The following is a 57671-nucleotide window of genomic DNA, read 5'->3' as shown; positions in this document are numbered from 1 at the left end:
CCGCAAGCACAAGTGCTTATCGACGCCCACCTGGCGCCTAGACGGTATCCGCCGCTGAACCCTCGTCTCGCGAGAGGTTGATGCCCAGCGAGGAACCGGCCTGGTCAAACTCATCGTCGTCGCCGTCGAGCTCCATGGCGCTGCCGTCCGTGGAGAGCACCTCAACGTTGAGGCACAGGGACTGCAGCTCCTTGAGCAACACCTTGAAGGACTCCGGGATACCCGGATCCGGGATGTTGTCGCCCTTCACAATCGCCTCGTAGACCTTCACGCGGCCGACCACGTCGTCCGACTTGATGGTCAACAGCTCCTGCAGGGTGTAGGCAGCGCCGTACGCCTGCATTGCCCACACCTCCATCTCGCCGAAGCGCTGGCCACCGAACTGGGCCTTACCGCCCAGCGGCTGCTGCGTAATCATGGAGTACGGACCGGTGGAACGGGCGTGGATCTTCTCGTCCACAAGGTGGTGCAGCTTGAGCATGTACATGTAGCCGACGGAGATCGGGTACTTGTACGGCTCACCGGAGCGACCGTCGTAGAGGCGGGTCTTGCCCTGGCCGTCGACCATCACGTCACCGTCGCGGTTCGGCTTGGTGTTTGCCAGCAGGCCTGCGATCTCCTCGTTGGACGCGCCGTCGAACACCGGCGTTGCGGTCAGCGACTCCGGCGGGACGTCGTAAAGGTGCTCCGGCAGGGTCTCCAGCAGCGCGGCGTTCTTCGGGTCATCCGGGTTCACGGTCCAGCCGGCCTTGGCCAGCCAGCCCAGGTGCACCTCGAGGACCTGACCGATGTTCATACGACGCGGCACGCCGTGCGTGTTCAGGATGATGTCCACCGGGGTGCCGTCCTCCATGAACGGCATGTCCTCCGTCGGCAGGATCTTGCCCACAACGCCCTTGTTGCCGTGGCGGCCTGCCATCTTGTCGCCGTCCTGGATCTTGCGCTTCTGCGCGACGTAGACGCGGATCATCTCGTTCACGCCTGCGGACAGATCGTCGTCGTCCTCGCGGGAGAAGCGGCGGACCGCGATGACCTTGCCGGTCTCACCGTGCGGCACCTTCAGGGATGTGTCGCGGACCTCGCGGGCCTTCTCACCGAAGATGGCGCGCAGCAGGCGCTCCTCCGGGGTCAGCTCGGTCTCGCCCTTCGGGGTGACCTTACCCACGAGGATGTCGCCGTCGCGCACATCAGCGCCGATGCGGATCACGCCGCGCTCGTCGAGATCCTTGAGCACGTCCTCGGACACGTTCGGGATCTCGCGGGTGATTTCCTCGGCACCGAGCTTGGTGTCGCGGGCGTCAATCTCGTGCTCCTCGATGTGCACGGAGGTGAGGATGTCCTCCTCCACCACGCGCTGGTTGAGGATGATTGCGTCCTCGTAGTTGTGGCCTTCCCACGGCATGAAGGCGACGAGCAGGTTGCGGCCGAGCGCCATCTCGCCGTTCTTCGTGCCCGGGCCGTCCGCGATCACCTGGCCAGCCTCGACGCGCTGACCAGCAGACACGATCGGGGTCTGGTTGTAGCAGGTGCCCTGGTTGGTGCGGTGGAAGGTACGCAGCTGCTGGGTGTCGCGAGTGCCGTCGTCGCCCAGCACGGTGATGTAGTCACCGGTCACGGTCTCGATGACACCGGAGAGCGGGGAGATGACGGTATCGCCAGCGTCGTAAGCAGCGCGCTGCTCCATGCCGGTGGCCACGTACGCAGCCTCGGAGCGCAGCAGCGGCACAGCCTGCTTCTGCATGTTCGCACCCATGAGGGCGCGGTTCGCGTCGTCGTGCTCGAGGAACGGAATCATCGCCGTTGCCACGGAGACCATCTGGCGCGGCGAGATGTCGAGGTAGTCAACGCCCTGCGGGCCGACGACGCCGATGTCGCCGTCCTTGAGGCGGACCTCGATGCGCTCGCCGGTCAGCTCGCCGTCCTTGGTCATCGGGGTGGCCGCCTGCGCAATCGCGTAGCGGTCCTCCTCGTCGGCCGTGAGGTAGTCGATCTGGTCCGCGAGCTTGCCGTCGTTGACCTTGCGGTACGGGGTCTCGATGAAGCCGAACGGGTTGACGCGAGCGTAGGACGCGAGCGCGCCGATCAGGCCAATGTTCGGACCCTCAGGGGTCTCAATCGGGCACATGCGGCCGTAGTGGGACGGGTGTACGTCTCGGACCTCGATGCCGGCGCGCTCACGCGACAGGCCGCCCGGACCCAGCGCGGACAGACGACGCTTGTGCGTCAGGCCGGACAGGGAGTTGTTCTGGTCCATGAACTGCGAGAGCTGCGAGGTACCGAAGAACTCGCGGATCGCAGCGGAGACCGGACGCACGTTAATCAGAGAGGTCGGCGTGATGGACTCCGCATCCTGGGTGGTCATGCGCTCGCGCACGACGCGCTCCATGCGGGAGAGGCCGACGCGGACCTGGTTCTGGATCAGCTCGCCAACGGTGCGCAGGCGACGGTTACCAAAGTGGTCGATGTCGTCGGTGTTGATCGGGATGAGCTCGCCGGACGGGGAGGTCATCTCGGTCTCGCCAGCGTGCAGGCGCACGAGGTACTCGAGCGTGGTGGCGATGTCTTCCTCAGTCAGCGTCATCAGGCCATCGTGATCGCCGCCGAGACCCAGCTTGCGGTTGACCTTGTAGCGGCCAACGCGGGCCAGGTCGTAGCGCTTGGGGCGGAAGAAGGAGTTCTCCAGCAGGGACTGCGCGAGGTCGCGGGTCGGCTGCTCGCCCGGGCGCTGCTTGCGGTAGATCTCCAGCAAGGCCTCGTCCATGTTGGCCACGCCGTCGTTCTCCAGCGTGGACATCATGAGCTCGGAGAAGCCGAAGCGCTCCTTGATCTGCTCCTCGGTCCAGCCGAGCGCCTTCAGCAGGACGGTCACCGGCTGACGACGCTTACGGTCAATGCGCACACCGACGGTGTCGCGCTTGTCCACGTCGAACTCCAGCCACGCACCACGGGAAGGGATCACCTTCACGGCGTGCAGCGGACGCTCGGTGGACTTATCAATCGTCTCGTCAAAGTAGACGCCCGGGGAGCGCACGAGCTGGGAGACGACGACACGCTCGGTGCCGTTGACAATAAAGGTGCCCTTGTCCGTCATCAGCGGGAAATCGCCAATAAAGACGGTCTGGGACTTAATCTCCTGCGTATCGTTATTAATAAACTCCGCCGTCACGTAGAGCGGCGCGGAGTAGTTAATGTCCTTCTCTTTTGCTTCCTCGATGGTGTACTTCGCATCTTCGAAGCGCGGCTCGGACAGCGTCAGGCTCATGTTGCCGGAGTAGTCCTGGATCGGAGAAATCTCCTCCAGGATGTCCTCCAGGCCGCTGGCCACGCGGGCGTCCTCGCCGCGCAGCTCCTGCTCGCGGGTGCGCCACTCAGGCGTACCGACGAGCCACGCAAAAGATTCAAGCTGTACATCAAGAAGACCCGGGACGGTGATCGGCTCAGCGATCTTGGCGAACGAGTAACGTTCGGGGGCCCCGGGAATATCAGCCATTGACATGGTCTGGTTTGAGACTGCCAAGTTGGGTCCTTCCAGCACCTAGGGCGGACGCCACGCTATTTACTCTGGCTCTGTAAACAACCGGCATTTCCGCTGGGTAAGTTAGCATTTCGGTCTGCTTCGGAAGACCCGCCCCCAGAGATGACAAAATCACCTTGTCAAATCAGCACCCTTCGACATACCCCCTGCTCACACAGGCTTTCCGACGGGCGCCTCATGCAAGGCTCGCGCACTTCACTGGAGACGGCTTCCAGCGCAACGCCTTAGCCTATAGCACAGTGCACGCTTTGTAAAGAGCAGACACACCCCCGTGTCGCCTGCGCGTCGTCGGAGCGAAAGCGGTGCCGTCGATAAGCTTGCCCCTGCACCGGAAACCTCACCGGTGACGTCGCTGCGGGGAAGCCTACCACCAGAGGTTGCTAACTCGGCAACCCCGCGACACCCGGCTAGCGGGCGCGGCCGGGACGGAACGCGCCGACCAGGCCAAACAGGGCGACAAACGCGCCGAGCGCGATGGTACCCCACGTAACCTTTTGCGATACGGATTGCGGCACCACGCGGGAGAGCTGGGCCACCATCGCCTCGGTATCCTCCGGCGACATCGCGGCGTCGTAGGTAATGACGTTGGTGGGGTGCTCGCCGTTGCCGTCGGCGTAGAAGATGTCGACCTTTTCTCTCATGCCAACCACAAGACCGGTGACCTGGTCGACGTGAATTTCGCGGTCCGCAGCGTAGTTGCGGAAGGTGCGCACGCTGTCAGCATCCTCGCCTTCGCCGACCTCGGCGGTGCTGGCATTCAAGGCGTCGGCGTAGCGCAGCGCTAAGTTCGTCGGCTCGATGCGCTGGGTAAAGGTATACACAGTGCGGCCGCCGATCTCTTCCTCGCCGGCAAACTGCGCGGGCGCACTCCCCCGCAGCTGCGGGTCGAACACGTTGTAGTCCTGCTGCTGCACGTCGGACGGCAGCTTCAGCCAGGGCCCGTCCACGGGCACCTCCGTCGCAGGCATCGCCATCTGACTGGACACCTGCGCAGGCAAGGCCACCTGGCCGGTGGCACGGTCCAGCACCATCGACCAGGTGGACGCGGTAACGAGGTTGTCAAAGTCCGAACCGGCCGTGCCGGCACGCAAGGTATCGCCGATGCGCACGCTCGCCACGTCGTCATTCGAGGGGTCCTGTACCTCCATATGGAGCTGGCGGGTCACCGGGGCAGGCTCGCCTTCGCGTGTGCCGTCGTCGTCGCGAAGCGTCCAGGTGGTGTGCGCGAGGTCGAGGGGCAGGCGGGCGTCGCCAAGCAGGAAGCGCGGCGCGAGCAGGCCGGCAACCACGAGCGCGATGCCGAGACCCACGAGGAGCGCGGAGAGAATCCTGGATTTAGGCAGCATGGGCCAAAGTGTAGTGGACACAGCTCGGGCTCCCCTGCGGGCGGGCATGACCACGTAACATCCTCAGCAAACGAGGCGTTGCGCCCCCGGTATCTCAGAATGCAAGATTTTTGCACACAGCTTCGGCTCAGCATGTGTAAGGACATTCGTGTGTTTCGCACCCCGCTTTGCGACGCTTCACGCCCACCCCCCTTCTGCGCGGATACGAATACGTACCTCTATACCTTTTGTGGCCAGTAAACCGCCCTTTTCAACCTACCAGTTAGTGTTCGAAAACTATTAAAACTGCCCCAATCACCCCCGCACTACCCGCGGATCGGATATAAGCTTGGACGCATACATAGTGAGTAGGGACACATTTATACCGCCTTTTCGCGTACTGGCGTCGCCGAATCACCCCCAGGCACCCCAAAGCCATTTCCAGCTTCCTGAGACTCACTTAGAATATCGTGCCAAACCGTCAGAAAACGCTAAGGAGAATATGATGGCTTACCCACCTGCCCAACCCCATAAGAGAGGCCGTCGCCGCGGCATGACAATGCTTGCAGCCTCGATGGCCATCGCCGTCGGATCGCAAGCGCTTCCAGTAGTTGGCCCTCACGCAGCAATTGCCAACGTGGCTCACGCCGCCGAGGCACCGAGCGCGAGCGACTGGGACCCCGCCAACATCGTCGAAGCGGATGCCATCACGCCGACTGACAGCGTGAACAAGGGCGTCCTCGACGGAAAACGCAACGTGGTGTGGGGCTACCTCTCCTACGCTGACCGTGGCACCATGGAGGTCGACGATATGCGCAACCCATGGAGCGACACCCCGGTTCCGGAGGGCGCGGACATGTACATGCGCTACGACACCGGTGGCGGGAAGATGTCTCGCATCCACAAGGCGAAGACCCACACGGATGACTTTGGCAACACGGTCTACGCCTTCGAGTTCAAGGACGGCTCCCCGAAGCTGGCTGCAGGCACCTGGAAGGATGGCTCCGCTGACGTCCAGCTGCTGATCGGCGAGAACAACTCGGCGATCAACCCGCACATCAACGAGCCGTTCTCCGTCGTACGCGCGACCCCGGGTGGCGCATGGTACAGCGGCAGCGTCGAAGATTCCCGCAACCTCAACTGGTCCATCCACCCAGTGGCAGTCAACGACCGTCGCGGCCCCACGTGGGGTGAGACGGTGGTCAAGGTCTACCAGGTCTCCCCCGCGTCGAACACCCTGAAGAGCCAGCTCTCCGAAACCCCGGATAAGGCCGTCAAGCGTACGTACTCCGGCCGGGTATGGAACGACTCTATGAAGGGCACCGACACGGAGAACGTGTGGGCCAAGAACCAGTACAACATCAACGTGGACAATGGTGTGCTTTTCGACGGCACGGACACTCCGGCCGAGGGACACACTGTCTACCAGGCGGTACCGAACGACGAGGCGTACCAGGCGCTGGATGCGATCCGTCGCGATACAAACACCACCGGTAACCGCACGACAGCCGACATCCAGGGCCGTATCAAGCGAACGGCAGACTACGTCCGTGCGCATCCCGAGAACTTCACCGTCTACTCCGCACCGGTGAAGGCGGATGGCACCTACATGCTGCGCTCGTCCTTCGACCAGGCCCGTCACGCGGACTACGTCTACATGTGGGTCGAGGACGCAGACCACAACATCAAGACAAACCTGTCGTCCTGGAACACCTCTGAGTTCCGCGCACCGGTGGGCAATGACGTCTACACCGAGTCGGGCCACGCACAGCGCTCCCTTGCCGACACCGACTGGGCGCATAACGGCCACGTGCCTGGCCAGAAGCACCTGGGCAACAATGCGAACGTTGCCACCGCCCCGCACCGCGACGGTGGCGGCAACTGGACCAACGTGAACTTCGCGTTGGCTACAAACGCTGACGGCTCCAGCCACACGGTCACCCCGGGCCAGCCCGATCGCGAGGCTGATAACGACGCGAACGATCCGACCTATGGCGGCCGCGTCGAAACGCCGCGCGGGACCGACACCGTCATCGACGGCCCGAAGAACACGGACGGCTCCGACCTTCCTGGCGACACCACCTTCGAGCAGCACCCGACTAAGCCGGTCACCGGCCCGAACGGTGAGCAGCTCCCGGGCTTCCCGGGCAAGGTAACGGTCGACCCGGGTACCGGCAAGGTCACGGTCAACCCGGACAACGGCGCTCGCGAGGGCGACTACGACATTCCGGTCAAGGTCACCTACCCGGACGGCACCACCGATACGGTCGACGTTGAGGTCACCGTCCCGGCCCGCGACAACGCGACCGAGGATCCGGACAAGTCCGATGCGGAGAACTTCGACCCGTACTACCAGCCCGCACAGGGCAAGCCGGGCGTGGGCACGAAGGTTGACCAAACCCAGGACCTGCCGAAGGGCAGCACCTTTACCCCGACCCTGCCGAACGGCTGGACCGCGTCCGAGCCGGATGAAAACGGCGACTTCACCGTCACCCCGGCGAAGAACGCTCGCCCGGGCAAGGTCGACATCCCCGTCCTGGTGACCTACCCGGACGGCTCACAGGACACCGTCACCGCGCCGTTCACCGTCCTGCCGCTGGATAAGGACACGAACGACCCGCGTTACGAAGACACGGAGACCCCGAAGGGCGAGCCCACCGAGATCGATTCGCCGAAGAACCCGGACGGCTCCGAGCTTCCGGAGGACACCACGTTCAAGCCGGGCGAGAACGACTTCCCGGGCAAGGTCGAGGTCGACCCGGGCACCGGTAAGGTCACCGTCACTCCTGACGACGATGCAACCCCGGGCGACTACGAGATCCCAGTTGAGGTCACCTACCCGGATGACTCCGAGGAGACCACCACCGTCACCGTCACCGTCCCCGAAGACCCCAAGGACAACGGCGACGGCGGCGATACCGGCTCCTCCGACCAGGCTGCTGACAACGACCCGAGCTACGGCACCACCGAGGGCGCGGCTGGCAAGGAGACCAAGGTTTCCCAGAACGGCGACCGCGAGCTGCCTAAGGGCACCAAGATCACGGTCGCGGATGCTCCTGAGGGCTGGACCTTCGGAGAGCCCAACGAGGCTGGCGACTTCACCGTCGCCCCGGACCCCGACGCGCTCGATGGCACCCGCGTGACCATCCCGGTCCGCTTCACCTACCCGGACGGCACCATCGACGACACCGAGGCTGTCTTCGTGGTGACCAACGACGCAAGCGGCAACGACCCCTCCTACGAGGACACCGAGGCTCCGCGAGGCGAGGAGACGCTTGTCGACGCCCCCACGAACCCGGACGGCTCCTCGCTGCCGGAGGACACGACCTTCGAGCAGGGCGACTCTGACGATTCGGACTTCCCGGGCAAGGTCACCGTCGACCCGGGCACCGGTGAGGTCACGCTCACGCCTGACGAGGACGCCACCCCGGGCGACTACACCATCCCGGTTGACATCACCTACCCGGACGGCACCGAGGAAACCATCGACCTTCCGGTCCGCATCCCGGATGACACCACCATCACCCCGCCGGACAACGGCGGCAGCGACAACGGTTCCGGTGACGGTTCGGATGACGGTTCGGACGATGGTAAGGACAACGGCTCTACCGACGCTGTAGACAACGATCCGGCGTACTCCCCCGGGTCCGGTCCGGCGGGTACCGCGACCGAGCTGAAGCAGGATGGCGACCGTGAGCTCCCAGAGGGCACCAAGTTCGTCCTGCCGAAGGCACCGGCTGGCTGGACCTTCGGTGAGCCGAACGAGAACGGCGACTTCACGGTCACCCCGCCCGAGTCCGCTCTGCCGGGTACGGCAGTGTCTATTCCGGTCAGCGTGGTCTACCCGGATGGCTCCCGCGAGACCGTCAACGCACCGTTCGAGGTTGTTGGCACTTCCGATGACGCAACGGACAACGAGCCGGTGTACGACGGCGACACCAAGGTCGAGCCCGGTGACACCGAGACCGTCGACGCACCGCGTAACCCGGACGGTTCTGCGCTTCCGGATGACACCAAGTTCGAGCACAAGGACGACGATTTCCCTGGCAAGGTCGAGGTCGATCCGGGCACCGGCGAAATCATTGTCACCCCGGACGAGGACGCAAAGCCCGGCAAGCACACTGTCGTCGTGGAGGTGACCTACCCGGACGGCACCACCGACACCGTTGAAGTCCCCGTCGAGGTCATCCCGGCTGACAGCGGAGACGACGACAAGGACGACGGTAAGGGCGGCGACAACGGTAAGGGCAGCGAGGACTCGACTTCCCAGGCTGACAACAACAACCCTGGCTACGAGAACCAGCGCGGTCCGGCCGAAACCCCGGTCAAGTTCGAGCAGAACGGCGACCGCGAGCTGCCGGAAGGCACGACGTTCGTCTTCCCGAAGTTCCCGTCCGGCTGGACCCTGGATGGTGACGCTGACACCGGTGACTTCACCATCAAGGCGCCTGCGAACACTCCGAACGGCACCGAGGTGACCATCCCGGTCATCGTTTCCTACCCGGATGGTTCCAGTGAGACACTGTCTCCGATCTTCACCGTCGGTACCACCTCGGGCGGTTCCGATAAGCCCGGCGACGGCGGCAATACCGGCACGACCCCCGGCGGAAACACCGGCGGCAACGACACCGATGGCAAGGACCCGCAGGATAGCGACGCGCACGATCCCACCTACGGTGGCGACCGCACCACGACGCCTCGCGAACAGGACACTGTTATTGAGGGCCCGAAGAACGAGGACGGCTCCGATCTTCCGAAGGACACCACCTTCGCACCCGGTAAGCACACCTTCCCGGGCAAGGTGACCGTCCACCCGGGCACCGGCAAGGTGACGGTAAACCCGGACAAGGACGCCAAGGGCGGAAGCTACGACATCCCCGTCGTGGTGACCTACCCGGATGGTTCGAACGAAACGATCACCGTCCCTGTGCAGGTTCCGCCGCAGGTGTCCAACGGTGCGACCGTTGAGGTCAAGCCGGGCGATACCGTCACCGTTGGTGGCGACATCGATCCGAAGGATCTGCAGATCCGCTACCCGGATGGCACCATCAAGGACATCTCCGAGCTCAACCCGGGCAAGGACGCTGATGGCAACATCACCATCACTGTCCCGAAGGACTGGGCCGAAGGCACCTACGTCGTCGAGACCAAGGATGGCGACCGCGTCGTGGTCATCAAGGTTTCCTCGGAGTCGCAGGGCACGACCACTGGTTCCTCGGAACTGAGCGATCGCTGCATCGCCGGTCTCGCGGGCGTCGGCATCCCGCTCCTGCTCCTGATCCCGCTGGGTGTGGCTACCCAGGTGGCTATCCCGGGTCTCGAGGAGTTCCGCGCCGAGGCTGGCAAGGCTATCGAGCAGGTGAACACGCAGATCCAGCAGCAGCTGGGTATCTTCGACGAGCAGTTCGCCCAGGCGGCACAGTCCGTGCTTGGACCGAACTTCCCGGCCCGCGAGCTCGGCACCGCAGCCGCGGCTCTGGCGCTCACCGCACTCGGTCTGCTCATCGCTGACCAGATTGCCAAGGCCTGCGCGCCTGAGTACGACGGCCTGAGCTCCAAGATTGGCGGCGGCGAAGGCGGCAAGGCACAAGGTTCGTCCGCACAAGAGTCGTCCGCGCAGAAGAACGCAAAGAAGAACGAGGAGGATGAAAACTAGTCCCTTGTAGTGGGGCTTAGGCAGCCCACAGCAATCCCCTGCACGGTCGTTGCGACGATCGGGCGGGGGATGTGTTGTGTGTGCAGCAGGCAATACGCCCGCTAGTTCATCAGCACTGCGATAGCGTCTCCGCGCTTCGCCGCTGCGGCGTAAATCCCTGCCAACTCTCCCACCGCCAAGGAATCTTCCAACGTCCCGAGGTCGACATCAGCAAGCAAGGACGAAAGCTTATCGACGTCACCGGGGTCGTTCCCCCGCAGACCGTCCGTTTCCTGTTGCGGATCCAAATCCGCACCCCCATACACAATCGCCGTCGCAGCATCTTCACCGACAAGTTCGACCAGCACCCGGTGCGTCGCCGCGTGCATCTTGTCGATATCTGCAACCGGGTAAGTCTCTTCCTCCATCACGTCGAACATCGCGTCCACACGAGTCTCCGCATCAGCGGAAAGAAGCGACGAATACTCCCCTGCTGGCACCGAAACATAGATCGGAAGGGGACCGCTCACTACGTCATCAGCCAGCGGCTCCGACTCGGTCGAAACCCCAGCAACGCTGTTGTTATCAGAAGCAGACAGCATTCGGTCGAGGGCACCATCGAGGTACTTATTTCTGTCCCGGAAGCGCGATGCCGCCAGCCATTGCAGCTGCGGCGCTTCACGAAAGAACTTTTTCCGCACCCCTGTTTGGATCACCACGGATTGTTGCCCTGCGATCGTGTCTGACTCAATCCGGAGCAGCCTGTCGAGTTGGTCAATATTGGATGCCGACATCACCTCACACAAAATGGTCAGATCGAAATTCAGTACCGCATCCAGCTCAGGGCCCATTTCCTCGTCTTTGAGCCGCTCCATCTCATCAACCACATAGCTAATGTCGGGGTTTTTCACCCCGAGTCCAGGAAAATATCCAAAGAGATAGCGAGCTAGTGGATCATCAAACGATCGCTCCGCCAGTGGACGGACCCCCTCACGAATCGCATTGAGCTCAGTCCGACTTGCACGCGCTTTGAGTTGGTCGAACAGACTCATGCTCGCATCCGGATCAAGCATGTTTGCCAATTCAGGATTGACTTCCTCCACCACCCGCAGAAGCTCACTGGTAGCAGCCTCCGACTGGTTCTTCCGATCCAACTTCACGAACATGTCCGTAACTCCTCACCTGTGAGAGTCTCAACTACAGAACGAAAACGTGACTGTCTCACGCGAGGCCGACCTCGCGGTACAGCGAGCGGATCACTTCCATGAACCAGTCTGGCTTGTCGGTATATGCGAGCTCGTGGACATACCGCGCGCCGCGGCGCTCGTCATAGCCGAGCGATTTGTCGGGCCTGGTGATGCCGAAGCGCGAGCGGAAAAGCGACGCATCACTCTCAAGCGCGACGAAAACCTCCCCAGCAGCGAATTCCGCTTTCGCGTCGCCACAAGACATCTTCCTGCGTACAACTGCGTACACCTCATCCGCAACCGCTGCCCAGTCCTCGACCAACAGCGCCTCGTCCGCCGGGGAGAGTTTCACACGCTCCATCGGGATGCCCTGAAAACTCACGTTCTCCAGTTTGCAGTCGGACAGATCAACCCCTTCGAGCTGGTCATAGCGAAAGTGCTCGCTCAACCCGAGGTTGCGCAGCTCGCCGGTGATCGTAGAATCCACCACACGCGCAGAAATCGGAGACTGCACACCGCCGCCCTCAATCACCACATCGCGCAGGGTAGAGCCGGAGACGGTGCTCAACCAGTCAGCTCGGAAATCGAACGCTGGGCTGGACAATTCAGTATCTATGAACGCGATATGCGAGACACTGCCCGGCCTCCCGTGCGGGCGCGTGATCGTGCATGATTCAAACCGGACCATCGAAAAATCTATACCGTCGACACTCGGCTCGTCGAAGACACGGTCGTCGTAACGCACAGCGTGCAGTTCCATTGTTTATAGCTCCACTCCGTAGGTTTGCATCCACTCAGCCATGCTCGGATATGGCCCGTCCAAAAACTCCCGGTCCAAGAAGTGGTAGCGCCCAAACTCGATCGCGCCGTCGTCCTTTCGGTGGTACGCCACGTAGTCATCACCGTCAAACATCCCGACTGGGAACCAGGCGTCCGGATCCGCGCCGAACGCTTCAGCCGCTTCGCGCAGGCTGGAATAGCCAGCCTGCACACTACTCGGATCGCTCGGCGGTTGGTTCGGAGCGAACCATTCGCCGTATTCGAACTCGAACGCAACGTACGAGTTGAAAAATTCGCGGTATTCAGACGGCACCCAATCTGGCACGCACGCCAAGCTGAATTCGATGACATCCGGGTCGAAGCCCCGGATCCAAGGTATGAGACGACCAGGTTCTTTTTCAGGTGCATCAAGCATTTCAATCAGCCCCTCGTAATGGCTCGCCGTCAATGTATTCAAACCCTGTCCTGAGCTCCACTTCCGCATCGCGGTACAGCGCTCACAGGTTGCCAGGGTACCGAATAGTCTTCGAATTCGAAGGGGCTACTGGGTGCAACCTGGCCTGAGCCCCCGTTCATCAGTGGTAAAGGAGCTGCACTCCTGCCCCCCACACACGCGAAACCCCCGCCCACCGGTGTTTTCGTACCGGTGGACGGGGGGTGACGTCGAGAAGCGAAAGGCTCTTACTTGAGGGTGACCTTTGCGCCAGCCTCCTCGAGCTTAGCCTTTGCAGCCTCAGCGTCGTCCTTGTTTGCGCCCTCGAGGATGGCCTTCGGAGCACCCTCGACCATTTCCTTAGCGTCCTTCAGGCCAAGGCCGGAGACGATCTCGCGGACAGCCTTGATGACGCCGATCTTCTTGGCGCCTGCGTCCTCGAGAACGACGTCGAACTCGTCCTTCTCTTCCTCAGCGGCAGCGTCGCCAGCAGCGCCCGGAGCGGCAGCAACAGCAGCAACCGGTGCAGCAGCGGTGACGTCGAAGACCTCCTCGAATTCCTTCAGGAATTCGGAAAGCTCGATGAGGGTCATTTCCTTGAACTGCTCAATGAGCTCGTCCTTGGACAGCTTAGCCATAATGGCATCCTTTCTGTTTGTGGGCGCTTTGGCCCGAATGTTTGGTGTGTGTAGTTAGTTCGCGTTACGCAGCGTCGTCCTGCTTGTCCTGCAGTGCAGCGACAAGGCGGGCCGTCTTGGACGCCGGAGCCTGGAACAGGCCGGCGGCCTTTGCCAAGGAGCCCTCGAAGGCACCAGCGAGCTTTGCAAGAGTGGTCTCGCGGTTGTCCATCTCGGCGATGGCATCAACCTGAGCAGCATCGATGGCATTGCCATCCATGTAGCCGCCCTTGATCACGAATGCGTCGTGATCCTTGTTGAACTTCTTCATGACCTTCGCAGCGTCGACAGCCTCGCCCTTGATAAAGGCGATAGCGGTCGGGCCGACAAGAAGATCGTCGAGACCCTCAATGCCCTGCTCGTTAGCAGCGATCTTGACGAGGGTGTTCTTGGCGACGTGGTATTCGACGTCGAAGCCGAGCTCACCGCGCAGTTCCTGCAGCTGACCAACGGTCAGGCCACGGTACTCAGTCAGCACGATCGAGCTAGCTGCCTCGAACTTTTCCTTCAGAACCTTAAGCTCCTGCTCGTTCTTCGGGTTAGCCATGTACACACGCCTCCTTCCAATTCTTCATGTCCTTCAATCCGCCCGGAGCATTTCGCTTCTCGACGCTCACGCGCCCCAAAGAAAAATGCCCCGTGCAGAAGCACGAGGCACCCTGAAAGGCAAGCCACGTTTCTCCTGCGTGGGCCGATCCCTGGAGTGGGATTCCTTCGACTCTGCGGTGGCAGAGTGACCGACGGTCTTCGGTGAAACTTGAGCACGGGTTTTCACCCGTTCAAACTTCGCGTCGTACGTTAGTCGGTCCCCTCCCAAAACACCAAATCGCGCCTACACTCCCAACGATTCCGCCGCGTCCGCGCTGGAGCTCCCCGGTTTCGGGGCGTGCCGCAGCATCTTCGCCGCCGCCGTGAAGAGCACGATGCCGCCGAGCAGAGCCATCAGGCCCACGCCGAGAATGAGTCCTCCCCAGAAGCCGCTGGCGGTCATGCCCTGCGAGGTCGCGACCTGCGCCTGCGCTGCATCCTCACCGTTGTCACCATCGCTGCCGCTTCCGCGCTTCGGTTTCGTGCCATCGAAGGAGGACACGATCCCACCGGTACCGCTGCCGGTGGTCTTTTCGCCGGAGCCGTGGTCAGGCTTCGCGGGCGTCGTTGTTTGCTTCTTCGGTGTTGTCTGCTTCGTCGGTTTCTGCTTCTTCGGCGCCGACTTGCCCTGGGGAGTGGTGCCCGCCTTCTTGCGCGAAGCACTGCTCGCGCTCTCCGAGCCCTTGCCGCCAACGGAGCCCCTGCCGCCGGCGGAGGCGCTCACCCGCTGCTCGCGTGTCGGGGCGGCCGCGCCACTTCCCCGCCTGCTGGCAGCACTCTGAGCTGGCGCCGGCGGCTTCGGCGTCGTCAGCTGTGCCGGCGGCTTCGGCGACGTCGTCGCGACGGCATCCTTGCCCCCACCACGCAGGTGCGCGAAGAACGGCCCCGCTTTCTCCCCGAAGGCGCCAAACTCCTTGTCCACGGAGCGGATCCCCTTGGCCAGGGCCCCCACCCACGTGTCGGAGCCGTCGGCACCAGAATCGGCGCCGGGCTCGTCACTGGAATCGGCACAGTTGGTGCCGTCAAGCGATGCGTACCCGCTCGACGAGTACTTCTTCGCCTGCGCCACTGCGGAGTCACCCACGGCAAACGCCGCCGTCAGCTCCTTCGAGAACGCCTCGCCCGAGATGGCGGTGCCCTCGAAGCGGAACGTCGCGGAGTAGAGGCCGTCCTTGGTAAAGCCGAACGCCTGGTGGTCGTGGTCGTTGACCCCGTACTCCAGCGCGGTCGCAGCGTCGCCGGAATCGAGCTCCAGTGTCGTGCCACCGAGCGACTCGTGCCAGGAGAAGATCCGCCCGGGACCTTCCACATCCTTCATGGTCACCTTCACGTTGCTGCCTGATGCCAAGCTGTCCTGCGTCAGCCGCGTCGTGGAAAACCCGAGCCACGGCAGGCCCTTGGCCTGGGCCTGCGGCAGCACCCACATAGATTCGGGTTCGCCGGGGAAGCTTGCGCGGAAGTTCGCCGGGATCTGAGTTCTCGCCGCGTCGGGCACCTCGAACAGGAACGTGCCGGAGTCACGCGGGGTCGGCGAGCGCGGATCACTGTCATCGATGAGCTTCGCCTCAATGCCGCCGTCATCCACCAGCCCCATATCCATGTGACCAGCGCTGATCAACGCCTCCGGCTTGGTGCGCAGTGCGCGCGCCGCCTCGCAGCGCCCCTCGTCCGGTCGCGTCGCGCTGGGCTGCTCGCTTGTCGACGCCACCGCGCCCCCGCCCGACGCGGAGCCGTCATCGGGTTCCCGGCTGGGTTCTTGACTGGGTTCGCCTTCCTCCGGAAGCAGCTGCACTGTGGTCAGCGGCGCGCTCGCGTCGGTGCCACCGGTGCCACCATCCGCGCCAGCACCGCCGTCCTCAACGCCCGGCCCCGGGTCGCCACCGACATAGTTGGTCACCTTGCGCAGTTCGGTGGTGGTGCCGTCGGCCAGGCCCACATCGCCGTCATCGCCGACGAGCCAGTATTGGGTGATGGGCTTGGTGTGCTGCGGCGTGCCGTCGATAAGCGAGGCCCTACCTTGCCACGTCAAGGCGTAGATGCCGGGCTTGGAAAAGGCCCAGTTGAAGTGGCCGTGCGCGCCGACTTCGTAGTCGACCGTGCGGGCCTGCGGGTCGGCACTGTTGAAGACGATTTCTGCGGGCGAGATGGCATTTTTGAAGAAGATGTGCACGTCGCCGGGGCCCTCGATGTCTGTGAGGTCGAAGTGCATGAGGTCGTCCTCGAAGTTGCTGGGGATGGCGGACGGGTCGCCCTCGTGGGCGGGATCGAAGGCGCCGAGACCCGACCAGATGGGGCGCCAGTTGTCGGCCCAGTCCACGGACTGCGGTGCGAGCCACACGGTATCGCCGGGCTGACCAAGGAAGTCGAGCGAGCCGTCGTCCGGGATCTGGATGCGGGAGACCTCGTTGCCGTCCGGATCGGCGTCGCGCGGCAGGCGGAAGCAGACATCGTCCTGGTTTACGACCTGCTGCCCGTCCACTGCCATGACGGTGAGGTCCCCGCCGACGCGGGTGCCGTAGAGCGCGTCGTTGTGGGAGTGATAGAGCAGCTTGCGGCCTGCGCAGGGGTGCGTCGTGCCGTCGCGGCCTGCCCACGGGGTATCGGCCGGCAGGTCGACGCCGAAGCCGGCATCACCGGGCACGTGCCCGGTGTCGGTCAGCTCGGCGGCGGCAGCCACCGGAAAGCTGGCAACAACGAGCGCCGCCGCGGCGACGAGTCTGAGCAGCCGCATCTAGACGGTCTCCTTCCGCGGCGTCCGGCCCGGCGCGCGCAGCACTCCGCGGCGCGGCGCGAACAGCCAGCTCAGCCCGAAAATCGCGGTCACGCACAGAACGATCGTGGCGCCCGTGGGCGAGTCGAAGGACCAGGCCAGCCACACGCCGAGGACGCTGCCGACGATGCCGATCAGCGCGGCGAGCACCATCATCGTCTCCAGGTTGTCCGTGAACAGGCGCGCGGCGGACGCGGGCGTGACCAGCAGCGCGATGACCAGGATGTTGCCAATGGTCTGCACCGAAATCACCACGGCAGCGGTCACGCACAGGTAGAGCACCAGGTCGAGCGCGGCCACGGGCAGATTCATCGCACGCGCGGTCTCGCGATCCAGCGCCACCGCGGTGAGCCACGGCCGCAGCGCCGCAACCAGCGCAATGATCACCGCGCCGGTCACGCCGCTCACCCACAGGTCGCGCACGCTTACGCCAGTCAGGGAGCCAAAAAGAAATGCGCTTAACGACGCCGTGTAGCCCTCGACCCGCGAAATAATCACCAACCCAAACGCGAACGCCGCGGCGAACACGATGCCGATGATCGCGTCCTCCTTGATCGTCCTGCGCTGCGACAGCACGGCGATCACGACGGCGACGACCGCCCCGGCCACAGCCCCGCCGAGCAGCACCGAGGCGTGGAGCGCGAACGCGATGGCCACCCCCGGAAAGACCGCGTGGGCGACGGCGTCGCCGATGAACGCCATCCCGCGCAGTACCACGAAGCAGCCCACCACGGCGCACAGCACCGAGGCCAGCACCGCCGCCACGAGCGCGCGGGGCAGGAACGCGAGCTGCGGGTTGGCCACGTCAGCGAGGAACTGCAGGAAACCGATCTCAAGCATGCGTGGCCTCCTCGGCGCGGTGTGGTTGGTGTGGTTGGGCTCGTTTCACGTGCGTCTGCAAGGCGGCCAGCCAGGGCGAGGACGGCCCAACCCCAAACGTGTCCATCCACGGTCGGGTGTCGCACAGCTGTCCGGGGGCCGCGTCAGCCACGACCCCGCCGCGGAAGAGGATGAGGCGGTCGCAGGAATCGACGGCCTCGACGATGTTGTGCGTGGACATGACGATGGAGATGCCGTGGCCCGCCAACTCGCGGAACAGGGCGAGCAGCTGCTCGGTGGACGGGATGTCCAGGCCGGTGAACGGCTCGTCGAGGAAGAGGGCCCGGGGTTTGCGCACGAGCGCGCGGGCGACCAGAACGCGCTGGCGCTGCCCGCCCGAGAGGTCCGCGATGGGGCGCGCGGACAGCTCGGTGAGGTTGACGCTGTCCAGGGCGTCCGCGACGGCGTCGCGCTCCGCGGCACCCGCGCGTGTGTACCAGGGCCGCAGGTCCAGCGTGGCGTTGAGCACCGCGGACGCGACGTCGATGGGAAAGTCCCAGGCCACGTCGTGACGCTGTGGGACATACCCCACCGCCTTGCGCACCTGCACGCCACTGCGCCCGGCGACGCGCACCGTGCCGCGCGCGCCAGGGATCAGGCCGAGCATGGCGCGCAGCAGCGTCGTTTTGCCCGCCCCGTTCGGCCCGAGCAGGCCGACAAACTGTCCGCCCAGAATGTCCAGGTCAACGCCGTCGAACACGGCGCGCCCCGGGTACCCGGCGCTGAGTCCCGAGACCCGAATCAGCGCATCTTGACTACTCGCGGCCATTACGCGCGCCCCTTCCGCGAGCGCACGACCAACAGGGCCACCAGCGCGACGACGAGCACGCCAATCCCCAGGGCGACGAGGAGTCCGGCGTTGCTGCCAGCAGATGAGCCCGCGGCAGCATCCGTGGCGCCGTCCGTGGCCTCATTCTCGTCCCCATTTTCGGCCCCGCGCCACGGGCCGGAGAACTCGGCCGCCTGCGCCTCGGCGGGGTCGGTATCGCTGCCCACCGCGATGCGCACGACTTCCTCGTCGGTGTGGGTGTTGCCCTCGTTGTCCTTCACCACGGCGCGCACGCCCACCAGCTGCACGCCCGGCTGGGTAAACACCCAGTTGGCGTGGGTGTGCGTATTCGGCTCCACCCACATCGGCTGCGTGCCGTCCTCGCGCGAGGACCACAGCAGCTGCGGCTCGTGGAACCCGCCCGGCTGCAGGAAGAGCGAGAAGTCGCCGTCGCCCTCGTGCCCGCCGAACTCCAGGCTCACGCCGTTTGAGGAGCGCTCCAGCAGCGACGGCGACTGCGTATTCCACCCCAGCCAGGGCACACCCTGCACCTCGGTCTGCGGGATCACCCACACGTCATCGCCCGCGCCCGCGCCGGTGAAGTCGAAGGCTCCAGTGTCGGGCAGGGTCTGTTTGGCGTCGTCGGAGACCTGAAAGACGACGTCGTTAAGCCTGCGCCACACGGGCGGGTCCTGCGAGTCGTCGCGTGCGAGGAAGGTGAGCTCGTCGCCGTCGAAGGTCGCGCCGAGGTCGACGTGGCCCGCGGAGATCACGGCCTGCTCGCCGGCGGGCGCGATCGCCTCGTCGCTGCGCACCGTCTGCTGCAGCGCGGGGTCATTGTCCATCCCCTGTGCGCCAGCAACGGGCGCGAGCGCGGTCGCCGCGGCGAGGGTGAGGGCTGCAAGTTGAAGTTTCATGTCAGGGTTCCTTTCTTATGGCGCAAGGCAAGTGCTTATCGACGCCGCGTTTTCTTCTACAAAGTGCACATACGTATCCGCGGGCCCCTCCCCCGGCGGGTCGAGGGTGTCGCCCCAGATCGGGCAGACCTGGATTCCCAGGTGCGCCGCCGTCTCCGTGAGCACGCTGCTGCTGCCTTCCAGCTGTGGTTCCAGAAAGACCGCGGGGACGTGCAGGTTTTCCAGCGTGCGGGTAAAGGCGATGACGTCGCGGGGGCTCGGCTCGATACTGGGGTTCGGCGTGACAAACCCGGCGATGCGCAGCCCGTAGGCCGCGCCCAGGTAGGAGTAGCCGTGGTGGGTGGTCACCAGGTTGCGGTTCGCTTCCGGGATGCGCTCCACCGCCTGCCGCATCCTCTGGTCCGCCGCGTCCAGCTGTGCGAGGTACGCGGTGGCATTGCGGGCGTAGTCCTCGGCGTGGGCGGGGTCGGCGGTGCTGAGCTCGTCGCGCACCACCTTGACCACGGCTTTCACCGCAGCAACGTCGTGCCAGAAGTGCGGGTCCAGCTCGCCGTGGACGTGGTTGCCCAGCACCGCCTGCGGCAGCAGGTAGGTCTCCTCCCCGGGGTTGCCCAGGAAACGGAAGGCGCGCTCCGGCGGGACGGGCTGCAGCGTGGTCGTCGGCACCGCGATCACGGCGTCGGCCGGGTCGAGGTCGCCCAGGTCGTCATCGCGCAGGGTGAGGCGGGTCTCGCCGTCGCGGAGCGTGGTGGTGATGTCCACGTGCCCCTGGTCCAGCACCGTTTTTCCGGGCGTCACTTGGGCCGGGTCCTGGCCGACGACCACCGTGAACGTGTCCTCGGCCTCGCCGCGGGTTGCCGCATCTTCCACGGAGTCACGGACCTCACCGCGCATGGTCAGCTCGTACACTCCTGGCTCGGAGAACGCCCAGCTGACGTGGGTGTGCGCGTCGACAGGCAGCACCGTCGAGTCGTTGGTGTCAATGCCGTCGTGGGAATCGAACACCACCTCGGGGGTGCCGAAGGTGCCGAGGATGAAGGCGTAGGCATTGCCGGGGCCGTGGGCGTCGATAAGCGAAAGCTCCGTCACCCCGGTTGGTGGCAGGGATTTGCCGGTGTCCACACGGAGGCCGAGCCACACGGTGTCCAGGCTGGCGTCCTCGACGAGCGGGATTGGCGAGAACCCGTAGCGCTGCGCTTGCTCCGCGACCGGCACGACGGGCACCGTTTCGCGGACGGTGGAGTCGATGGTGTGGGACAGCGATTGCGGCTCGAGGAGCAGGCCGTTGGTGAATACGGCGTCGGCGTAGGCGATGTCGCGGGTGGCGTGCAGGCTCGGTTCGTAGGTGTGCGGGTCGACCCCGCGGCCCATCAGCGAGGTCACGGTCGCATCGTCGCCCGCGACGTTGCTCACCACGTCCGCGAGGATCGAGGTGGACGCGACGACGTTGAGGGTGCCGTCGTCGCCCTGGTCGCCACTCGCGCTGCCACAGCCGCCCAGCGACGCGGCCAACGCAACGACGGCGCACGCGCCGACGGCACGGGTGGTCGCGCGCCTCACTTGGTGGCCCCAAGCGCGGCGAGCAGGCGGCGCCGCAGCGCCGTGTCCAGGCAGAGCATGCCGCCGCCGAAGACGAGCACGCCAATCCCCAGCACGGCGATGGGCAGCGTCATCACGGTTGGGCCGGTCTCGGCGAGCCCGCCGCTGCGGGACCCGGACGCCGAACTCCCCGTCACCCCGGCGGCCGCGCTTTCGCTGCCGGAATCTGCGGAGCCCGCGGAGCCTTCGGGGCCTGCGGGGCCTGTGGAGCCGGTGCCGGCTGCGCCCGCGCCACCGCAGTCCCCCTCCGCGTCGTAGACGGAGCCGAAGTCGAAGTGGCCGTCGTCGGCGTTACCGGAACCGCCCACCTCGAAGGTGAGCGTCGCGGCGCCGCTGAGTTCAGTGCCGTCCTTCGCTGTGGCGGTGTGGCGCACGGTCACGTGGTAGGTGCCTGGGGCGCTAAAGACCCAGTTGGGGTGCACGTGCGAGTTCGCCGGAATGGTGTGGGCGCCCTGCGCGGTGCCGTGCTCGGCGCGGAACCACTCCTCGCCCACAATCTTGCCCAAGCCGCCTTGGGTGAACACGAACATGTTGCCGGGCCCGTCGAAGTCGGTGACTTCCCACGTCACCTCGCCGGTGGTGTGCTCCAGCAGGGACTCGTGCTGGGTGTTCGCGCCCAGCCACGGCACACCGGCCTGCTGGGTCGCGCCGATCATCCAGGCCTCTCCGGCCGGGATCGGTCCGACGTCCTCGGGCAGTGTGGTCGTTGCGGCATCGCCGAGCCCGAAGACCATCGTGGCGGGGTCGTTCCACGTCGCGGGCACCTGTCGGTCGTCCTTCACCTGCGGGCTCAGGGCCGGCTTGCAGGACTCGCTGGACGCGGCGGTTGCGGCCTCAGTGCCCTCGGCGGGCTCGGCAGGCTCGCCAGCGTAGGTCTCCACCCGGTGCGACGCCTCCGGCTCGTCCGTGTCAGCCAAGCCGCCGAGCGCCGAAGTGTCGTCACTCTGCGTCGCAGAGTCCGCCGGGGTCGGTGTTGTCTCGGCCGAGTCAGCCTCCCCCACCATCCAGGTGTAGGTCGCCTCGTTCGACGTCGCGCCGCCCGCGTGCGCCACGACCCGCATCGTGTAAGTGCCGGGCTCGGTGAACAACCAGTTTGCGTGCGCGTGCGCAGGCGTGTCCTGGTGGATGGTCGCGCCTGCGTTGAGGGCGAGGGTGGCGTCGTCAAGCACTGGCCCAACGCCGCCGAGCCCCTGCGCCTGGAAAAGGTACACCTCGCCTGGTCCGGAGACGTCAAGGAATTCGATGTCGATGTCGCTGATCCCCGCGCCGGCGAGCGCCTGCGTGTCCCAGCCCGGCCAGATGAGGTCCGACTGCTGCGTCTGCGGGAGCAGGTAGCCTGGCGCGCCAATCTCGTCGACACTTTCGGTGTCCTCGGTATAGGCCTGCTCGCCGACAACAAGGGTGACGTCCTCGGGGGCGTGCTGCACATGCGACCCCGTCACGTCCTCCTGCAGGCTCAGCGCAATCCCGTCGCCGTCGGGGCGCACCGCAAACGCGTCGATGTGCCCGGTATCCAGGCTGAGCTCCGCCGCGTGCGCGATCGGCGCGAGAAACACCAGCAACAGCGCAGAGAGTATCGACGCCACCTTGCGTCGCCCACAAGTCACTCCGAAGATTTCCACTTAATGAAGACTATTTTCATTAAGCACGCATGGCAAGTCGTCCAGGTGAGCAAGCAAAAAGCGCCCCGGCGCCGGACTTTCTCAAGTCTGGCACCGGGGCGCTGAGAGTGTGCGAAACTTAGGCCTTGGTGGCGTAGTCCTTCTGCACGGAGGAATCAACCGGGACGCCCGGGCCCTGGGTCGCGGAAACCACGATCTTCTTCAGGTAGATGCCCTTGGCGGATGCCGGCTTCAGGCGCAGCACCTCGTCGAGGAGCGCGCCGTAGTTCTCGGCGAGCTGCTCGGCGGTGAAGGATGCCTTACCAATCAGCGCGTGCAGGTTGGCAGCCTTGTCCACGCGGAAGGCAATCTTGCCACCCTTGGACTCCTGGACAGCCTTTGCGACATCCGGGGTAACCGTGCCGGTCTTCGGGTTCGGCATGAGACCACGCGGGCCGAGGACACGAGCGACGCGGCCGACCTTGGCCATCTGGTCCGGCGTTGCAATGGCAACGTCGAAGTCGAGCTGGCCGTTGTTGATCTGCTCGATGAGCTCGTCGGTGCCAACGATGTCGGCGCCAGCCTCCTGTGCCTTGGTGGCGTTCTCGCCCTCGGCGAAGACTGCGACGCGGACGGTCTTACCGGTGCCGTGCGGCAGGTTGACGGTGCCGCGGACCAGCTGGTCAGCCTTGCGCGGGTCGACGGACAGGCGCATGGCGACGTCGATGGTGGCGTCGTAGTTCTTGGAGGAGGTCTCCTGCGCCAGCTTCACCGCGTCGAGCGGGTGGTACAGGGCGTCGCGGTCGACCTGTGCGAGGGTCTCGTTGTAACGCTTGGACTTCTTAGCCATGTTGCGTTCCTTTCTTCGTATGTGATGTCAGGAGTGGTGGTACGGGCCTGGCCGGCCCTCCCACCTGCGTCGAGCGGGTTTACTTCTCGACGGTGATGCCCATGGAGCGGGCGGTACCAGCGATGATCGCGGCGCCAGCCTCGATGTCGCGGGCGTTGAGGTCCTTCTTCTTGGTCTCAGCGATCTCCTTGCACTGATCCCAGGTCACGGAACCGACCTTCTGGGTGTGCGGGACGCCGGAGCCCTTCTTGATGCCCGCAGCCTTGAGCAGCAGGGAAGCTGCCGGCGGGGACTTCAGGATGAAGTCGAAGGAGCGGTCCTCGTAGACGGTGATTTCCACCGGGATGATGTTGCCGCGCATGGACTCGGTGGCGGCGTTGTAGGCCTTGGTGAACTCGACGATGTTCACGCCGTGCGCACCGAGCGCCGGGCCAACCGGCGGTGCCGGGTTCGCCATGCCTGCCTCGATGTGCAGCTTGATCAGGCCAGTGACCTTCTTCTTAGCCATCGTTAAACCTCAATTCCTTGGTACAGCGCCCCGCCCACGATGTTTGGCGGCACGCTTCCGGATGCCCCGCTTTCCCGGAGCCACCGGGGAGACGAATAGAAAACGTCGCGCAGCCCTTGTGCGGGCACGCGCGACGTTTTACCTTACGGCAGGTGGGGCGCAAGAAGCAAAACGCTTCTCGACGCCACGCCTACATAATCCGCTCGATCTGGTCAGCCGTGAGCTCGACCGGAGTCTCGCGGCCGAAGATGGACACCAGCGCCTGGATCTTGCCTGTCTCCTCATCGATCTCGGAGATCGTACCCGCAACGGACGCGAACGCGCCCGACAGGATGGTGACGGCCTCGCCCACCTTGTAGTCGTGGGTGACCTTCGGCTTCTCTTCCTCCTCCGGCATCGCGATGACGGTCTCGCCCTCCGCATTCGCGACGCTCTTTCCCTCAACCGGCTCCGCCTTCGGCATGAGGAACTTCGCCACATCGCGGTGCTTCACCGGCGTCGCGTTGCCCTCGTTGCCCACGAAGCTGGTCACGCCCGGGGTCTCGCGAACCACGGACCAGGCAGCGTCGTTCATCTCCATGCGCACCAGGACGTAGCCCGGCAGCAGCTTCCGCTTCACCAGCTTGCGCTTGTCGTCCTTCTTCTCCAGCACCTGCTCGATCGGCACGACCACGTCGTAGATGGAGTCCTCCACCTCGAGCGTCTGGATACGCATCTCCAGGTTGGTCTTCACCTTGTTCTCGTAGCCCGAGTAGGACTGGATGATGTACCACTCGCCCGGCAGCTTCTTCAGCTCGCGGACGTAAGCGCGCAGGCGGGCGCGGTACTCGCTGTCCGCTTCGGCCGCGGAATCGTCGCCAAGCGCCGCGGCGGCAGCTGCCTCGGCATCTCCCTCGGTGGTCTCCGCACCCTCGGTGCTTTCCGTCTCCGGGTCGGTGTCCTCGGTGACCGGGGCTCCCTCGTCGATCATCTCGAGCTCTTCCTCCTGCTCGGAGGGGGTCTCCGGCTCGGCAGAGTCGGCCTGCTGCTCAGCCAGTTCCTCCTCGGGGTCGGTCTGATCGGTGACGGGCGCGCCCTCGTCGATCATTTCCAGCTCGTTTTCCTCGACCGTGTTCAGGGCGTCGTTGTTTTCCACTGCCATGGTCCGTCTCCTTTATCTCCGTAAATTCCCCGCCCTAGCGTACTCACGTTGGTGGTTCGCGCGCGGTGGGACAAAAACTTATCCCGCCCCTCGGAGTCCGAGGAAGCGGGATATTAAGTAACCGTTCGCATTATAGCTAACGAATGAAGATCCATTCAACCAGCAGGCTAGCCAGGCTGTCGGTGCCCCACACCATGACGGTCAACACGATCAGGAAGGCAAACACAATGAGCGTGTAGTTGAGCATCTCCTTGCCGGTCGGCCAGATGACCTTGCGCATTTCGGAGACGACCTCGCCCGGGAACGCTGCGGCGCCGTTCTTCTTCTCGGCGTCATCGCCATCGCGCTTCGCGGGGGTGCGCTTCTCTTCGTAGGAGTCGGTGGAGATCGGAGACGCCCCGCCCAGCTGACGCTTGCCGGTTGGCCGTGCCGGGTTCTGACCGTTGGGGTTAGTCAAGAAAACTCCTCCACATTCATGCTTTGGCAGGGGCGACAGGACTCGAACCTGCAACCTACGGTTTTGGAGACCGTTGCGCTACCAATTGCGCCACGCCCCTAGGTCCCTGCGTTGTAAACAATTACAGGGGCCTAACCCTACCACGAACGCCGGAGCATCCGCTTGAGGTGAGTAGCGATGGAGAGAATTGAACTCTCGACACAACGATTATGAGTCGTTTGCTCTACCACTGAGCTACACCGCCATGTGTTTGCCTTACGCAAACAACAGAGCCCCCTGACAGAATCGAACTGTCGACCTTTTCCTTACCATGGAAACGCTCTGCCGACTGAGCTAAGGGGGCACAGCCTCTTTGTTGTGAGTCTCACCTTTCGGTGTGACCCGCTCCGTTGAAGCCTTAAGAAGATTAACCCGATAGCGTTAAAGAACACAAATCGCCACTACAGGGCGGGTTTTTAGGCCGTTTTTCACACGCTTATAAACGCTACCGGAGCCCTGCGCATTGGAGGCGCGACCGTGCGCTCCTCCACGCGGCGGCGGTACCGTGCCTCCGGCGCTGCAGGCGCCACGCGGGTCGCTGTGGCGAGGGATAGTTCAGGCTGCCGCCTACTAGACGAGAACCCCGTGACGAGGATGCGACAAAATCCCCGCACCCTCGTCATCCTGATCTCGTCAAACAGGCCGTTCTCGTCATCCCGCCCAAGCCCCGCCCAAGCCCCGCCCACCCCCACGCACGAAAAACCCACCGCCCCGTACTCGCGTACGTGGTGGTGGGTGAGTGTGCCAGGTAGAAGATTCGAACTTCTGAAGGCAATGCCGGCGGATTTACAGTCCGCTCCCTTTGGCCGCTCGGGCAACCTGGCGTGCACCTTAAGTGCGTTGAATACTTTACAACACTACCGCCAACCCTTTGCAAATCGGCTGGTCATCAGGGTGAAAGGCGCTATCCCACGCGGTCGACGGTGTAGCGGGACAGCTGGCGCAGCGCGTCGTTGGCGGGCCCGGCCGGGAGCGTCTCGAGTTCGCGGTTGACGGCGGCGAGGTAGGCGTTGACGTCGTCAAGCGCTCGCTCCCGCCCGTTGGTCTGGCCGATCAACTGGAGCGCTCGCTGCACCTCCTCATCCGTCTGCAGCGGGCCGGTGAGCATCGCGCGCAGCTCGCGCCCCGCCTCCGAGTCCTCCTGCATGGCGTAGAGGACCGGGAGGGTGAACACGCCCTCGCGCAGGTCCGTGCCGGGGGTCTTGCCGGACTGCGCGGGGTCGGAGAAGATGTCGATGATGTCGTCCACGATCTGGAAGACCATGCCGACGGCGGCGCCGAGGCGCTGGCAGCTCGCCACCACCTCCTGACTCGCGCCGGCGTGGGTGGCGCCCAGGTACGCGGCGGACGCGATGAGCACGCCCGTCTTGCCCTCGATCACCTTCATGTAATGCTCGACCGGGTCGCCGCCGCGCGCGCCGAGCGACTCCAGCATCTGCCCCGTAACCAGTTCCTGGAAGGTGTCGGCGAAGTGCGCGACCGTGGCGGTGTCGATCTCGCTCATGATGCGCGACGCGTGGGCGAACAACACGTCGCCGGCCAGGATGGCCACGGTGTTGTCCCAGCGCGAGTTGGCCGAGTCGACGCCGCGGCGCCGCTCCGCCTCATCCATCACGTCGTCGTGGTAGAGGGTGGCCAGGTGGACCATCTCTGTAATGACGGCGGACTTCACCACGTTCTCCGACGCGGTGTCGGGCCCGAACTCGCTGCACAACAGCGCCATCAGCGGGCGGAAGCGCTTGCCCCCGGCCACGGCCAGGTGCGTGACCTTGTCCGTGATGAACTCCTCGCCCTGCGAGAGCCGCTCGAGCAGCACGCGTTCAACCTCGCCCATCCCCTGCGCAATGCGGGTGTTCAGGGCGTCGTCGCCGAGGTCCATGTCGTATCCATGGCGCGGCGACGGGTGGTTGATGTTGGCCATCGGTACCATCCTTGCAGGTTGGGCGAGACGGCCGCGGCGCCACCCGGTTCCCGGGCAGCGCTTTGCGGCGCACAATTATCGCACTCAACCGTAGTGCAAGCTGGCCACCGGGTGTACCAGCGGGGGCTGTCAACGCCTCTGGCACAATGTTGTCCGTGATGGATGTTGTTGATTGCGTTGTTGTTGGCGCTGGCCCCTCCGGCTCGATCGCGGCGATCGCCGCCCAGCGCGCGGGCCTGAGCACCCTGCTTCTCGACGCCCAACCGCACCGCCGCGACAAAACCTGCGGCGACGGCCTCACCCCGCGCGCCGTCCACACGCTGCGCACGCTCGGCCTCGAATCAGCACTCCCCGCCTACCGCAACCGCGGCCTTAAGCTCCACGGCTACGGCGGCAGCGTCACCGCGCCTTGGCCCGCCGGCCGCTACGGCACGCAAGGCTCCGCGAGCCCCCGCTCGCTTTTCGACGCCACCCTCGCCGACCAGGCCGCCGCCTCCGGAGCCACCGTCTGGCACGGCTGCGCGGCGACCGGGGCGGACTTCGACGCCCACGGCGCCATCACCGCCGTCCACACGGACCGCGGCCCGGTGCGCACCCGCTGGGTCATCGTTGCCGACGGGGTGCGCTCCCCCTTTGGCAAGTCGCTCGGGCGGGCCTGGCACAAGGACCAGGTGTACGGGATTGCCGCGAGGTCCTACTGCACGACGTCGCTGAGCACCGAGCCCTGGATGCACTCGCACGTAGAGCTGCGCGACGACGCGGGCGAGATCCAGCCCGGCTACGGCTGGATCTTCCCGCTTGGCGACGGCACCGTGAACCTCGGCTGCGGCGCCCTGTCCACCCAGGCGCGCCCTGCGAAGGTGAACACGAAGAAGCTGCTCGCGCACTATGCCCGCCAGCAGCGCGACGACTGGGACCTGGGCGAGCCGCAACACGTGACCTCGGCGCTGCTGCCGATGGGCGGCGCGGTGTCCAACGTGGCGGGCCCGAACTGGGCGCTGATTGGCGACGCCGCCGCCTGCGTCAACCCCCTCAACGGCGAGGGCATCGACTACGGCATGGAAACGGCCGTGATGGCAGTGGAGCTCCTCGGCGAGGGCAAGGACCTCACCCTTGCGTGGCCGTACGCGCTGCGCCGCGCCTACGGCGACGCGTTCGCGCTCGCCCGCACGGCCGCGCGCCTGCTCACCTACCCGCAGTTCCTTCCCGCCGCGGGCCCGCTCGCGCTGCGAGGATTAGGCGGGCGCTACCTCATGCCGGCGGCGGCACGACTGATGGGCAACCTGGTCACCGAGGAAGACACGGACCTCATCGCACGCGCGTGGCGCGCCGCCGGGCGCCTCGCCCCACGTGGTGAGGCGCTGTGGGACCCACGCTAACGCGTGTGCGGGGCTAGGCAGGCTTCGTCGCGCTGTGCAGCGCCACAATGCCCGCGCTTAAATCCTGCCAGCCTGCGTCCTGCCAGCCATTACGGTTGATCGCCGCGGCCAGCTCCTCCTGATCCGGCCACGCGCGAATGGATTCTGCAAGGTACTCGTAGGCCTCCGCATTGGAGGAAAAGACCTTGGCCAAAAGCGGCAGCGCGACCGGCAGGTACTCCTTGTAGAAGGTACGGAAACCGGGCACGACCGGGGTGGAGAACTCGTTGACGGCGAGGCGCCCGCCTGGCTTGGTCACGCGCGCCATTTCGCGCAGGCCTGCTTCGAAGTCGTAGACGTTGCGCAGGCCGTAGGAGATGGTGACGGCATCAAAGGTGGCGTCGGCAAAAGGCAGGTGCATCGCATCGCCCACCGCCTTGGGCACGTCGCGGTCGCGGCCCGCGGCGAGCATGCCTTGGGAGAAGTCGCAGGCCACCACCCAGGCACCCGACTTGGCCAGCTCCACGGTAGAAACCGCGGTGCCGGCGGCGAGGTCGAGGACCTTCTCCCCCGGCTGCAGGTGGAGGCGCTTGCGCGTACGACGCCGCCAGTACTTATCCAGCCCAAAAGACAGGATGGTGTTGGTGAGGTCGTATTTTTCGCCCACGCCGTCAAACATGCCGGCGACGTCGAAGGGCTTTTTCTCCAGATCTGCCTTGGCCATAGGAATGCATTGTACGGCTCCACCCCACTTCAGTGGGTATTCGCCGGAGCCCCTCTTGTAACTTCGCTATATCGAAGTTTAAACTTCTATCCACCAAGACACATCGAAAGAGAAAGGCACACCATGATCCGACGGGCACTCGGCGTCTGCGCCACCCTCCTCCTCGCCTGCAGCACGACAAGCTGCGCAAACACCCCCTCCTCCGGCGATGAACCGGTCGTTTTGACCACTTTCACCGTCATCCAAGACATCGCCGCCAACGTCGCCGGCGAACACCTGCGGGTGGAATCCATCACCAAACCTGGTGCCGAGATCCACGGGTACGAGCCCACCCCGGGTGACATCGCCAAGGCCTCAGAGGCGGATCTCATCCTGGATAACGGTCTCAACCTGGAAAACTGGTTCGCCCAGTTCGTGGAAGAGACCGATGTGCCGCACACGGTCGTTTCCGAAGGCATCGACCCGATCGACATCACCGAGGACGCCTACGCCGGCAAACCCAACCCGCACGCCTGGATGAGCCCGAAAAATGTGCAGACCTACGTGGACAACATCGTCGACGCCTTCAGTGAGCTCGACCCGGAGCACGCCGAGCAGTACGCGGAAAACGGGGCGAGCTACAAGGCGCAGCTGCAGGAAATCCAGGACGAGATGACGCGCGAACTTTCGGCGCTCCCCGAGCAGCAGCGCGCGCTGGTGACCTGCGAGGGCGCGTTTTCCTACCTCGCCCGCGACGCCGGGCTGCAGGAGCAGTACATCTGGCCGGTCAACGCAGAAAACGAGGCGACCCCGCAGCAGATCGCCCGCACCATCGAGTTTGTCAAGCACAACGAGGTACCCGCCGTCTTCTGCGAGTCGACTGTCTCCAACGCGGCCATGCAGCAGGTTGTCGACGCCACGGGTTCCCAGCTCGGCGACACCCTCTACGTCGACTCCCTTTCACCCGAGGACGGCCCCGTGCCCACCTACCTGGACCTGATCAAGCACGACTCTTCCGCCATCATCGAGGGCCTTACGGGGCAGGCATCATGACGCCCGCGATCAGCGTCGAAGGCGTGACCGTACGCTACGGCGACGTCGAGGCCCTGCGCGAGGCCAGCGTCGCCATCGCCCCGGGCCGAGCCTGCGGGCTCATCGGAATGAACGGTTCGGGCAAATCCACCCTGTTCAAGGCGATCATGGGCCTGGTCAAGCCCGACGCGGGCACAGTGCAGATCAACGGCGCGGACCCCGCCGCCGCACGCAAGGCCCAGGTAGTCGCTTACGTCCCGCAAAGCGAAGAGGTGGATTGGCAGTTCCCGATCACCGTGCGCGAGGTCGTCATGACCGGCCGCTACGGCCACATGAGGTTGACGCGTCGCCCGCGCCGCCGCGACGAGGCCGCCGTCGATGCGGCCCTCGAGCGCACGCACCTGACCCGCTTCGCCGACCGCCAGATCGGCCAGCTTTCGGGTGGGCAGAAGAAGCGCGCTTTCGTCGCGCGCGGCATTGCGCAGGGCGCGAGCATTATGCTTCTCGACGAGCCGTTCGCGGGCGTCGATAAGCAATCCGAAGCGACGATCACCGCACTGCTGCGCGAACTCGTCGCCGAAGGCACCACGCTGTTTGTCTCCACGCACGACTTCGCCGCCCTGCCCGCACTCGCGGAGGAATCCGTTCTGCTGAACAAGCGCGTGCTCATGCACGCCCCCACCGAAGACGTGCTGCGGCCGGAAAACCTCGCCCTCGGCTTCGGCATGACCCCGACGCAAACGGAGGCACACGCATGATGTCACTCTTGTTGGATCCGCTGAACTACAGCTTCATGAGCCGGGCGCTGGCCACCGCGCTGACTGCTTCCATCGTCTGCGCGATGCTGTCCTGCTGGCTCGTGCTGGTGGGCTGGTCGCTGATGGGCGATGCGGTCTCCCACGCGGTCCTGCCCGGCGTGGTGCTCTCCTACATCGTGGGCGCGCCTTTCGCCGTCGGCGCCGTGCTCTTCGGCTTCCTCGCGGTCGCCCTGATCGGCCTGGTGCGCAACACCTCGCGGGTCAAAGAGGACGCCGCGATCGGCATCGTGTTTACCTCGCTCTTCTCCTTCGGGCTGGTGCTGATCTCGGTCACGCCCTCGCACACGGATCTAAACCACATCATCTTTGGCAACCTGCTGGGCGTGTCCCGCGCGGAGATGCTGCAAGTAATCGGTCTTGCCGTGCTCGTGTTTGGCGCGCTGCTCATCAAGCGGCGGGATCTGACGCTCTACGCCTTCGACCCCATCCACGCGCACGCGATCGGGCTCAGCCCGCGCGCGATCGGTGCCGGGTTGCTCGCCCTGCTCGCACTGACGACTGTGGTGGCGCTGCAGGTCGTGGGCGTAATCCTGGTTGTTGCCATGCTGATCATTCCCGGCGCGACGGCGTACCTGCTCACCGATTCCTTTGGGAAGATGCTGCTTATCGCACCTGCCATGGCCGCGGCCTGCGCGGTGGTGGGCCTGTACTGCAGCTACTACCTGGACACCGCCACGGGGGCGATGATGGTGCTCGCGCAGGCGTGCGTGTTTACGCTCGTGTATCTTTTTGGGCCGCGGGGGCTGGTGCGTGCCCGAGCGCGCTCACGTACACCGCGTCAGTCGCAGCACGCCCCAGCGGGATAATCACGCCGTCGGCCGCGTTTTGCACTTCCACTGCCCCGGAAAAGGGCGCGCCCTCGGCCACGTGGAGGTGCGAGCCGACGTTCAGGCCGTGGGCGTGCAGGAAGCGCAGCAGCTCCGGGTCATCGTCGGAAATTCGCTCGATGACTACGTCGCTGCCTGGTTCCACCGTGCTCAGGGTGACTGCGTCGGGGGCGTGTATCGAGCCATCGGCGGCGGGGATCGGGTCGCCGTGGGGGTCGCGCGTCGGGTGGTGCAGCAGCGCCGCCACCCGCTCCACTAAAAGGTCGGAGACGGCGTGCTCGAGCTGTTCGGCTTCATCGTGAACCTCGTCCCAGGAGTAGTCGAGCACTTGCACCAGGAAAGTCTCGATCAGACGGTGGCGGCGCACCATCTGCACCGCGTGCGCCCGCCCCTGCTCCGTCAGTTGCACGGAGCCGTAACGCTTGTGCGAGACCAGCTCTTGGTCAGCCAGCTTGCGCACGGTGTCGGACACCGTCGACTGCTTCACACCCAGCGCCTTCGCGATCATCGAGGTGGTAGCGGGCCGGTCCGACCACTCTTCAAGCTCCCAGATCGCCTTGAGGTAATCCTGGGTGCTTGCAGACAGGTCCGAGACTGACATAGTGGGCCAGTCTACCCGGCTTTAAGCCCCGCGCGACTTGCGACGCAGCCCCGCCCACTTCGGCAGCGCGATGCTGCGCCCGAGCAGGTTGATCACATTGCCGTGGTAGCCAGCGCGCGCTTCTTCGTAGTAGCCCATCAGCTGCTCGCACAGGGCGTCCCAGGTCTTATCCGCTACGGATTCGCGCGCGTTGTGCTTGAGTTCGTCCAGCCGGGCGGGGTCAAGCAGGTAGCGGGCGGCGTCGGGAAGTTCCTCGCTGAAGGTGTCGACCTCCAGCAGCAGGCCGTTCTCCCCGTCCTGGATGAGGTCGATTGGGCCGCCGGCCTTCGGGCCGATGGTGGGCACGCCGGAGGCCTGGGCTTCCTGGATGGCCTGGCAGAAGGTCTCGAACTCGCCGGTGTGCACGAACAGGTCCAGCGACGCGTAGGCGCGGGCCAGCTGCTCGCCGGACAGCGCGCCGGTAAACACGGCGGAGGGCATGAGCTCCTGGAGCGCGTCGCGCTCCGGGCCGTCGCCCACGATCACGAGCTGGATGTCCGGGTCCTGCTCCAGGACGGCCAGGCGGCACACACTCTTCTCGCTGGCCAGGCGGCCGACAAAGCCGACAACCTTCTTCGTGCCGGTGGGATCCCACTGGTAGCGCAGCATGTCGGAGCGCTTCGACGGGTTGAACAGCTCCGCGTTCACGCCGCGACCCCAGCGCTTCACGTTCTTGATGCCGTGCGACTCCAGCTCCCGGATCGCCTCCGATGACGGGGCGAGGTTGAGCTGGCAGCGGTTGTGGATGTTGCGGGTCCAGTCCCAGGCCAGCGCGGCCACGGCGGAAAGCTGGTATTTGGTGGCAAAGCCGGCCACGTCGGTCTGGTACAGGCCCACGGCCGGCACGCCGAGCTGCATCGCGGAGAACACGCCCGCGCCGCCGAGCACGAACGGGCTGGCCAGGTGAATGATGTCCGGCTCGAACTCCGCCAGCGCCGCGGTCACGGTGGTGGTGGGCACGCCGATGGGCAGCGAATCCACCAGCGGCACGCGCATCGTGGGCACGCGCACGATAGGAAAGCCCAGGTAGTCCGCGACCTCTTCCTGGAAGTCGCGAGCACCCGGCGCGACGACGAGCGCCTCGTGGCCCTCCGCCTTCAGGTACTCCAGGACGCGGAGCACCGAGTTGGTGACTCCGTTGATGTTCGGGAGGAATGATTCCGCGACAATTCCGACTCGCATACTTTCGAACCTTCCCATGTGCATGCAAACGAGACTCTACGAGTGATCAAACTTTGTTCTAACTCAACGTGAACGTTTGGGCGCTGATCGACGCACCCACGTCCACGCCAGCGCGAACACACCGGTGGCCACGACCGCCACCGAGCCCGCGGGGATGAGCGAGAGCACCCACCCGCGCCCCTCAACCTTCACCAGGTCCGGGTTGCTCTTGGCGTAGGTCACCCAGACCTGCTGCCCTTCCCCCAGCCCGGAGGGGTAAAGCAGCCCGCTCGGGGGCGAGAAGTGCCGCCCCTCCTCGTCTTGGTATTCCACAGAGGTGCGCACCGCGCTCACCCCGGTCACCGTGGCCATGCCGCGTCCGGGGTCGGCCATGATGCGGGCGTCGTTCATCGCAGCTCCCCCGACCATCGCCACCGCCCCCAGCAGCGTGGCCAGGTAGAGCGCCAGCAGCGCCTGTTGCCCGCGCCGCCACCAATTGATCACCGGGCGAGCCTCTGCGCCAGTGCCCGCCGGGTCGCCCGCGTCGTGTCGACCTCCACCACGGTGATCGGGTTCGGCTCCGCCTCGAGCCGGATCAGGGTCTGCAGGAGTTCCTGCAGGCTGCCGGCGTGCTCGTAGTCGGCGCCATATGCCTGGGCAAGCTTCTCGACGCCCACGTGATGCCCCGTCCCGAACACCCGCTCAAAGTCGCGCTCCACGCTCTCCGCCCCAGCCTCGAGCGTGTGGAAGATCCCGCCGCCGTCGTCGTTGGCCACCACGATGGTGAGGTTCCCGGGGCGCGGCTCGTCGGGGCCGATGAGCAGGCCGTTTACGTCGTGCAGGAATGTTAGGTCGCCCATGAGGGCGACGGTGCGCGGGGCCCTGATCTCGTCGGGGTGCAGGGCCTGCGTCGCCAGGGCCACGCCGACGGCCTGGGAGACGGTGCCGTCGATACCCGCGGCCCCGCGCGCGGAGATGGTGGTCACGCCGTCGAACGGCATGCCCACCATGCTCACGTCGCGAACCGGGTTGGAGGAGCCGACGACGAGCGTGTCGCCCACGCCGAGGGTGTCGCACACGGCGGCAGCGACGTGCATGCCGGTCAGCCCGAACTCGTCCTCAGTGAGTGCGTCGCGCACGGTCTGGGCGCCGACCTCGCCCGCGGCCTCGCAGATCTTGATCCAGGCGTCCGTGGACTGTCCGGTGGCGTTGACGCGGGAGCCGCGCCGGTCCGGGTGGCCGGTGAACGTATCGGTGCGCGAGATGCCGATGACCTCGATGTCCGGGTCCGCCATGAGCGCCATGACGTCGCGGTGCAGGGTGGGGTGCCCCACCACGATGAGCTGGTCCGGCTTGGTTTCCGCGGAGAAGTCGCCGCCGTCGTGGGAGATGGCGACCTCGCTCTTGGCAAAGAAGCGCGCCGCCAGCGGGTGTACCTGGTGGAAGGGGGCGGGCGCAGTCGGCTCCGCGATGGTGGGCACGTGCTCGAGGCCGGGGACGTCCCAGGCCTCGTCGCCCGCGATGACGAGGGTGTTGCGGGTCAGGTCCACGTCCACGGCGCCGTGGTCCACCCAGGTCGGCGGCGTGCTCAGGCGGCCCGGGCCGACCCGGCGCGGCTCGCCCTCCGGCGCCGGGAGCGTGTCGGGCACGAGCGGGGTGTCCAGGGCGACGTTGATGTGGACCTGGTCCGCCGCGAAGGACACGGCGGCGGCGTCCGCCTCCGTGGCCACCTGCTGGGTGGCGGCGTAGCGGCCGAAGATCCCGTCTTGCCAAATTGTTTGCGATGCCCCCGTGCCCACCAGCCGGGCCGGGCGGTCCGCACTCACGACGGCCAGCGGGGTGTGCGACATGTGCGCCTCCACCATCGCGGGCAGCGCGTTCGCCACCGCGGTGCCCGAGGTCATGACGACGCCCACGTGCCGGCGTTGAACGCGCGCGAGGCCGAGCGCGGTGAAGGCGGCCGAGCGCTCGTCAATACGCATGTGCACGCGGAGGTCCCTGCGGGCCATGAGCGCATAGGCCAGGGGCGAATTGCGCGAACCCGGGCTCATGACCACGTCGGTGACGTTGTCAGCCAGGCGCTGGGCAATCACGCGGGCAACGGCAAGCGATTCAGGGAGCGTTTCCATGAGTGCCCAGTCTAGCGGTGGCTACTGGTTCTGAAGAATGTCGTCCGCGCCGCGGCGCAGCTCGTCCAGGAGGTCCTCGGCACCCGTGCGCACCCCGTCGGGGACCTGCACGTCGGGCGCCTCCGGGAGGTCAGGCAGCTCGGACAGCTCGGACTCAGTGAGCGCCGTCGGCTCCGGCTCACGGGAATCCCTGTCGCGGTCGCCGAACAGCGACGGGCGCTTCGTGGTCGTCTCCGTCGATGTGACGGTCTCGGTCTGGGTGTTGGTCACGGTCACCGGCGGCTTCGAGGCCTCGGCGGACGCGCCGCGCCACAGGAGGAAGAACACCACGCCCGCCGCCAGCGCAATGGCGAGCAGCACGCCCAGCACCATGGCGAGTGTGTTGGAGCGCTCCTCCGGCTCCTCGTAGTAGCGCGGCTCGGGCTCCGGCGGCGCCGGCTGGGTGTACTGCGGCTGCTCGTAACGGGGTTGCTCGTAGCGCGGGGGCTCCTGGTAGCGCGGGCGTTCCTGTTCAGCAGGGTCGGGGAAGTACTGCTTGGGGCGGGGACGCTGCGGTGGTTCCTCCGGAACGCCAAACTGGCGCGTCTGGTTATCCATGCGGATAGCCTAACGCGCCAGTGACAGCAGGGCGGTATCTAGAGCACCAACCCGAACACGGGGACGGCGAGGAAGTAAGTGGCCAGGGCGATAAGGACCAGCGCGATCGCGTTGAGCCAGATGCCGCCCTTGATCATCTCGCCCATGGTGACGTAGCCCGAGGAGTACGCGATGGCGTTCGGCGGGGTGGCCACCGGGAGCATGAACGCGCAGGTGGCGGACAGCGCCACGGGGATGGCGAGGAGGAGGACGTTCATCTCGCTGGCGTCGGTAAGCCCGATGCCCACTGCCACACCGCCCATGATGGGCAGGAACGTCGCCGCGGTTGCGGTGTTGGAGGTCAGCTCCGTCAGGCCGAGCACGAGGGCGGCGATGGCGAAGATGAGCAGGAAGACCGGCAGGACGGCCAGGCCCTTGGCGGCCTCGCCGATCCAGAGCGACAGGCCCGTGGCGGTGAACATTGCGGAGAGCGACAGCCCGCCGCCGAAGAGGAGGAGGACGTCCCACGGCATCTCGTTCGCCGTCTCCCAGTCAAGCAGGCGCTTGCCGTTTTTCTTGCCCGGGATGATGAACATGAGCAGGCCGGCGATGATGCCCACGATGGCGTCGTCGTACGGGAAGTCCCAGCCGAACTGCTTGATGCCCAGCGGGATGAAGATCCAGGCCAGCGCCGCGAGGAGGAAGATGATGCCCGCGGCAATCTGCGGGAAGGTCCACGGACCGAGCTTGCGGATCTCCGCCTCGATGAGCTCCTTGCCGCCCGGAATGTGGTCAATCTCCGGCTTGAACACGGTGATGAGCACCCACCAAGCGATGAAGGTGAACGCGATGGCCACCGGCATGCCAACCAGCATCCACTGACCGAAGCCGATGGTGATGCCGTGTGCCTCCTTCATGTAGCCCTGCAGCAGCGCGTTCGGCGGGGTGCCGATGAGCGTGCCGAGTGAGCCTATCGACGCCGAGTACGCGATCGCCAGCATCAGCGCGGTCCCGAACTTCTTCTGGTTCTGCATGCCGCCCACGGTGTCCGCGGTGAGCATGAGCACGGAGGTGCCGATGGGCAACATGACCACGGCGGTCGCGGTGTTGGAAACCCACATGGACATGAAGCCCGTGGCGATCATGAAGCCCAGGATGATGCGCTTCGGGCTCGTCCCCACCAGCTTGACCACTACGAGCGCGAGGCGCCGGTGCAGGTTCCAGCGCTGCAGGCCCAGCGCCATGAGGAAGCCGCCCATGAACAGGAAGATGGTGGCGGAGGCGTACGGGGACGACACCTTGGAAAACTCGGCCACCCCCATGACGGGGAAGATGGCGATGGGCAGCAGCGCGGTCGCGGCCAACGGGATCGCCTCCGTCATCCACCACACCGCCATGAGCACCGTGGTGGCGGCGACGACGCGCATCGCCTGCGCGGTGTACTCCACGTCTGGCTTCGCACCTGCGGATTGCGACACCGTGTCCGGGGCGCTCGCGGGGAAAATGAACCAGATGAGCGCCGCGAGTGCGACGCCGAGGATCAGGCCGATCAGCTGGCGGCGCCACTCGCCTGGTTCTGGGGCTTTGGCGAGATCGCCATCCGACAGCGCGGATGAGTCATGCACAACGGGGGTAGACATTGCCCCACCTACTTTCCAACGTGTTCAGTACTGTTTCCACAGCATGATTGGTATTCTTTTTCACAATCACCTGTAAAAAAGTTTAGTGCACCGGGTGAAAAACCGGACATTCCTTTGGCATTCCGTAGGGCACTCCCGGGCGCACTACCCCCGTATGTAGGGGAGGCAGTCGCGCACGCGTTGGAACCACCAGTTTTCGCGTTCGCCGCCCGCACGCAGGCCGTGGAGCCGCTCCGGATCGGGCACGGTGCGGCTGATACGGAGGCGGCCGCCGACAATCTCGCGCGGCGCCGCCACGTCCTCCGCGAACAGGTTTTGGGTGGCCAGGCCCGCCGCGCGTGAGCCCGTGAGCTGCGCGGCGACCAGCCCGGCGTCCATGCCCACCGCGGTGTCCAGCGCGCTGGCCACGGTCACGCCCAGGCCCAGCTCGCGCGAGATCCGCACCAGCGGGCGCACCCCGCCCAGCGGGGCGACCTTGCACACGGCGACGTCCGCCGCGCCCAGCTCGGCGACGCGGTAGGGGTCGCTCGCCTTGCGGATCGACTCGTCCGCGGCGATCGGAGAGGCGACGCGGCGGCGCACCTCCGCGAGCTCCTCGGCGGTGGCGCAGGGCTGCTCCACGTACTCGAGCTCGGCCACGCGCTCGAGCGCGTCGATCGCTTCGCAGGCCTCGTCGACGGTCCAGGCCCGGTTGGCGTCCACGCGCAGGCGCGCGTCGGGGCGGAGGGTGTGGACGCGGGCGAGGCGGGCGGTGTCGTCGGCAAGCGACTGCCCCTTCTCCGCGACCTTGACCTTGAACGTGTTGATCTCCTCCGGGTAACGGTCGAGCACGCGCTCGACCTGGTCGGCGGGCACGGCGGGAACGGTGCCGTTGACCTTGACCTCGCCCTCAGCTGCGGGGAGGCCCTCGAAGGCGGCTTCGATCCCGGCGCGCAGCCACGCTGCGGACTCTTCCGGCCCGTACTCGAGGAAGGGCGCGAACTCGCCCCAGCCAGCGGGCCCGTCGATGAGCAGGGCCTCGCGGGTGGTGATACCGCGGAATCGCACGGCCATGGGCAGCGACACGACGTGCGCGCGCTGCAGGATCTCGTCGGCGGTGGGCAGCAAACTGTTTTCCCTTCCATAAACATCGTCATGTTCTTGCTACTGTAATTTGCCTGCGGGAGTGCACGCGCAGGTAGGTAGGATGCAGTCCCATGAGTTACTCCACCTCCCAGCCGTTCGACCCCGCCCAGTGGCGCAGCGTCGAGGGCTTCGACTTCACCGACATCACCTACCACCGCCACGTCGGCGAGTCCCGCGCCGACGGAATCGTGCGCATCGCGTTTGACCGCCCGGAAGTGCGCAACGCGTTCCGTCCCCACACGGTTGACGAGCTCTACCAAGCACTCGACCACGCGCGGCGCTCACCTGACGTCGGTGTGGTGCTGCTCACTGGCAACGGCCCCTCCGAAAAGGACGGCGGCTGGGCGTTCTGCTCGGGCGGCGACCAGCGCATCCGCGGCCGCTCCGGATACCAGTACGCCGGTGGCGATACGGCCGAGACCATCGACACCGCGCGAGTGAAGGCAGAGGGCGGGCGCCTACACATCCTTGAGGTGCAGCGCCTGATCCGCACGATGCCCAAGGTGGTCATCGCGGTGGTGGGCGGCTGGGCGGCCGGAGGCGGGCACTCGCTGCACGTGGTCTGCGACCTCACCATCGCCTCGCGCGAGGAGGCCCGCTTCAAGCAGACCGACGCGGACGTCGGCTCCTTCGACGCCGGCTACGGCTCGGCCTACCTGGCCAAGATGGTGGGGCAGAAGTTCGCCCGCGAGATCTTCTTTTTGGGCCGGACCTACTCGGCCGAAGAGATGCAGCGCATGGGCGCGGTGAACATCGTCGCTTCGCACGCCGACTTGGAGGAGGAAGCGATCCAGGCCGCCCGCGAGATCAACGGCAAGTCGCCCACCGCGCAGCGCATGCTCAAATTCGCGTTCAACCTCACCGACGACGGGCTCATGGGACAGCAGGTCTTCGCCGGCGAGGCGACTCGCCTGGCGTACATGACCGACGAGGCCGTCGAGGGCCGCGACTCCTTCTTGGAGAAGCGCCCGCCGCGTTGGGACGAGTTCCCGTTTTACTACTAGGGGCGCTTTGCTGCTCGTTGCTGGCTAGACGGCGCTGCCGCCCCAGATGACGAGATGAGGATGACGAGGACGCGGAGAAAATCAACGAGTTCGTCGCCCCCTTCTCGTCATCCAGCCGATTGACGCCGAGCGGGATCTGCCAGCGCCCTCCCCGCCGCAGCCCACGCCCCCGTCGCCAGCAGCACCCCACCGCCCAGCGCCACCGCCGCGCGCAGCGGGGTCGTCGCGGTCTCCGCCCAGACCGGCACGGCGAGCACCCACAGCCAGCTGCCCGCTAGTACGTCGCCACCAATCGTCACGGACAACACGGTCCACACCAGCGTCGCCGCGAGCGTCCACGCGACGCCGAACCGCACAGTAATATACAGCGCGGTCAGCGCGAGCGTACTCGTCGTGAGCAGTGCGATAGCGCTTCCAACCACACCAAAACCGCTGGTCAGCGCCCCGAACACCACCACGAGCGCGACCACGCCGCACGTCCACACCCGCAGCGCGGCGCCCACGCCCGGGTGCTCGACTCGCATGAGCTGCCACGCGGGCCGCAGCCTCGGCCACACCAGGGTGGGCAGCACCCCCGCGCCGACCGGCAGGATGAGGTAGGTCTCCAGCGCGCGCCGCACATCGACGGGGTAGCGCATCGCCACCAGCATCACCATCGCGGTGAGCAGGAGCAGCACGCTTAACGACGCCACCCGCCCCGCCCCATACACACCCCGCAGCGCCGCAACGAATCCCACCCGCGCCGGGCGCGGCACCGCGGGCCCTGCTGCCCGCGGTGCGGCCACGACGTGTGCGGTCGTGCGACGCCGGCGCTCCCGGCGCGGCTCCGTCCACACCGCGCACGCCGCACCGAAGGCGGCAAGCAGGAGGCACAGCGCGAGTGGCGCCCAGGGCGACTGCCGGTCCAGGGCCGATCCGGGTTCCAACGGCAGCAGGTTGAATTGCAGCCCCATGAGCGGAAGCTCGAGACGCAGCGGCCAGGCGGCGGGGTTGGCCCACCACCAGTCGCGGTCGCAGAAGTAGCCGAGCTCGACCTGGTACACCAGCGCCACCACCAACGTGGTCAGCATGCCGACCCGGCGCACCAACGCGGCGGCCACGCCCGCCACGCCGCACATGCCGACCCAGACGGCGGCGCCGACGGCAAGCACCTCGTCCGCACCGTCGAGCCTAAAAACGACTGCGGCCAGCCAGTTCACCCCGAAGTCCGCGGCGCAGAACACACCGAGTGCGGCCCACACCACGGCGAGGCGGGCAGCGCGCACGCGGCGGGGGTCCACCGGCCGCCAGTCGGTCCCGCCCGAACGTGACGAACGCTCGCGGGTCTCCGCCACGCCGGCGAACAGGGTCGCGACCGGCGCGGCGAGTGCGGTGACCAGGAGGCCTTGCCAGTTCATCAGGTCGCGTGCCGTCTCTACCCGGCCGACGAGCGAGAACGCCGCGAACACGCAGCCGAACAGCAGGCCCGCCCCGGCGAGCCACCACAGGGTCGAGCCGCGCGAGCGGATCCATTCAGCGTGCAGGTAATTCACTGCGCTCCCCCGTTCCCGCCGGCGGTGAGCCGGAAGAAGGACTCCTCCAGGTTCGGCCCCAGCTGCGCGAGCTGGCCGGCAAAGCGCACGCTACCGCCGGCGATGACGGTGGCATCGTCAGCCATGTGCACGACCTCGCCAAGCTGGTGGGAGCTGACCAGCACGGTGCGCCCCGCGGCGGCGTATTCGCGCAGGTAGGCGCGCAGGTGGGCGATGCCCTCGGGGTCAAGTCCGTTCTGGGGTTCGTCGAGAATGAGCACCTCTGGCTCGCCGAGCAGGGCCTGCGCGAGCGCCAACCGGCCCTTCATGCCGGTGGAAAACGCGCCCGCTTTCTTCTTGCCCGCGTCCTGGAGCCCCACGAATTGGAGGACACGATCCGCCTCCGAATCTGGCAGGCCGAGCAGCGTGGTGTGCACGCGCAGGTTGTTGCGGGCGCTTAGGTGGCTATAGAAGGCGGGGTCGTTGATAGAGGCGCCTACGTGGCGCAGATTCGCCCGCGCAAAGGGCTGACCCATGAGCGTGACCTCGCCGTCCTCAGGCGCGAGGAGCCCGAGCAGGACCTTCATGAGCGTGGACTTGCCAGCCCCGTTGGGCCCGAGCAGCGCGTGGACGCGGCCGGGGGTGGTGTGCAGAGAGACGTCGGTAAGCACGCGGTGGGCGCCGTAGGACACGGTCACGCCCTCGCACGCTAGCTGTGGTGAAGTCATACCCCAATCCTCGCCACCAGCCCGGCGCGCCACATCGCCCCGCGGGCGGAACTTCACTCCTCCCGTGGGAGGAGATCAGGAGATCCCGGCGCGCTGCGCGATGAGCACGAGCGCGATCCGGTCGCGCGCGCCCAGCTTGGACAGCAGGCTGGACACGTGCGTTTTCACGGTGGTTTCGGCGATGAAGAGCCGCTGCGCGATCTCGGCGTTGGTGGCCCCGCGGCCGACCTCGGCGAGCACGTCCAGCTCGCGGGCGGTGAGCCCGTCGAGCAATGACCGGGCTGGCGGCTCGCCTTTCCCTTCGCGAGCCCACTGCATGACGCGCCCCGTCACCCCGCTGGCCAGGACGGACTCGCCGCGCGCGACGGTGCGCACCGCGTCCGCGAGCACGTCCGGGTCCGCGTCTTTGAGCAGGAAGCCGTGGACGCCGGCGTCGATGGCGGACTGGATTAAGGCGTCGTCGTCAAACGTGGTGAGCATGATCACCCGCGCGCCGAGCGGGAGGATCTGCGCGGCGGCGGCGATGCCGTCGAGCACCGGCATGCGGATGTCCAGCACCGCCACGTCGATGCGGTGCGCCCGCGCCCGCTCCACCGCCTGCGCCCCGTCCTTCGCGGTGGCCACGACCTCCAAGTCCGGCTGCGCCGCGAGGATGGTGGACAGGGCGGAAAGGAGGAGCGGTTGGTCGTCGGCAAGCAAAATGCGAATCATCGGCCCAGCTCCGCGCGCACGATAAAGGTGTCCCCGCGCTGCTCGGTCGACAGCGTGCCGCCCGCGCTGGCGGCGCGCTCGCGACAGCCCTCCAGTCCGGTGCCCGCGCCGGGGCGGGGGCGGATCGGCCCGGTCGACGCGACGGTCACGGCGAGCCGGTCTGCCGCCTCCACCCGCACGCGCACGTCCGGGTCCTCCTGGTGGCGCGCGGCGTTGGCCACGGCCTCGGCGACGATGCGGTGGGCGGCCAGGCTGCTCACGGCGGGCACCTGCGGCAGCGCGCCGCCCTCGTAGCTGACGCGCACCCCCGCGTCCCGGAAGCGTTGCACCAGCTCAGGCAGCTCCTCCACACCGGCGGTTGGCTCCACTCCGCTGCCACCGTCGCGAAGGCTGCGCACGAGCCGGCGGATGTCCGTGAGCGCCTCGCCTGCCTCCGCGCTGATCTGTTTCAGCGCCTCACGCTCGTTCCCGGCCGCGAGCCCTGCGTTCGCCTGCACCCGTATCAGCGTGAGCGTGTGCCCGAGCAGGTCGTGGATGTCGCCAGCGATGGCTAGCCGCTCCTGCTCGCGCGCCGCGCGCAGCCGCTCGCGCCTTCCTGCCTCCTCCCGTGCCAGATTCGCGCCCAGCAGGTACGCCACGGCAAGCACCGCCCAGTGCGCCGCGAGCGCGAGTACCGCATCCACCCCTGAGCGGTAGAACAGAACGAAGCGCTCGTCCCACGCCCACATAAACGGCGAGGCCAGCGCCCACACCATCGCCGCGGCAAGCACACCCGCGCCGAAGCGCCCGCCCGCGAACCTGCGCGCCACGAACACCGCCACGGGCACCGCCAGCACCCAGAGTGTGTAGCCCAGGTTGACCGGTGCAAGGATCCACACCGCGGACCAGGCCGCGTTCAGGGCAATCATGCCTATCGACGCCCACCGCACCCGCCCCGTGACCATCCCGAACGCCGCGACGAACCCCCAGGACAGCAGGGCCTGCACCCACCCGGATGCGTCGCTCGGCTCCGCGAACGCGCTGGCCGTGTACACCAGCGCCAGCACCGCGGCGAGGCTGGCGAGGACCAGGTCGACCGTACGCATCCTCACCGCCTACAGCCCCCGGACGAACTCGGCGAAGCCCGGCGCGGTGAACTCCAGGTAGCCGTGGCTGGAGGTGTCGATGAGCCCCTTGTCCAGCAGGGATCGCCGCGCCATGCTCAAGTCGTTGGAGTCGCGTCCCATGGCCTCGGCGATGGCGCTGCGCTTCACGGGCCCATCCGCGCTGCCCTCGCTCGCGGTGGCCATGGCGCGCAGCATCCGTGCCTCCGCGGGTGTGGCCTTCTTCCAGCGGGCGCGGAAGAAGGTCTGGCGCATCTGGTTGAAGCCCTCCCCGGCGGCCTCAACCTGGGGCACCTCCAGCACCGTGCCCGGTCCCGGGAAGCCAGCGGCGCGCCACGTCTCGTCGCCGATGACCTGCATGAAGTAGGGGTAGCCACCCGCGAATCCGAGTGCGGCCTCGAGCGCGTCGTCGGACCAGCGCACCCCCTTCGCCGCGGCGAGGCTGCGCAGCGCGTCCGCGGCCTGCGGGCGGGTGAGGTTGTGCAGGTGCTGGTAGGCGAAGCGCTCGGCGAAGCTCACCGCGTCCGTGACCACGTCCTGGGTGTGGCTGAGTCCTGCGGTGTAGGCGGCCATGGGCAGGTCGCGCTGCTCGGACTGCATGTGCTGCCAGGCGTAGGCGAGCGCTTTGATGCCGTCGGCGTCGGCGCTCTGGATCTCGTCGATAAACAGGACGAGCCCGCGCGAGCGTTCCCGCGCCGCGCGCCCCGCTGCGGCGAGCAGCCGTTGGAGCCGGCGGCCCTGACTGCCCGCTTCTGTCCCCTTGCGTGGTGCCGCCCCGCTGACCGAGATGCCCGCGACCTCAACTTTTGCGGTGGAGATGAGGGAGCGGAGGGCGTCGACAAGCGAGCCCTGCCAGGTGCTGGAGACCTCCTCGAGCGCCTCGACGAGCGAGGCGAGCAGCGGACCGTCGCCCGCGGTGACCCACAGGGTGTCGAATCCCTTGGCCGCGGCGTCGGTTTGCGCGGCGCGCAGTAGGCTCGTTTTGCCCACGCCGCGCGGGCCGGCGAAGACCTGGATGCGGCCGACAAAGCGCGGCTCGACGATAATGAAGGCGAGGTCGCGGCGGATGTCCTCGAGGATCTGCTCGCGGCCGAAGACTTCCGGCGCGATCTCGCCTGGGGTGTACGGGCTAGGCTGCATGCCCCCTTTATACCTGTTTATGAATCGCCGAATCATAAAGACTCATACGGCTTGCTAGGCTAGCTCCGTGAACAACCGCCTAGAGATCCTCCCCGTCGACCCCGCGAACCCGCTGGCCATCATGCCCGCGCTCGAGGAGGCACTCACCGGCCAACGCGCCCTCCTGCCGGTGCCCACCAACGACCCCACCCGCGCCAACCTGCTGCGCAATACGCAGGGCGTCGGGCAGCTTATCGACGCCAACGTCGCCCTCGTCGTCGCCACCTCCGGCTCCACGGGCCGCCCCAAGGGTGCGATGCTCACCGCCGCCAACCTCATCTCCAGCGCGGACGCGACCCACCAGGCGCTCGGCGGCCAGGGCCAGTGGCTGCTCGCCATGCCGGCCGCCTACATCGCGGGCATCCAGGTGCTGGTGCGCAGCATGGTCGCCGGCGTCGAGCCCGCCGCCCTGGACCTCTCCCACGGCTTCAGTATCAACGAGTTCGCCGCGCGCGCCGAGGAGCTCGCGGCCACCGGCGAGCGCTGCTACACCGCGCTCTCGCCCCATCAGCTGGCCAAGGCCACCTCCACGATGCAGGGCATCGATGCTTTACGACGCTTCACCGCCATCCTCGTCGGCGGCGCCGCCACCAACCCCCGCCTCCTCGACTCCGCGAAGAAGCTGCGCATCAACGTCGTGACCACCTACGGCTCCTCCGAGACCTCGGGCGGCTGCGTCTACGACGGCGTGCCCATCGCCGGCGCGCGCGTGCGCCTCGACGGCGGCCGCATCGTCCTCGGCGGCCCCATGGTGGCCGAAGGCTATCGCGGTGACGTGCAGCCCGACCCGTTTACCACCGACGAGGACGGCCAGCGCTGGTTCACCACCTCCGATGCCGGCCACATCACCGACGGCGTACTCGCCGTCGAGGGCCGCCTGGACAACGTGATCTCCACCGGCGGCTTCAAGCTGCAGCCGGAAGTGCTCGAGCGCTTCCTACTCGCCCAGCCCGGCGTGACCTCCGCCTGCGTTGTCGGCGTTGCCGACGAGCGATTCGGCCAGCGCATCTGCGCCGCCTACACCGGCTCCGCCGAGGTCGCCGAGCTGATGGACGCGCTCCAAGACCTGCCCCGCTGGCAGATCCCGAAGGAGTTGCGCCCCGTCCCTTCCCTCCCCCAGCTCGGCCCGGGCAAGGTCGACCGCGTGGCGGTGGCGGAAATGTTTGGCGGGAACTAGCCTTCAACGTTTACGCTCTCGCAACACGGTGTCCTTCACACTTTGGGTTGTACATACCCATCCCTCAAACAAGGAGGACACCATGCATCGTCTCACCGCTTGCGTCGCCGCAACCGCGATCGCGCTTTCCGCACTCGCCGCACCCGCCCACGCCGCAACCGTCGCCCAGAAGGACAAGGAAGGCACCTGTGCGGTCAGCCTCACTGCCGGCGAGAAGCAGTTCATCTCCACGCTTTTCGACGAGTCCAAGGCCATCGGTGAGCACGAGCAAGCCCGCGATTTCATCGCCGCAGTTGAGTCGGTCTACCCCGGCGTCATCGCGGAAAACGAGAAGACGCTCAAGGGCGAGGAGGCAGACCTGACCAAGGTGCTGCCCGCCCAGCTCGCCGGGCAGTACGCGAGCGCGCAGAAGACGCTGAAGGAGACCCACCCGACGACAGAGCGCACGCTCGAGGACATCAACACGGACTCCTGGCACGTCGGCTCCGACACGAAGCCCGTCGAGCTGCCATTCGCAGTCGCAAAGAGCGACGCCGCACTGTACGACGCCTGGTCCACCACGCCTGCCGGGAAGGTCGCTGTGAAGCAGGTGCAGCTTAGCGACGCCGACGTGGCCGCTGCCGCAGCCTGCGCCAAGGGCCCCCAGGCGAATGTGGATTACCCCACCGCGAAGCCAGATCTGAACGTTCCAGCCATCATCGGTGGGGTCGTCGCAGCGCTGTTGGCGCTGCTCGGGCTGCTTGCCCTGCCACAGCTCGGACTGAAGCTGCCGAAGCTGCCGATGGTGGGCAAGTAAGTAGCGCTTAGAGCTTGGCGATCGGGCCGAGCGCCTTATCTACCTGCTGCGGCAGCAGCAGGGCGATCAGGGACAGCAGGCCCGCCAGGCCCGCGATGGTCAGCACGGCGATCAGCCACGGAGACTCTGCAGAGGAGCCAGTGGTGGTACCCGGCTGCTCGTCGACCTGCTTCATCTTGTTCTCGAAGGTGAGGTCGTGGTTGATCGGGTCGATGCCGAGCGCGTTAAGGCTGGCGAAGAAGAGGTCAGTCTGGTCGATCTGGCCGGTCAGGTTGGCCGCACCCGGGCCGGAAGCTGCGACGCGCAGCTGGGCACCGGTGTGCTGCTGGCCGCCGAGGGCGTCCTCGTCCTCGTTGGTCTTAGAGGTGGCGAAGTTGACCGCCATGGTGGAGCCTTCGACCGTGGTCAGCTGGGTCACGCGGCCAGCGGTGTTGCTGTCCTCGTAGGTGATCTGCGCGGTGTGCGCGTGGTCCGCAGTAGCGACGATGAGGGTTTCCTCACCGGTCTTGTCCGCCCACTGCTGCACGGCCTGGACGGCCTCGTCGAGCTGGCCGACCTCGCCGATCAGGCCGCAGGCGTCTGCGTCGTGGTCGGCCTTATCCGGGGAGGCGGACTCCACCTGGAGAAGGAAGCCCTTGTCGTTTTGCAGCAGCTCAAGCGCCTTGGTGGTCATGTCCGCCAGACGCGGGGTCTCCGCGGTGAACTCCGGGTTAGCTACACACGTCGCCGGATCCATGTCGCCGCCGTCGATGGTGGGGATGGACTGGTTCAGCGTACGCGGCATGTTGCCCTCGGAGAACAGGCCCAGCACCGGCTTTTCTGCGTCCGCCTTGTCAACGGCGTTGAGCTCGGAAAGATTGGTCGCGACCTGGTAGCCGTTGTCCTTCGCGTTCTCCAGCACCGTCTTGCCTGCGGTCCAGGTATTGCCGTTCTCGCCCCACTGACCGCCCTGAACGACCTCGGTGTTGAAGTACTTCATGCCGCCGCCGAGGGTGACGTCGGCGCGCAGGTCGACGATCTGCTCCGAGATGGAGCCGAGGCCGCCGTTCTCGCGTAGCTGCTCGCCCTGCGCCGCCTTCTTATCGCCGGAAGGCGCGTAGTAGGAGCGGTCAAGCGCGTGTGCGGCAAAGGCCGCCGGGGTGGCGTCCTGGATCTCCGCAGTGGAGACGTTACCGATCTTCATGCCCTTCGCCTTGGCCAGCTCGCCGAGGGTGGCAACCGGCTTGCCCTTGCTATCGACGCCAATCGCGCCGTTGTAGGCCTTCACGCCAGAGTTCCAGGCGGTGCCGGTCGCGGCGGAATCCGGGACGTAGTTCGGCAGGCCGGTCTCCTTGTCCAGGGAGAAGGTGGTCAGGTAGCCGGTGTAGTCCAGGTTGTCCAGGCCGTCGAAGCGGCCCGCGGAGCCCTTCAGGTAGTTGCGGGCAGCGGTGATTTCGGAGTCGCCCGTGCCGTCGCCAATCAGCAGCACGACGTTCTTCGCCTTCGCGTTATCAATGCCCTGGCCGGCGGTGCCGAACTGGGCGCAGTCGCCGACCTTCGGAGCGGCACCTTCAGAGACGAGGTAGCACAGTTGGTCGCCCGGCTTCGCCTTGGAGCGGGTAGCCAGCGACATGACCTTGTTGCCCTTGTTGATCTCCCACGGATCCTGACCGCCCTCGGTGCCGCCGTTGAGGCCGAGCGCGTTCGCCATGACGTAGAAAGCGTCAGTCTGGTCGAGCTGACCGTTGACGTTCTCGGAGCCCGGGCCGAAGCCAGCGATGCGCACCTGGGTGCCGGTGTGCATCATCGACTTGGTTTCCAGCTCGCCACTTTCATTGATGGACCACGGCTGGGTGCCGAAGCCGACGGACATCACCGCGCCGCCGTCCTTCTGCGACTTCAGACGGGTCACTGCGGATACCGACGGACGGCCGTCCGGCACGATCTCTGCGGTGTGTGCGTGGTCAGCCGTGACCACGATGAGGGTGTCCTTGTCCTTCTTAGCAAAGTCGAGGGCTTCCTTGATGACCTCGTCGATCTGCTCGGTCTCACCGATCATGCCGCAGGCGTCAGCGGCGTGGTCCGCCTTGTCGATAGAGGCGGACTCCACCTGGAGGAAGAAGCCCTTGTCGGACGAGGGGTCGTCGAGAAGCTCGATTGCCTTCTTCGTCATCTCCGCCGCGGTCGGCTCGTTGCCGGTGTCCTGCGGGGTGCAGGTCTCCGGCTCCTTGTCGGTGGCGTTGCCCGGGACGGTCTGCTCGTAGCGGCGGGTCATGTTGCCGTCGTTGAACAGGCCGAGGACCGGCGCGTCCTGGTTAGCCACGGTGACCGCGTCGAGGCCAGCCTCGTCATCGACGATGGTGTAGCCCTTGGCCTCTGCGTTCTCGCGCACAGTCTTGCCGGCTTCCCACTCCGCGCCGCCGTCGTGCTTCTCGGTGAGGAATGGGTTACGGTTCTCGCCGCCCGCCTGCACCTCGGTGTCGAAGTACTTGCGGCCGCCACCAAGGGTGAGGTCCGCGCGGGTGTCGATGATCTGCTCGGAGATCGAGCCCAGGCCGCCGTTCTCACGCGCCTCCTTGCCCTGCACGACCTTCTTGTCGCCCGACGGCGCGTAGTAGCCGCGCTGAGAAATGTGCGAGTGCAGCGCGCCCGGGGTGGCGTCCTGGATCTCGGCGGTGGAGACGTTGCCGGTGCGCATGCCGGCGTTCTTCGCCATCTCGATCAGGTTCTCGTGCGGTGTGCCCGCCACGTCGACAGAGAGCGCACCGTTGTAGGTCTTCGTGCCGGTGGACCAGCCGGTGGCAGAAGCCGCCGAGTCGGTCACGTACTGGCGCTTGCCCTCCTGGGAGACGGCGAAGGTGGTGTAAGCACCTGAGGCCGTCAGCTCGTCCAGGCCCTCGAAGCGACCGTTCGCGCCCTTGAGGTAGTTACGCGCTGCGGTGATCTCCTGGTGGCCCATTCCATCGCCCAGGATGAAGATCACGTTGCGGGCCTGGGAGTCGGTGTTGCCCTGCCCGCCCTTGCCAAACTGGGTGCAATCCCCCGGCTGTGGGACGTTCACCAAGTTGCCTTCGGCGTCAAGGGTCACACAGGACTCTTTGCCGTTAAAGTTCTGCTCCGCCGGTGCGGCAGAGGCTGTGGGGAGACTCGCCAGGGCCAGCGCGGAAGCGCTGACCACGGCGGTCAGTGTTCTAAACGGAATACGCATGTGGGGTTCCTTCACATGAAAAGCCAAAAAAGTGGATGGTTGTTCAACCGCCACACATCATAAATCCAGCAAATTTCCAATTCGGAAAACCCAAATGAACTTTAGGTGACTACAAAAATGCAGTTAAGGGCGCTACCCGAGCACTTTAGGGAAGCTTAAAACACACGTTTAGATTGATGCTTCCTGCGGCGCATGTCAAACACCCCTGCTCACACCCGGGTTTCAGCTTCAATCAGATCTGCAGGTAGTTACGGTTGCGCACCGCTTCCGATACGCCGGGGATTACCGTGCTGGTTCGTTGAGGGACAGCGCGGCGTCGATAAGCATGCCCAGCTCTTCTTGCGCATAGGTGGCGCGCAGCTGGGCATCATTGCCCCCGCGGAGATTGCCGCGCACGAGCGCCACGCCTTGCGACGCCGGCACCATCGAGAACTCGCGCGGGTGCGGGAAGACCTGGCGCACGAAGTGGCCCGTGCGAAGTGCGCAACGGTTCAGCCAGATGTCGTCGGCGTGTGGGGCGCAGTCCTGGAACGCCTTGCCCTGCGCGGCAACTGCATCGACCATCGCCGGCGGGTACGCAACACCGGAGACGCCGGTGGCGAAGTGGCGCGGGTCCGGATCCGTATCCTGCACAGACTTCCACTGCTTGTACGGCGCCAACTTGCCGTCCTGGAGCACGATCTCGTGAGCGCGGTACGCCACCACGTTGTTCGGATCGGCGTCCGAGGCGTTGAGGAGCTTTTTGGCGAACCACTTGGGGTACATCATGTCGTCATCAACGGTGATGACGCGGGTGCCAGTACCGGCAAACCTTTGAAACGTGCCGTAATACTTGGTGTGCGGACCATAGTGGCCGTCCGAACAGCACACCTGCAGGCCGCGCTCCACAAGGGTGTGCAGACCTTTCGGCCACTCACCCTCGTAGTCCTCCTTATCCAGCCACAGATACACCGGCAGGCGTGTCGTGCCGACGAGCAGCGAGGAAATCGCCACCACCGCCGACTTTAGCCGGGGCCCATGGGAGGTCAGCGAAATAACGGTGTCGCCCTCCTGTGGGAACCTAGCCGGAGATTTCCGCGCCACCACCCGCAGCTGAGGCGCGCGCAAAAGTGCACCAGCCCCACCGAGTGCTTGCCGAAGCGCGTAGTCAATCCACATGAGCCAAAACTTTAGCCGACTTGACCAAATCGGGGCATGATGGGAGACATGACTGACACGAGCGGTAATGGAACTGACAACCAGCAGACAGCGAACACTACAGAACGGGCCGACACTGGCAGTTCGGCAACGTTCCACGACTGGTGGCAGGCGGCGCGACCGCACACGTGGCCGAACGCGTTCGCCCCAGTGATCGCCGGCACCGGCCTGGCTGCACACATTGGTGGCATGCACCTCGGCAAGGCGCTGCTCGCACTCGGCGTTGCGTGGGCACTGATTATCGGCGTGAATTTCGCCAACGACTACTCCGACGGTGTGCGCGGCACTGACGACGAACGGACAGGCCCTAGCCGCATCACCGCGTCCGGGCTGGCGCGGCCGCAGGATGTAAAGCTCGCAGCATTCGCGTCCTTCTTCGTCGCTGCCGTTCTTGGCGTGATCCTGGCGGTCACGAGTGCGTGGTGGCTCATCCTGGTCGGTGCGGCTTGCATCGCGGCAGCGTGGTTTTACACCGGCGGGACGAAGCCGTACGGCTACTACGGATTCGGCGAGCTGGCCGTGTTCATCTTCTTCGGGCTGGTCGCTGTGCTAGGTACGCAGTACACACAGTCAGGATGGCTGACTGCCGAGGGGTGGTTGGTGGCCATCGGCGTGGGCGCGATTTCCGCGTCCGTGAACCTGGCAAACAACATCCGCGATATTGACACCGACGCCGCGGCCGGCAAACACACCCTTGCTGTGCGCATCGGCGAGGTGAGGGCCCGTCGCCTGTTTACTGTGCTGACGTTGACGCCATTTGTCGTCTCCCTGCTGCTTGGTAACTCGCTCGCGCTCCTCGGTTTCGCTGCTTTGCCGTTTGCCGTTTCCTCCATTCTGAAAGTGCAGCGCGACCAGGCAAAGGGCAAAGACCTTATCCCTGTGCTGGGTATCAATGGTCGGGCCATGCTGATCTGGTCCGTGCTCACCGCCGTTGCGTTTACTGCCCTCGGATTCCCCATTTGGGGTGGAGGTGAAACGGTACCGTACACGGCAGTGCAGTAGTCGCCTGCTGAGTGAGCTGCGCTGCATTTGCCAGTTCCATGTCTCGACCTGCCCCGAAACTCCTTGCTGTACAGGGAGACCGGGGCGGTTTTTCATGTCTGCGCTATTGCTTGCTGCACCCTGGTGGCGCTGAATCGGGTGTGGATCCGGCGTTCACGAACGAACGGTTCGCCCGCAGATGGTTGTAAATGGGGCACTCAGTACACGGGTCATCATCAACGCGGGAAGCGCAGTCTGTGCAGTGCTCCGAGCATTCGCATGCGCACGAATCAGTGCTGCCGGTTCGATGAGTGAGCGGGGCCGGTTCGCGGACGGGGTGGGCGCGGTTGTAGGCGGTGTAGCGGGAACCGTCAGCAAAACGGTAGTGGATATGCCCGTTGCGTTCCCAGATCTTCGCAGGGCGGAGCTAGTGAGCAGTAAAGTAGTTCATTGCCATCAGCTATACCCACACTATTGTTCGACCGTAAGGGATGTGTCTATTTCGTTTGCACTGAGGCAAAACAGTACTCCTGTGACAGCGAGCGAAACGATTTCTACTCTGCGGCCGCAGAGTAGACGGCAGCTACTCCCCGCACGCGGCGTCGAAATCCGCGGGGCTCCACGTGTCTGTCGAGCCGTCGTAGGGGTTCACGGACACAATGGTGCCGGCGGGCTGTTCCAGGATCTGCTGCTTGGCGGCGCTGGCGGGAGTGAAGGATGTCTCCTTGCTGAAGGGCCCCTGCCCGCCCCTGTCGTCCGGCGCCGGGTTGAGCAAGAGGGTGCGATCCTCGGGGTAGGAGGCGTCGAGCGGTGCGTCCGCGGCCCACGTGCCAGAGCTCGGTCCATCAAGCGGCACCTGCACGTGGCCGGTCTGTGGTTCGGCGGCGGTGAACTTGGCCAGCACCCGGTTTTCCTCGTCTTCGGCGAGACCGATGCGGTCGGAGGCGACCTCGAGCTCGCTCATCTCCTCGCCGCAGGTGTTCACGTGCGCGATGATGTGGCCCTCCTCGTCGTGGGAAAACCCGGCGGCGCCGATGACGTCCACGTTGACGTAGTTGCCGCAGGCAGTCAGCGCCACTGCGGAAGCGCACACCACTGCGGTGACGGATGCGGTCCTGCTCACGTTGGGCCTTTCGTCGATAGGCTGCAATTGCCCGAACCAACGTAGGCGGCAACTATTACGTAGCGCTGGCCGCCCGCCTGGGAAAGTCCGTCAATTCCGCGCGCGGCCGCCCAGGGTGCCGATGCCCGCGCCGACCAGCAGGAGCGCGACGAACGGGAGCGCGGATGCGTTCATGAGGACGAGCACCTGCAAGGCTCCCGCCAAAACGGGGACGGCGAACCACCACCAGGTCGCGCCGCGGCGGGCCGTGTCGCGCCACGCCAGCACCGCGACGAGCAGCGGGTTGAGCACCAAGAGCGGAACGGCCCAGCCCATCGGCCCGAAGATCGACGAGACGAGGAGCAAGCCTGTCGACGCCACCACGTAGCCAACCAACATCCGCCACCGCAGTCCCATCACGATTCCTCCCAGGTGTCATACTTGGTGCCACTACCTGGATCAAGATTACAGAAGGAGGGAACCGCTGATGCTCGACGTCCTGACTGGTTTCGCCATCATCTTCACCGTCATCGCGGTGGGGTTCCTGCTGGCGCACAGAGGCGTGATCAGGCAGGGCGAGGCGCGCCTCCAGCTCAACCGCATCGCGTTCTGGGCGTGCACCCCGGCGCTCATCTTCTCCAGCGTGTCCACCTCGGACACGTCCGCGTTCCTGTCGCCGGTGGTGGGGGTGATCGCGGCGGCGTCGGTAACCACCATGCTCCTGTACTGGCTGCTCAGCGCCCTGCTGTTCCGCCGCAGCTTCGCCGAGACGATGGCGGGCGCGGCCGCGTCGAGCTACTACAACTCGGTCAATATCGGGCTGCCCATCGCCACCTACGTGATCGGCGACGCCACCTACGTCGTGCCCGCGCTCGTGCTGCAAATGGCGGTGCTCTCCCCCGTCATCATCGCCGGCCTCAACGCTGGCGGGGCGAACCTGCGCTCGATCGGCGGCTCCATCGTCGCGGGCATAACGGCGCCGGTCGTGCTCGCCGCCTTCGCGGGTTTCGCCGTCTCCGCTTCCGGCTGGGAAGTCCCCGAGCCCGTGCTCGCGCCGCTGGAGATCCTCGGCGGCGCGTCCATCCCGCTCATCCTCATGAGCTTCGGCGCCTCGTTGAAGGGGGATGCCGTGCTCACGCATGATCGCTTACCGACGCTCACCGCCACCCTCCTCAAGCTCGTCGGCATGCCCGCCATCGCCCTCGGCGTCGGATACGCCCTGGGCCTCGACGGCACCGAGCTCTACGCGGCGCTCATCCTCGCGGCGCTGCCCACCGCGCAAAACGTGTACAACTACGCCGCCACCTACCAGGTCGGCCAGACGGTCTCGCGCGACACCGTCTTCCTCACCACGTTCCTCTCGCTGCCTGCCATGCTCGCCATCGCCGCCCTGTTCGGGTAGGCGCTAGCGCTCGCTCAGCTCGCTGGAGATCCACTCCTTGCGCAGCTTGCGCTGCTCGCGCCAGTGCGCAACGGCCTCGGTGGCCTCAATCCGCTGGCGCTTGAACACCAGCATGGACAGCGGGAACGCCACGATCAGGGCGAGGAGCGCGGAGATGATCAGCGGCACTGGGGCGCCGATGAGCATGGCCGCGCCCTGGATCACCACGGTGAGTGCGATGAACAGCACGAGCCTGCACAGCCCGTAGATCGCGGCGGCCTTATTGGCGCGCGAGCGGGCGGCGGGATCAACTTCCGGCGGTTGTTGTTGCATATGCCTAACCCTAGACGGCCACCAAGTATGTTGGAAGTCATGGGAAGGCTACTACTCCTCGTACTCATCGTCCTCGCCGTGTACCTGATGTGGCGCGCCTTCGGGCCCGGCTCGAACAAGCAGGTCGAGCAGGCGCCGGAGCGGCCGCAGATCAAGGGGCCAGACGATGATGAGGAGTTCCTCTGGAACATTGAGAAGAACCGCTTCAAGGAGCGGCGCGCCCGCGAGGAGGCGGAGCGCAAGCGACGCGAAGAGGAAGAGCGCCGCAAGCGCCGCGACGGGGAGGGCAGCTAGCAGCGCCTAGCGTTGCGCCAGCACCTCGGGCAGCTTCTCCGCCCAGGCGAGCGAGTGGCGCACGCCGTCCGCCACGGTGTACTCCGCGCGCCAGCCGAGCAACTGCTCGGCCTTCTCGGTGCGGGTGGCGCAGCCGACCACATCGCCATCGCGCGGCGGGGCGGTGCGCACCTCGAGGGGCTTGCCGGTGGCCTCGCCGACGGCGTCGGCCAGCTCGAAGACGGTGGTGCCCTGGCCGGTGCCCAGGTTGATCACCTCGTAGTCCGCCAGCGCTGACGCCTCGGCCTTCAGCGCGGCGACGTGCGCGCGGGCCAGGTCCCACACGTGGACGTAGTCGCGCAGGCCCGAGCCGTCGCGGGTGGGCCAGTCCACGCCGGTGACGGTGAACGGCTCGTCGGCCTGGTAGGCGGAGATCATCTTGCCCAGCGCGTGGGACGGGGCCGGGTTCTGTAGGCCGGTGCGCAGCTGCGGGTCCGCCCCGATGGGGTTGAAGTAGCGCAGTGAGATGGCGCGGATGAGGCCGGCCGAGGCGGCGTCGGCAAGCACTCGCTCCAGCATCCACTTCGAGGCGGCGTAGGGGCTCGACGGGTCTGCCGTGCTCTGCTCGGTGACCATCAGGTCCTCACCGGGGACGTACATGGCGGCGGTGGAGCTGAGCAGGACGCGCTTCACACCACGCTCGGACAGGGTGCGCACGCAGGTCGTGGCCTTGCCCACGTTGTTCTCGTAGTAGTACAGCGGGCGCGAGACGGACTCCGGCACGACGATCTTCGCGGCGCAGTGGACGACCGCCTCGATGTCCGGGTGCTCGTCCAGGATGCGGTGCAGCAGCGCCACGTCGGCGATGTCGCCCTCGTAGTGGTCGAAACGCTCGGCGAAGGCGCGCAGGCCGGTAGAGTAATCGTCCAGAATCACCGGGGTAATTCCGTTGTCGGCGCAGCAGGAAGCGATCGTAGAGCCGATAAAGCCGGCCCCGCCAGTGATAAGAACCTTCATAACCTGTGAGTCTAACGCAGCTAGTTCAGGCCCGCGTACGAGTGCAGACCCGCAATCACCGTGTTCACGTACGTCATGTTGAAGATCGTCATCGCCAGGGCAAACACGTTAATCCAGGCCGCCTTGGAGTTCTTCCAGCCCGCGGTCGCGCGCGCGTGCAGGTAAGCGGCGTACAGGATCCAGGTGATCATGGACACGGTTTCCTTCGCGTCCCAGTTCCACGGGCGGCCCCAAGCCACCTCGGCCCAGATCGCGCCGAAGACGATGCCGATGCCGAACAGCGGCAGCGTAATGATCGCCGTCTTGTAGGTGATCTGGTCCAGCGTCTTTGCCGACGGCAGCGGGTGCACAATCTTGCCAATGAAGCCGTG

The 57671-nt window shown here is 66.0% G+C and carries 49 protein-coding genes and 4 tRNA genes (1 of these 53 only partly in view); 11 read left to right on the top strand and 42 right to left on the bottom strand.

The window, feature by feature from the left end; translation table 11 throughout:
* Positions 1-37 precede the first annotated feature (37 nt).
* Positions 38-3535 (bottom strand): DNA-directed RNA polymerase subunit beta, encoded by a 3498-nt coding sequence (locus CKJ85_RS02795; protein WP_095277996.1) that lies wholly within the window; start codon positions 3533-3535, stop codon positions 38-40.
* Positions 3536-3942: 407 nt separating this feature from the next.
* A complete protein-coding gene (locus CKJ85_RS02790) occupies positions 3943-4881 on the bottom strand; it encodes a DUF3068 domain-containing protein (RefSeq protein ID WP_095553363.1) in 939 nt (312 codons plus the stop codon).
* A 532-nt stretch (positions 4882-5413) separates the two neighbouring features.
* Between CKJ85_RS02790 and CKJ85_RS02785 the strand changes: the two genes are divergently transcribed.
* Positions 5414-10516 carry a Rib/alpha-like domain-containing protein gene (locus CKJ85_RS02785; RefSeq protein ID WP_158221602.1) on the top strand — a complete coding sequence of 1701 codons (5103 nt, stop codon included), beginning with the start codon at positions 5414-5416 and terminating at the stop codon, positions 10514-10516.
* A 101-nt stretch (positions 10517-10617) separates the two neighbouring features.
* Here CKJ85_RS02785 and CKJ85_RS02780 read toward each other — a convergent pair whose 3' ends face one another.
* The 20 genes from CKJ85_RS02780 to CKJ85_RS02685 form a co-directional block, all read right to left on the bottom strand.
* Positions 10618-11661: a DUF1877 family protein gene (locus CKJ85_RS02780; RefSeq protein WP_095553361.1), complete on the bottom strand. Its 1044-nt coding sequence runs from the start codon at positions 11659-11661 to the stop codon at positions 10618-10620.
* Between the two features lie 55 nt (positions 11662-11716).
* Complete coding sequence (locus CKJ85_RS02775; RefSeq protein WP_095553360.1) at positions 11717-12442, bottom strand: hypothetical protein; 726 nt, start codon at positions 12440-12442, stop codon at positions 11717-11719.
* A 3-nt stretch (positions 12443-12445) separates the two neighbouring features.
* Entirely contained in the window at positions 12446-12919 is a 474-nt protein-coding gene (locus tag CKJ85_RS02770; RefSeq protein ID WP_095553359.1) for a hypothetical protein, read from the bottom strand.
* A 224-nt stretch (positions 12920-13143) separates the two neighbouring features.
* Positions 13144-13533 carry a 50S ribosomal protein L7/L12 gene (rplL, locus tag CKJ85_RS02765; RefSeq protein WP_095275082.1) on the bottom strand — a complete coding sequence of 130 codons (390 nt, stop codon included), beginning with the start codon at positions 13531-13533 and terminating at the stop codon, positions 13144-13146.
* Between the two features lie 64 nt (positions 13534-13597).
* Positions 13598-14119 (bottom strand): 50S ribosomal protein L10, encoded by a 522-nt coding sequence (rplJ, locus tag CKJ85_RS02760; RefSeq protein WP_095275083.1) that lies wholly within the window; start codon positions 14117-14119, stop codon positions 13598-13600.
* Positions 14120-14404: 285 nt separating this feature from the next.
* Positions 14405-16891 (bottom strand): choice-of-anchor M domain-containing protein, encoded by a 2487-nt coding sequence (locus CKJ85_RS02755; RefSeq protein ID WP_095553358.1) that lies wholly within the window; start codon positions 16889-16891, stop codon positions 14405-14407.
* On the bottom strand, positions 16892-17770 hold the full coding sequence (locus CKJ85_RS02750) for an anchored repeat-type ABC transporter permease subunit (RefSeq protein ID WP_095275085.1): 879 nt from the start codon (positions 17768-17770) through the stop codon (positions 16892-16894).
* Positions 17763-18578 (bottom strand): anchored repeat-type ABC transporter ATP-binding subunit, encoded by an 816-nt coding sequence (locus CKJ85_RS02745; protein ID WP_095553357.1) that lies wholly within the window; start codon positions 18576-18578, stop codon positions 17763-17765. Before CKJ85_RS02745 ends, CKJ85_RS02750 begins: the two co-directional genes overlap by 8 nt.
* A complete protein-coding gene (locus CKJ85_RS02740; RefSeq protein ID WP_095553356.1) occupies positions 18578-19495 on the bottom strand; it encodes a choice-of-anchor M domain-containing protein in 918 nt (305 codons plus the stop codon). Before CKJ85_RS02740 ends, CKJ85_RS02745 begins: the two co-directional genes overlap by 1 nt.
* A 15-nt stretch (positions 19496-19510) precedes the next feature.
* Positions 19511-21055 carry an anchored repeat ABC transporter, substrate-binding protein gene (locus tag CKJ85_RS02735; protein ID WP_165765692.1) on the bottom strand — a complete coding sequence of 515 codons (1545 nt, stop codon included), beginning with the start codon at positions 21053-21055 and terminating at the stop codon, positions 19511-19513.
* On the bottom strand, positions 21052-22716 hold the full coding sequence (locus tag CKJ85_RS02730) for a TIGR03773 family transporter-associated surface protein (protein WP_095553355.1): 1665 nt from the start codon (positions 22714-22716) through the stop codon (positions 21052-21054). The genes CKJ85_RS02735 and CKJ85_RS02730 overlap by 4 nt, the downstream gene beginning before the upstream one ends.
* A gap of 118 nt (positions 22717-22834) precedes the next feature.
* A complete protein-coding gene (gene rplA, locus CKJ85_RS02725) occupies positions 22835-23545 on the bottom strand; it encodes a 50S ribosomal protein L1 (protein WP_095553354.1) in 711 nt (236 codons plus the stop codon).
* A gap of 79 nt (positions 23546-23624) precedes the next feature.
* A complete protein-coding gene (rplK, locus tag CKJ85_RS02720; RefSeq protein ID WP_095275090.1) occupies positions 23625-24053 on the bottom strand; it encodes a 50S ribosomal protein L11 in 429 nt (142 codons plus the stop codon).
* Between the two features lie 190 nt (positions 24054-24243).
* On the bottom strand, positions 24244-25194 hold the full coding sequence (nusG, locus tag CKJ85_RS02715; RefSeq protein ID WP_095553353.1) for a transcription termination/antitermination protein NusG: 951 nt from the start codon (positions 25192-25194) through the stop codon (positions 24244-24246).
* Positions 25195-25330: 136 nt separating this feature from the next.
* Complete coding sequence (gene secE, locus CKJ85_RS02710) at positions 25331-25651, bottom strand: preprotein translocase subunit SecE (RefSeq protein ID WP_095275092.1); 321 nt, start codon at positions 25649-25651, stop codon at positions 25331-25333.
* A gap of 24 nt (positions 25652-25675) precedes the next feature.
* Positions 25676-25751 (bottom strand) — tRNA-Trp (locus tag CKJ85_RS02705).
* Positions 25752-25823: 72 nt separating this feature from the next.
* A tRNA-Met gene (locus CKJ85_RS02700) sits at positions 25824-25895 on the bottom strand.
* A gap of 26 nt (positions 25896-25921) precedes the next feature.
* A tRNA-Thr gene (locus CKJ85_RS02695) sits at positions 25922-25994 on the bottom strand.
* A gap of 438 nt (positions 25995-26432) precedes the next feature.
* Positions 26433-26514 (bottom strand) — tRNA-Tyr (locus CKJ85_RS02690).
* A gap of 80 nt (positions 26515-26594) precedes the next feature.
* Positions 26595-27611, bottom strand: coding sequence for a polyprenyl synthetase family protein (locus tag CKJ85_RS02685; RefSeq protein ID WP_095553352.1), 1017 nt, complete (start codon positions 27609-27611; stop codon positions 26595-26597).
* Between the two features lie 158 nt (positions 27612-27769).
* Between CKJ85_RS02685 and CKJ85_RS02680 the strand changes: the two genes are divergently transcribed.
* Positions 27770-28990 (top strand): geranylgeranyl reductase family protein, encoded by a 1221-nt coding sequence (locus CKJ85_RS02680; RefSeq protein WP_369825018.1) that lies wholly within the window; start codon positions 27770-27772, stop codon positions 28988-28990.
* Between the two features lie 13 nt (positions 28991-29003).
* Here the strand turns inward: CKJ85_RS02680 and CKJ85_RS02675 are convergent, their stop codons facing one another.
* Positions 29004-29693, bottom strand: a complete 690-nt coding sequence (locus tag CKJ85_RS02675; protein ID WP_095553350.1) for a demethylmenaquinone methyltransferase — start codon at positions 29691-29693, stop codon at positions 29004-29006.
* Between the two features lie 123 nt (positions 29694-29816).
* Between CKJ85_RS02675 and CKJ85_RS02670 the strand changes: the two genes are divergently transcribed.
* From CKJ85_RS02670 to CKJ85_RS02660, 3 genes are read left to right on the top strand one after another with little or no spacing between them, the layout of a single operon-like run.
* Complete coding sequence (locus CKJ85_RS02670) at positions 29817-30725, top strand: metal ABC transporter substrate-binding protein (RefSeq protein WP_095537579.1); 909 nt, start codon at positions 29817-29819, stop codon at positions 30723-30725.
* Complete coding sequence (locus CKJ85_RS02665; RefSeq protein WP_095275097.1) at positions 30722-31462, top strand: metal ABC transporter ATP-binding protein; 741 nt, start codon at positions 30722-30724, stop codon at positions 31460-31462. The genes CKJ85_RS02670 and CKJ85_RS02665 overlap by 4 nt, the downstream gene beginning before the upstream one ends.
* Complete coding sequence (locus CKJ85_RS02660; protein ID WP_369825013.1) at positions 31459-32328, top strand: metal ABC transporter permease; 870 nt, start codon at positions 31459-31461, stop codon at positions 32326-32328. Before CKJ85_RS02665 ends, CKJ85_RS02660 begins: the two co-directional genes overlap by 4 nt.
* Here the strand turns inward: CKJ85_RS02660 and CKJ85_RS02655 are convergent.
* The 7 genes from CKJ85_RS02655 to CKJ85_RS02625 all read right to left on the bottom strand — a co-directional run bounded on the left by CKJ85_RS02655 (position 32234) and on the right by CKJ85_RS02625 (position 39602).
* A complete protein-coding gene (locus CKJ85_RS02655) occupies positions 32234-32950 on the bottom strand; it encodes a metal-dependent transcriptional regulator (RefSeq protein WP_095553349.1) in 717 nt (238 codons plus the stop codon). The genes CKJ85_RS02660 and CKJ85_RS02655 overlap by 95 nt on opposite strands.
* 21 nt (positions 32951-32971) lie before the next feature.
* Positions 32972-34171 carry a glycosyltransferase family 1 protein gene (locus tag CKJ85_RS02650; RefSeq protein WP_095553348.1) on the bottom strand — a complete coding sequence of 400 codons (1200 nt, stop codon included), beginning with the start codon at positions 34169-34171 and terminating at the stop codon, positions 32972-32974.
* A gap of 63 nt (positions 34172-34234) precedes the next feature.
* The gene (locus CKJ85_RS02645; protein ID WP_369825017.1) at positions 34235-34651 is read right to left on the bottom strand and encodes a DUF3592 domain-containing protein; all 417 of its coding nucleotides are present in this window, start codon (positions 34649-34651) and stop codon (positions 34235-34237) included.
* On the bottom strand, positions 34651-36279 hold the full coding sequence (gene menD, locus CKJ85_RS02640) for a 2-succinyl-5-enolpyruvyl-6-hydroxy-3-cyclohexene-1-carboxylic-acid synthase (protein ID WP_095553346.1): 1629 nt from the start codon (positions 36277-36279) through the stop codon (positions 34651-34653). The genes CKJ85_RS02645 and menD overlap by 1 nt, the downstream gene beginning before the upstream one ends.
* Positions 36280-36300: 21 nt before the next feature.
* Positions 36301-36876 carry a hypothetical protein gene (locus CKJ85_RS02635; protein ID WP_095553345.1) on the bottom strand — a complete coding sequence of 192 codons (576 nt, stop codon included), beginning with the start codon at positions 36874-36876 and terminating at the stop codon, positions 36301-36303.
* A 38-nt stretch (positions 36877-36914) separates the two neighbouring features.
* A complete protein-coding gene (locus tag CKJ85_RS02630; RefSeq protein WP_095553344.1) occupies positions 36915-38495 on the bottom strand; it encodes a DASS family sodium-coupled anion symporter in 1581 nt (526 codons plus the stop codon).
* A 144-nt stretch (positions 38496-38639) separates the two neighbouring features.
* Positions 38640-39602: an o-succinylbenzoate synthase gene (locus CKJ85_RS02625; RefSeq protein ID WP_095553343.1), complete on the bottom strand. Its 963-nt coding sequence runs from the start codon at positions 39600-39602 to the stop codon at positions 38640-38642.
* An 89-nt stretch (positions 39603-39691) separates the two neighbouring features.
* Between CKJ85_RS02625 and CKJ85_RS02620 the strand changes: the two genes are divergently transcribed.
* On the top strand, positions 39692-40624 hold the full coding sequence (locus CKJ85_RS02620) for a 1,4-dihydroxy-2-naphthoyl-CoA synthase (RefSeq protein ID WP_095553342.1): 933 nt from the start codon (positions 39692-39694) through the stop codon (positions 40622-40624).
* Between the two features lie 107 nt (positions 40625-40731).
* On the opposite strand, the gene CKJ85_RS02615 is transcribed toward CKJ85_RS02620, so the two are convergent.
* The 5 genes from CKJ85_RS02615 to CKJ85_RS02595 all read right to left on the bottom strand — a co-directional run bounded on the left by CKJ85_RS02615 (position 40732) and on the right by CKJ85_RS02595 (position 45817).
* The gene (locus tag CKJ85_RS02615; RefSeq protein WP_095553341.1) at positions 40732-42156 is read right to left on the bottom strand and encodes a hypothetical protein; all 1425 of its coding nucleotides are present in this window, start codon (positions 42154-42156) and stop codon (positions 40732-40734) included.
* Positions 42153-42863 carry an ATP-binding cassette domain-containing protein gene (locus CKJ85_RS02610; RefSeq protein WP_095553340.1) on the bottom strand — a complete coding sequence of 237 codons (711 nt, stop codon included), beginning with the start codon at positions 42861-42863 and terminating at the stop codon, positions 42153-42155. Before CKJ85_RS02610 ends, CKJ85_RS02615 begins: the two co-directional genes overlap by 4 nt.
* A gap of 75 nt (positions 42864-42938) precedes the next feature.
* Positions 42939-43574, bottom strand: a complete 636-nt coding sequence (locus tag CKJ85_RS02605) for a response regulator transcription factor (RefSeq protein WP_095553339.1) — start codon at positions 43572-43574, stop codon at positions 42939-42941.
* Positions 43571-44659, bottom strand: a complete 1089-nt coding sequence (locus CKJ85_RS02600; protein ID WP_095553338.1) for a sensor histidine kinase — start codon at positions 44657-44659, stop codon at positions 43571-43573. Before CKJ85_RS02600 ends, CKJ85_RS02605 begins: the two co-directional genes overlap by 4 nt.
* A 9-nt stretch (positions 44660-44668) precedes the next feature.
* Complete coding sequence (locus CKJ85_RS02595) at positions 44669-45817, bottom strand: ATP-binding protein (protein ID WP_158221601.1); 1149 nt, start codon at positions 45815-45817, stop codon at positions 44669-44671.
* A 67-nt stretch (positions 45818-45884) separates the two neighbouring features.
* Between CKJ85_RS02595 and menE the strand changes: the two genes are divergently transcribed.
* Positions 45885-47033 (top strand): o-succinylbenzoate--CoA ligase, encoded by a 1149-nt coding sequence (menE, locus tag CKJ85_RS02590; RefSeq protein WP_095553336.1) that lies wholly within the window; start codon positions 45885-45887, stop codon positions 47031-47033.
* A gap of 82 nt (positions 47034-47115) precedes the next feature.
* Complete coding sequence (locus CKJ85_RS02585) at positions 47116-47829, top strand: hypothetical protein (RefSeq protein ID WP_095553335.1); 714 nt, start codon at positions 47116-47118, stop codon at positions 47827-47829.
* A 7-nt stretch (positions 47830-47836) separates the two neighbouring features.
* Here the strand turns inward: CKJ85_RS02585 and CKJ85_RS02580 are convergent, their stop codons facing one another.
* A complete protein-coding gene (locus tag CKJ85_RS02580) occupies positions 47837-51016 on the bottom strand; it encodes an alkaline phosphatase (RefSeq protein WP_095553334.1) in 3180 nt (1059 codons plus the stop codon).
* Between the two features lie 282 nt (positions 51017-51298).
* A complete protein-coding gene (locus CKJ85_RS02575; protein WP_233126921.1) occupies positions 51299-52009 on the bottom strand; it encodes a glycosyltransferase in 711 nt (236 codons plus the stop codon).
* 213 nt (positions 52010-52222) lie between these two features.
* On the opposite strand from CKJ85_RS02575, the gene CKJ85_RS02570 reads away from it, so the two are divergent.
* A complete protein-coding gene (locus CKJ85_RS02570) occupies positions 52223-53215 on the top strand; it encodes a 1,4-dihydroxy-2-naphthoate polyprenyltransferase (protein WP_095553473.1) in 993 nt (330 codons plus the stop codon).
* Positions 53216-53777: 562 nt separating this feature from the next.
* Here the strand turns inward: CKJ85_RS02570 and CKJ85_RS02565 are convergent.
* Positions 53778-54317: a hypothetical protein gene (locus tag CKJ85_RS02565; RefSeq protein WP_143340128.1), complete on the bottom strand. Its 540-nt coding sequence runs from the start codon at positions 54315-54317 to the stop codon at positions 53778-53780.
* Positions 54318-54407: 90 nt separating this feature from the next.
* On the bottom strand, positions 54408-54716 hold the full coding sequence (locus tag CKJ85_RS02560; protein ID WP_143340127.1) for a hypothetical protein: 309 nt from the start codon (positions 54714-54716) through the stop codon (positions 54408-54410).
* 67 nt (positions 54717-54783) lie between these two features.
* Here CKJ85_RS02560 and CKJ85_RS02555 point away from each other — a divergent pair, with 67 nt between their 5' ends.
* Positions 54784-55698 carry an AEC family transporter gene (locus CKJ85_RS02555; RefSeq protein WP_095553331.1) on the top strand — a complete coding sequence of 305 codons (915 nt, stop codon included), beginning with the start codon at positions 54784-54786 and terminating at the stop codon, positions 55696-55698.
* 3 nt (positions 55699-55701) lie between these two features.
* Here CKJ85_RS02555 and CKJ85_RS02550 read toward each other — a convergent pair whose 3' ends face one another.
* Positions 55702-56010: a DUF4229 domain-containing protein gene (locus CKJ85_RS02550; RefSeq protein WP_095535242.1), complete on the bottom strand. Its 309-nt coding sequence runs from the start codon at positions 56008-56010 to the stop codon at positions 55702-55704.
* A 39-nt stretch (positions 56011-56049) separates the two neighbouring features.
* Between CKJ85_RS02550 and CKJ85_RS02545 the strand changes: the two genes are divergently transcribed.
* Complete coding sequence (locus CKJ85_RS02545; protein ID WP_095535241.1) at positions 56050-56304, top strand: hypothetical protein; 255 nt, start codon at positions 56050-56052, stop codon at positions 56302-56304.
* A gap of 6 nt (positions 56305-56310) precedes the next feature.
* Here CKJ85_RS02545 and galE read toward each other — a convergent pair whose 3' ends face one another.
* Positions 56311-57300 carry a UDP-glucose 4-epimerase GalE gene (gene galE, locus CKJ85_RS02540; protein WP_095553330.1) on the bottom strand — a complete coding sequence of 330 codons (990 nt, stop codon included), beginning with the start codon at positions 57298-57300 and terminating at the stop codon, positions 56311-56313.
* Between the two features lie 20 nt (positions 57301-57320).
* Positions 57321-57671: the final stretch of a c-type cytochrome biogenesis protein CcsB gene (ccsB, locus tag CKJ85_RS02535; protein ID WP_095553329.1), read on the bottom strand. It continues 669 nt past the right edge of the window; 351 of the gene's 1020 nt are visible here — the last part of the coding sequence; its start codon lies beyond the right edge, outside the window; the stop codon is at positions 57321-57323.

It is taken from the genome of Corynebacterium sp. NML 150383 (genome assembly GCF_002285085.1).
GTDB classification, from domain to species: Bacteria; Actinomycetota; Actinomycetes; order Mycobacteriales; family Mycobacteriaceae; genus Corynebacterium; species Corynebacterium gottingense.
Note: the sequence above shows the minus strand (reverse complement) of the source record. Positions and strands in the feature narration are given on the sequence as shown.

Excerpts from the sequence above, each read along its gene's own strand:
- CKJ85_RS02790 (WP_095553363.1), bottom strand. The coding sequence starts at position 4,881 with ATGCTGCCTAAATCCAGGATTCTCTCCGCGCTCCTCGTGGGTCTCGGC.
- CKJ85_RS02785 (WP_158221602.1), top strand. The coding sequence starts at position 5,414 with ATGACAATGCTTGCAGCCTCGATGGCCATCGCCGTCGGATCGCAAGCG.
- CKJ85_RS02780 (WP_095553361.1), bottom strand. The coding sequence starts at position 11,661 with ATGTTCGTGAAGTTGGATCGGAAGAACCAGTCGGAGGCTGCTACCAGT.
- CKJ85_RS02775 (WP_095553360.1), bottom strand. The coding sequence starts at position 12,442 with ATGGAACTGCACGCTGTGCGTTACGACGACCGTGTCTTCGACGAGCCG.
- rplL (WP_095275082.1), bottom strand. The coding sequence starts at position 13,533 with ATGGCTAAGCTGTCCAAGGACGAGCTCATTGAGCAGTTCAAGGAAATG.
- rplJ (WP_095275083.1), bottom strand. The coding sequence starts at position 14,119 with ATGGCTAACCCGAAGAACGAGCAGGAGCTTAAGGTTCTGAAGGAAAAG.
- CKJ85_RS02755 (WP_095553358.1), bottom strand. The coding sequence starts at position 16,891 with ATGCGGCTGCTCAGACTCGTCGCCGCGGCGGCGCTCGTTGTTGCCAGC.
- CKJ85_RS02750 (WP_095275085.1), bottom strand. The coding sequence starts at position 17,770 with ATGCTTGAGATCGGTTTCCTGCAGTTCCTCGCTGACGTGGCCAACCCG.
- CKJ85_RS02745 (WP_095553357.1), bottom strand. The coding sequence starts at position 18,578 with ATGGCCGCGAGTAGTCAAGATGCGCTGATTCGGGTCTCGGGACTCAGC.
- CKJ85_RS02740 (WP_095553356.1), bottom strand. The coding sequence starts at position 19,495 with ATGAAACTTCAACTTGCAGCCCTCACCCTCGCCGCGGCGACCGCGCTC.
- rplA (WP_095553354.1), bottom strand. The coding sequence starts at position 23,545 with ATGGCTAAGAAGTCCAAGCGTTACAACGAGACCCTCGCACAGGTCGAC.
- rplK (WP_095275090.1), bottom strand. The coding sequence starts at position 24,053 with ATGGCTAAGAAGAAGGTCACTGGCCTGATCAAGCTGCACATCGAGGCA.
- nusG (WP_095553353.1), bottom strand. The coding sequence starts at position 25,194 with ATGGCAGTGGAAAACAACGACGCCCTGAACACGGTCGAGGAAAACGAG.
- CKJ85_RS02685 (WP_095553352.1), bottom strand. The coding sequence starts at position 27,611 with ATGGCCAACATCAACCACCCGTCGCCGCGCCATGGATACGACATGGAC.
- CKJ85_RS02680 (WP_369825018.1), top strand. The coding sequence starts at position 27,770 with ATGGATGTTGTTGATTGCGTTGTTGTTGGCGCTGGCCCCTCCGGCTCG.
- CKJ85_RS02675 (WP_095553350.1), bottom strand. The coding sequence starts at position 29,693 with ATGGCCAAGGCAGATCTGGAGAAAAAGCCCTTCGACGTCGCCGGCATG.
- CKJ85_RS02670 (WP_095537579.1), top strand. The coding sequence starts at position 29,817 with ATGATCCGACGGGCACTCGGCGTCTGCGCCACCCTCCTCCTCGCCTGC.
- CKJ85_RS02665 (WP_095275097.1), top strand. The coding sequence starts at position 30,722 with ATGACGCCCGCGATCAGCGTCGAAGGCGTGACCGTACGCTACGGCGAC.
- CKJ85_RS02660 (WP_369825013.1), top strand. The coding sequence starts at position 31,459 with ATGATGTCACTCTTGTTGGATCCGCTGAACTACAGCTTCATGAGCCGG.
- CKJ85_RS02655 (WP_095553349.1), bottom strand. The coding sequence starts at position 32,950 with ATGTCAGTCTCGGACCTGTCTGCAAGCACCCAGGATTACCTCAAGGCG.
- CKJ85_RS02650 (WP_095553348.1), bottom strand. The coding sequence starts at position 34,171 with ATGCGAGTCGGAATTGTCGCGGAATCATTCCTCCCGAACATCAACGGA.
- menD (WP_095553346.1), bottom strand. The coding sequence starts at position 36,279 with ATGGAAACGCTCCCTGAATCGCTTGCCGTTGCCCGCGTGATTGCCCAG.
- CKJ85_RS02635 (WP_095553345.1), bottom strand. The coding sequence starts at position 36,876 with ATGGATAACCAGACGCGCCAGTTTGGCGTTCCGGAGGAACCACCGCAG.
- CKJ85_RS02630 (WP_095553344.1), bottom strand. The coding sequence starts at position 38,495 with ATGTCTACCCCCGTTGTGCATGACTCATCCGCGCTGTCGGATGGCGAT.
- CKJ85_RS02620 (WP_095553342.1), top strand. The coding sequence starts at position 39,692 with ATGAGTTACTCCACCTCCCAGCCGTTCGACCCCGCCCAGTGGCGCAGC.
- CKJ85_RS02610 (WP_095553340.1), bottom strand. The coding sequence starts at position 42,863 with ATGACTTCACCACAGCTAGCGTGCGAGGGCGTGACCGTGTCCTACGGC.
- CKJ85_RS02605 (WP_095553339.1), bottom strand. The coding sequence starts at position 43,574 with ATGATTCGCATTTTGCTTGCCGACGACCAACCGCTCCTCCTTTCCGCC.
- CKJ85_RS02600 (WP_095553338.1), bottom strand. The coding sequence starts at position 44,659 with ATGCGTACGGTCGACCTGGTCCTCGCCAGCCTCGCCGCGGTGCTGGCG.
- CKJ85_RS02595 (WP_158221601.1), bottom strand. The coding sequence starts at position 45,817 with ATGCAGCCTAGCCCGTACACCCCAGGCGAGATCGCGCCGGAAGTCTTC.
- CKJ85_RS02585 (WP_095553335.1), top strand. The coding sequence starts at position 47,116 with ATGCATCGTCTCACCGCTTGCGTCGCCGCAACCGCGATCGCGCTTTCC.
- CKJ85_RS02580 (WP_095553334.1), bottom strand. The coding sequence starts at position 51,016 with ATGCGTATTCCGTTTAGAACACTGACCGCCGTGGTCAGCGCTTCCGCG.
- CKJ85_RS02570 (WP_095553473.1), top strand. The coding sequence starts at position 52,223 with ATGACTGACACGAGCGGTAATGGAACTGACAACCAGCAGACAGCGAAC.
- CKJ85_RS02555 (WP_095553331.1), top strand. The coding sequence starts at position 54,784 with ATGCTCGACGTCCTGACTGGTTTCGCCATCATCTTCACCGTCATCGCG.
- CKJ85_RS02550 (WP_095535242.1), bottom strand. The coding sequence starts at position 56,010 with ATGCAACAACAACCGCCGGAAGTTGATCCCGCCGCCCGCTCGCGCGCC.
- CKJ85_RS02545 (WP_095535241.1), top strand. The coding sequence starts at position 56,050 with ATGGGAAGGCTACTACTCCTCGTACTCATCGTCCTCGCCGTGTACCTG.
- galE (WP_095553330.1), bottom strand. The coding sequence starts at position 57,300 with ATGAAGGTTCTTATCACTGGCGGGGCCGGCTTTATCGGCTCTACGATC.